This is a genomic window from Amycolatopsis sp. NPDC000009, assembly GCF_055563465.1.
The window spans coordinates 1-52604 of the sequence record NZ_JBVHDI010000034.1; the positions used below are offsets into that span (position 1 = coordinate 1).

General features: G+C 68.0%; 74 protein-coding genes (1 of these 74 running past the window's edge). 3 read left to right on the top strand and 71 right to left on the bottom strand.

Annotated features, from left to right (window positions below; all coding sequences use genetic code 11):
• Positions 1 to 542: 542 nt before the first annotated feature.
• On the top strand, positions 543 to 1109 hold the full coding sequence (locus ACZ3HL_RS43115) for a hypothetical protein (protein WP_465537637.1): 567 nt from the start codon (positions 543 to 545) through the stop codon (positions 1107 to 1109).
• A 58-nt stretch (positions 1110 to 1167) separates the two neighbouring features.
• Here the strand turns inward: ACZ3HL_RS43115 and ACZ3HL_RS43120 are convergent, their stop codons facing one another.
• From ACZ3HL_RS43120 to ACZ3HL_RS43135, 4 genes are all read right to left on the bottom strand, one after another.
• Positions 1168 to 1626, bottom strand: a complete 459-nt coding sequence (locus ACZ3HL_RS43120; RefSeq protein ID WP_465537640.1) for a hypothetical protein — start codon at positions 1624 to 1626, stop codon at positions 1168 to 1170.
• A gap of 137 nt (positions 1627 to 1763) precedes the next feature.
• Positions 1764 to 2453, bottom strand: coding sequence for a hypothetical protein (locus ACZ3HL_RS43125; RefSeq protein WP_465537642.1), 690 nt, complete (start codon positions 2451 to 2453; stop codon positions 1764 to 1766).
• 207 nt (positions 2454 to 2660) lie between these two features.
• Complete coding sequence (locus tag ACZ3HL_RS43130) at positions 2661 to 3311, bottom strand: hypothetical protein (RefSeq protein ID WP_465537644.1); 651 nt, start codon at positions 3309 to 3311, stop codon at positions 2661 to 2663.
• 360 nt (positions 3312 to 3671) lie between these two features.
• On the bottom strand, positions 3672 to 4127 hold the full coding sequence (locus ACZ3HL_RS43135; RefSeq protein ID WP_465537646.1) for an NADAR family protein: 456 nt from the start codon (positions 4125 to 4127) through the stop codon (positions 3672 to 3674).
• 341 nt (positions 4128 to 4468) lie between these two features.
• Between ACZ3HL_RS43135 and ACZ3HL_RS43140 the strand changes: the two genes are divergently transcribed.
• Positions 4469 to 4675 carry a hypothetical protein gene (locus tag ACZ3HL_RS43140; protein ID WP_465537647.1) on the top strand — a complete coding sequence of 69 codons (207 nt, stop codon included), beginning with the start codon at positions 4469 to 4471 and terminating at the stop codon, positions 4673 to 4675.
• Between the two features lie 86 nt (positions 4676 to 4761).
• On the opposite strand, the gene ACZ3HL_RS43145 is transcribed toward ACZ3HL_RS43140, so the two are convergent.
• From ACZ3HL_RS43145 to ACZ3HL_RS43155, 3 genes are all read right to left on the bottom strand, one after another.
• Positions 4762 to 5457 (bottom strand): hypothetical protein, encoded by a 696-nt coding sequence (locus ACZ3HL_RS43145; protein ID WP_465537649.1) that lies wholly within the window; start codon positions 5455 to 5457, stop codon positions 4762 to 4764.
• Between the two features lie 340 nt (positions 5458 to 5797).
• Positions 5798 to 6913, bottom strand: a complete 1116-nt coding sequence (locus ACZ3HL_RS43150; RefSeq protein ID WP_465537650.1) for a hypothetical protein — start codon at positions 6911 to 6913, stop codon at positions 5798 to 5800.
• A 44-nt stretch (positions 6914 to 6957) separates the two neighbouring features.
• Complete coding sequence (locus tag ACZ3HL_RS43155; protein ID WP_465537652.1) at positions 6958 to 7143, bottom strand: hypothetical protein; 186 nt, start codon at positions 7141 to 7143, stop codon at positions 6958 to 6960.
• Positions 7144 to 7392: 249 nt separating this feature from the next.
• Between ACZ3HL_RS43155 and ACZ3HL_RS43160 the strand changes: the two genes are divergently transcribed.
• Positions 7393 to 7656, top strand: a complete 264-nt coding sequence (locus tag ACZ3HL_RS43160) for a hypothetical protein (protein WP_465537654.1) — start codon at positions 7393 to 7395, stop codon at positions 7654 to 7656.
• Between the two features lie 248 nt (positions 7657 to 7904).
• Here the strand turns inward: ACZ3HL_RS43160 and ACZ3HL_RS43165 are convergent, their stop codons facing one another.
• The 64 genes from ACZ3HL_RS43165 to ACZ3HL_RS43480 form a co-directional block, all read right to left on the bottom strand.
• Positions 7905 to 8309 carry a hypothetical protein gene (locus ACZ3HL_RS43165; protein WP_465537655.1) on the bottom strand — a complete coding sequence of 135 codons (405 nt, stop codon included), beginning with the start codon at positions 8307 to 8309 and terminating at the stop codon, positions 7905 to 7907.
• Positions 8310 to 8397: 88 nt separating this feature from the next.
• Positions 8398 to 8604, bottom strand: a complete 207-nt coding sequence (locus tag ACZ3HL_RS43170; protein WP_465537656.1) for a hypothetical protein — start codon at positions 8602 to 8604, stop codon at positions 8398 to 8400.
• A 1-nt stretch (position 8605) separates the two neighbouring features.
• Complete coding sequence (locus ACZ3HL_RS43175; protein WP_465537657.1) at positions 8606 to 9052, bottom strand: hypothetical protein; 447 nt, start codon at positions 9050 to 9052, stop codon at positions 8606 to 8608.
• Between the two features lie 220 nt (positions 9053 to 9272).
• The gene (locus ACZ3HL_RS43180) at positions 9273 to 9626 is read right to left on the bottom strand and encodes a hypothetical protein (protein WP_465537658.1); all 354 of its coding nucleotides are present in this window, start codon (positions 9624 to 9626) and stop codon (positions 9273 to 9275) included.
• A complete protein-coding gene (locus ACZ3HL_RS43185) occupies positions 9592 to 9840 on the bottom strand; it encodes a hypothetical protein (RefSeq protein WP_465537660.1) in 249 nt (82 codons plus the stop codon). The genes ACZ3HL_RS43180 and ACZ3HL_RS43185 overlap by 35 nt, the downstream gene beginning before the upstream one ends.
• Positions 9841 to 10071: 231 nt before the next feature.
• Complete coding sequence (locus ACZ3HL_RS43190; RefSeq protein ID WP_465537661.1) at positions 10072 to 10290, bottom strand: hypothetical protein; 219 nt, start codon at positions 10288 to 10290, stop codon at positions 10072 to 10074.
• A 323-nt stretch (positions 10291 to 10613) separates the two neighbouring features.
• The gene (locus tag ACZ3HL_RS43195) at positions 10614 to 10835 is read right to left on the bottom strand and encodes a hypothetical protein (protein WP_465537663.1); all 222 of its coding nucleotides are present in this window, start codon (positions 10833 to 10835) and stop codon (positions 10614 to 10616) included.
• Between the two features lie 294 nt (positions 10836 to 11129).
• Complete coding sequence (locus ACZ3HL_RS43200) at positions 11130 to 12056, bottom strand: DNA-processing protein DprA (RefSeq protein WP_465537664.1); 927 nt, start codon at positions 12054 to 12056, stop codon at positions 11130 to 11132.
• A gap of 125 nt (positions 12057 to 12181) precedes the next feature.
• Positions 12182 to 12883, bottom strand: a complete 702-nt coding sequence (locus ACZ3HL_RS43205) for a hypothetical protein (RefSeq protein WP_465537666.1) — start codon at positions 12881 to 12883, stop codon at positions 12182 to 12184.
• 94 nt (positions 12884 to 12977) lie between these two features.
• Positions 12978 to 13295 carry a hypothetical protein gene (locus tag ACZ3HL_RS43210; protein WP_465537668.1) on the bottom strand — a complete coding sequence of 106 codons (318 nt, stop codon included), beginning with the start codon at positions 13293 to 13295 and terminating at the stop codon, positions 12978 to 12980.
• A gap of 553 nt (positions 13296 to 13848) precedes the next feature.
• Complete coding sequence (locus ACZ3HL_RS43215; RefSeq protein WP_465537669.1) at positions 13849 to 14334, bottom strand: single-stranded DNA-binding protein; 486 nt, start codon at positions 14332 to 14334, stop codon at positions 13849 to 13851.
• A gap of 286 nt (positions 14335 to 14620) precedes the next feature.
• On the bottom strand, positions 14621 to 14893 hold the full coding sequence (locus ACZ3HL_RS43220) for a hypothetical protein (protein WP_465537671.1): 273 nt from the start codon (positions 14891 to 14893) through the stop codon (positions 14621 to 14623).
• A 15-nt stretch (positions 14894 to 14908) separates the two neighbouring features.
• Positions 14909 to 15604 carry a hypothetical protein gene (locus tag ACZ3HL_RS43225; RefSeq protein WP_465537673.1) on the bottom strand — a complete coding sequence of 232 codons (696 nt, stop codon included), beginning with the start codon at positions 15602 to 15604 and terminating at the stop codon, positions 14909 to 14911.
• Positions 15605 to 15708: 104 nt separating this feature from the next.
• The gene (locus ACZ3HL_RS43230; protein ID WP_465537674.1) at positions 15709 to 16701 is read right to left on the bottom strand and encodes a bifunctional DNA primase/polymerase; all 993 of its coding nucleotides are present in this window, start codon (positions 16699 to 16701) and stop codon (positions 15709 to 15711) included.
• Between the two features lie 45 nt (positions 16702 to 16746).
• Positions 16747 to 17292 carry a hypothetical protein gene (locus ACZ3HL_RS43235; protein ID WP_465537676.1) on the bottom strand — a complete coding sequence of 182 codons (546 nt, stop codon included), beginning with the start codon at positions 17290 to 17292 and terminating at the stop codon, positions 16747 to 16749.
• 78 nt (positions 17293 to 17370) lie between these two features.
• Positions 17371 to 18102 (bottom strand): hypothetical protein, encoded by a 732-nt coding sequence (locus tag ACZ3HL_RS43240; protein WP_465537678.1) that lies wholly within the window; start codon positions 18100 to 18102, stop codon positions 17371 to 17373.
• An 87-nt stretch (positions 18103 to 18189) separates the two neighbouring features.
• Positions 18190 to 18612 carry a hypothetical protein gene (locus tag ACZ3HL_RS43245; protein WP_465537680.1) on the bottom strand — a complete coding sequence of 141 codons (423 nt, stop codon included), beginning with the start codon at positions 18610 to 18612 and terminating at the stop codon, positions 18190 to 18192.
• Positions 18609 to 19013: an SLOG family protein gene (locus ACZ3HL_RS43250; protein ID WP_465537758.1), complete on the bottom strand. Its 405-nt coding sequence runs from the start codon at positions 19011 to 19013 to the stop codon at positions 18609 to 18611. The genes ACZ3HL_RS43245 and ACZ3HL_RS43250 overlap by 4 nt, the downstream gene beginning before the upstream one ends.
• A gap of 40 nt (positions 19014 to 19053) precedes the next feature.
• Positions 19054 to 19254, bottom strand: coding sequence for a hypothetical protein (locus tag ACZ3HL_RS43255; RefSeq protein ID WP_465537681.1), 201 nt, complete (start codon positions 19252 to 19254; stop codon positions 19054 to 19056).
• A 134-nt stretch (positions 19255 to 19388) separates the two neighbouring features.
• Complete coding sequence (locus ACZ3HL_RS43260; protein ID WP_465537683.1) at positions 19389 to 19613, bottom strand: hypothetical protein; 225 nt, start codon at positions 19611 to 19613, stop codon at positions 19389 to 19391.
• A gap of 58 nt (positions 19614 to 19671) precedes the next feature.
• Positions 19672 to 20133: a hypothetical protein gene (locus tag ACZ3HL_RS43265; RefSeq protein WP_465537684.1), complete on the bottom strand. Its 462-nt coding sequence runs from the start codon at positions 20131 to 20133 to the stop codon at positions 19672 to 19674.
• A gap of 129 nt (positions 20134 to 20262) precedes the next feature.
• Positions 20263 to 21147 carry a hypothetical protein gene (locus ACZ3HL_RS43270; RefSeq protein WP_465537686.1) on the bottom strand — a complete coding sequence of 295 codons (885 nt, stop codon included), beginning with the start codon at positions 21145 to 21147 and terminating at the stop codon, positions 20263 to 20265.
• Entirely contained in the window at positions 21144 to 21398 is a 255-nt protein-coding gene (locus tag ACZ3HL_RS43275; RefSeq protein ID WP_465537687.1) for a hypothetical protein, read from the bottom strand. Before ACZ3HL_RS43275 ends, ACZ3HL_RS43270 begins: the two co-directional genes overlap by 4 nt.
• Before the next feature lie 184 nt (positions 21399 to 21582).
• Positions 21583 to 22080, bottom strand: coding sequence for a hypothetical protein (locus ACZ3HL_RS43280; protein ID WP_465537689.1), 498 nt, complete (start codon positions 22078 to 22080; stop codon positions 21583 to 21585).
• A gap of 113 nt (positions 22081 to 22193) precedes the next feature.
• A complete protein-coding gene (locus ACZ3HL_RS43285) occupies positions 22194 to 22622 on the bottom strand; it encodes a hypothetical protein (RefSeq protein WP_465537691.1) in 429 nt (142 codons plus the stop codon).
• On the bottom strand, positions 22613 to 23167 hold the full coding sequence (locus ACZ3HL_RS43290; RefSeq protein WP_465537693.1) for a hypothetical protein: 555 nt from the start codon (positions 23165 to 23167) through the stop codon (positions 22613 to 22615). The genes ACZ3HL_RS43285 and ACZ3HL_RS43290 overlap by 10 nt, the downstream gene beginning before the upstream one ends.
• Before the next feature lie 104 nt (positions 23168 to 23271).
• Positions 23272 to 23856: a hypothetical protein gene (locus ACZ3HL_RS43295; RefSeq protein WP_465537694.1), complete on the bottom strand. Its 585-nt coding sequence runs from the start codon at positions 23854 to 23856 to the stop codon at positions 23272 to 23274.
• Between the two features lie 129 nt (positions 23857 to 23985).
• Entirely contained in the window at positions 23986 to 24564 is a 579-nt protein-coding gene (locus ACZ3HL_RS43300; protein WP_465537696.1) for a hypothetical protein, read from the bottom strand.
• Between the two features lie 153 nt (positions 24565 to 24717).
• On the bottom strand, positions 24718 to 25158 hold the full coding sequence (locus ACZ3HL_RS43305) for a hypothetical protein (RefSeq protein WP_465537698.1): 441 nt from the start codon (positions 25156 to 25158) through the stop codon (positions 24718 to 24720).
• Positions 25151 to 25627: a DUF4262 domain-containing protein gene (locus ACZ3HL_RS43310; RefSeq protein WP_465537699.1), complete on the bottom strand. Its 477-nt coding sequence runs from the start codon at positions 25625 to 25627 to the stop codon at positions 25151 to 25153. The genes ACZ3HL_RS43305 and ACZ3HL_RS43310 overlap by 8 nt, the downstream gene beginning before the upstream one ends.
• Before the next feature lie 18 nt (positions 25628 to 25645).
• Positions 25646 to 26026 (bottom strand): hypothetical protein, encoded by a 381-nt coding sequence (locus ACZ3HL_RS43315; protein ID WP_465537701.1) that lies wholly within the window; start codon positions 26024 to 26026, stop codon positions 25646 to 25648.
• A gap of 31 nt (positions 26027 to 26057) precedes the next feature.
• Positions 26058 to 26225 (bottom strand): hypothetical protein, encoded by a 168-nt coding sequence (locus ACZ3HL_RS43320; protein ID WP_465537703.1) that lies wholly within the window; start codon positions 26223 to 26225, stop codon positions 26058 to 26060.
• 185 nt (positions 26226 to 26410) lie between these two features.
• Positions 26411 to 27412, bottom strand: a complete 1002-nt coding sequence (locus ACZ3HL_RS43325; protein WP_465537705.1) for a DUF932 domain-containing protein — start codon at positions 27410 to 27412, stop codon at positions 26411 to 26413.
• A gap of 396 nt (positions 27413 to 27808) precedes the next feature.
• On the bottom strand, positions 27809 to 28597 hold the full coding sequence (locus ACZ3HL_RS43330; protein WP_465537706.1) for a hypothetical protein: 789 nt from the start codon (positions 28595 to 28597) through the stop codon (positions 27809 to 27811).
• Positions 28598 to 28682: 85 nt separating this feature from the next.
• Positions 28683 to 29213, bottom strand: coding sequence for a hypothetical protein (locus ACZ3HL_RS43335; protein WP_465537708.1), 531 nt, complete (start codon positions 29211 to 29213; stop codon positions 28683 to 28685).
• A 90-nt stretch (positions 29214 to 29303) separates the two neighbouring features.
• Positions 29304 to 29717 (bottom strand): hypothetical protein, encoded by a 414-nt coding sequence (locus ACZ3HL_RS43340; RefSeq protein ID WP_465537710.1) that lies wholly within the window; start codon positions 29715 to 29717, stop codon positions 29304 to 29306.
• 81 nt (positions 29718 to 29798) lie between these two features.
• A complete protein-coding gene (locus tag ACZ3HL_RS43345; RefSeq protein WP_465537711.1) occupies positions 29799 to 29957 on the bottom strand; it encodes a hypothetical protein in 159 nt (52 codons plus the stop codon).
• A gap of 218 nt (positions 29958 to 30175) precedes the next feature.
• Positions 30176 to 31072, bottom strand: a complete 897-nt coding sequence (locus ACZ3HL_RS43350) for a DUF7715 family protein (protein WP_465537713.1) — start codon at positions 31070 to 31072, stop codon at positions 30176 to 30178.
• A gap of 391 nt (positions 31073 to 31463) precedes the next feature.
• A complete protein-coding gene (locus tag ACZ3HL_RS43355) occupies positions 31464 to 32171 on the bottom strand; it encodes a hypothetical protein (protein ID WP_465537715.1) in 708 nt (235 codons plus the stop codon).
• Complete coding sequence (locus ACZ3HL_RS43360; protein ID WP_465537716.1) at positions 32140 to 32424, bottom strand: hypothetical protein; 285 nt, start codon at positions 32422 to 32424, stop codon at positions 32140 to 32142. Before ACZ3HL_RS43360 ends, ACZ3HL_RS43355 begins: the two co-directional genes overlap by 32 nt.
• A gap of 85 nt (positions 32425 to 32509) precedes the next feature.
• Positions 32510 to 33319: a class I SAM-dependent methyltransferase gene (locus ACZ3HL_RS43365; protein ID WP_465537717.1), complete on the bottom strand. Its 810-nt coding sequence runs from the start codon at positions 33317 to 33319 to the stop codon at positions 32510 to 32512.
• A 1161-nt stretch (positions 33320 to 34480) separates the two neighbouring features.
• Positions 34481 to 35332, bottom strand: a complete 852-nt coding sequence (locus ACZ3HL_RS43370; protein ID WP_465537718.1) for a hypothetical protein — start codon at positions 35330 to 35332, stop codon at positions 34481 to 34483.
• A 270-nt stretch (positions 35333 to 35602) separates the two neighbouring features.
• Positions 35603 to 36481, bottom strand: coding sequence for a hypothetical protein (locus ACZ3HL_RS43375; RefSeq protein WP_465537719.1), 879 nt, complete (start codon positions 36479 to 36481; stop codon positions 35603 to 35605).
• A 151-nt stretch (positions 36482 to 36632) separates the two neighbouring features.
• Positions 36633 to 37094 carry a hypothetical protein gene (locus ACZ3HL_RS43380; protein WP_465537720.1) on the bottom strand — a complete coding sequence of 154 codons (462 nt, stop codon included), beginning with the start codon at positions 37092 to 37094 and terminating at the stop codon, positions 36633 to 36635.
• A 580-nt stretch (positions 37095 to 37674) separates the two neighbouring features.
• On the bottom strand, positions 37675 to 37929 hold the full coding sequence (locus tag ACZ3HL_RS43385) for a hypothetical protein (RefSeq protein WP_465537721.1): 255 nt from the start codon (positions 37927 to 37929) through the stop codon (positions 37675 to 37677).
• Positions 37919 to 38578, bottom strand: a complete 660-nt coding sequence (locus ACZ3HL_RS43390; RefSeq protein WP_465537722.1) for a hypothetical protein — start codon at positions 38576 to 38578, stop codon at positions 37919 to 37921. The genes ACZ3HL_RS43385 and ACZ3HL_RS43390 overlap by 11 nt, the downstream gene beginning before the upstream one ends.
• Before the next feature lie 424 nt (positions 38579 to 39002).
• Entirely contained in the window at positions 39003 to 39230 is a 228-nt protein-coding gene (locus ACZ3HL_RS43395) for a hypothetical protein (protein ID WP_465537723.1), read from the bottom strand.
• A gap of 81 nt (positions 39231 to 39311) precedes the next feature.
• Positions 39312 to 39863, bottom strand: a complete 552-nt coding sequence (locus ACZ3HL_RS43400; RefSeq protein WP_465537724.1) for a hypothetical protein — start codon at positions 39861 to 39863, stop codon at positions 39312 to 39314.
• A gap of 206 nt (positions 39864 to 40069) precedes the next feature.
• On the bottom strand, positions 40070 to 40711 hold the full coding sequence (locus ACZ3HL_RS43405; RefSeq protein ID WP_465537725.1) for a hypothetical protein: 642 nt from the start codon (positions 40709 to 40711) through the stop codon (positions 40070 to 40072).
• A gap of 321 nt (positions 40712 to 41032) precedes the next feature.
• Positions 41033 to 41785 carry a hypothetical protein gene (locus ACZ3HL_RS43410; protein ID WP_465537726.1) on the bottom strand — a complete coding sequence of 251 codons (753 nt, stop codon included), beginning with the start codon at positions 41783 to 41785 and terminating at the stop codon, positions 41033 to 41035.
• Positions 41786 to 41835: 50 nt separating this feature from the next.
• Entirely contained in the window at positions 41836 to 42498 is a 663-nt protein-coding gene (locus tag ACZ3HL_RS43415) for a hypothetical protein (RefSeq protein ID WP_465537728.1), read from the bottom strand.
• 510 nt (positions 42499 to 43008) lie between these two features.
• Complete coding sequence (locus ACZ3HL_RS43420) at positions 43009 to 43227, bottom strand: hypothetical protein (RefSeq protein WP_465537730.1); 219 nt, start codon at positions 43225 to 43227, stop codon at positions 43009 to 43011.
• A gap of 87 nt (positions 43228 to 43314) precedes the next feature.
• Positions 43315 to 43929 carry a hypothetical protein gene (locus tag ACZ3HL_RS43425; RefSeq protein WP_465537732.1) on the bottom strand — a complete coding sequence of 205 codons (615 nt, stop codon included), beginning with the start codon at positions 43927 to 43929 and terminating at the stop codon, positions 43315 to 43317.
• Between the two features lie 414 nt (positions 43930 to 44343).
• A complete protein-coding gene (locus ACZ3HL_RS43430) occupies positions 44344 to 44679 on the bottom strand; it encodes a DUF4326 domain-containing protein (protein WP_465537734.1) in 336 nt (111 codons plus the stop codon).
• Between the two features lie 229 nt (positions 44680 to 44908).
• Positions 44909 to 45478 carry a hypothetical protein gene (locus ACZ3HL_RS43435; protein ID WP_465537736.1) on the bottom strand — a complete coding sequence of 190 codons (570 nt, stop codon included), beginning with the start codon at positions 45476 to 45478 and terminating at the stop codon, positions 44909 to 44911.
• 20 nt (positions 45479 to 45498) lie between these two features.
• On the bottom strand, positions 45499 to 45858 hold the full coding sequence (locus tag ACZ3HL_RS43440; protein WP_465537737.1) for a hypothetical protein: 360 nt from the start codon (positions 45856 to 45858) through the stop codon (positions 45499 to 45501).
• A gap of 631 nt (positions 45859 to 46489) precedes the next feature.
• Positions 46490 to 46771: a hypothetical protein gene (locus ACZ3HL_RS43445; protein WP_465537739.1), complete on the bottom strand. Its 282-nt coding sequence runs from the start codon at positions 46769 to 46771 to the stop codon at positions 46490 to 46492.
• Between the two features lie 292 nt (positions 46772 to 47063).
• On the bottom strand, positions 47064 to 47405 hold the full coding sequence (locus tag ACZ3HL_RS43450; RefSeq protein ID WP_465537741.1) for a hypothetical protein: 342 nt from the start codon (positions 47403 to 47405) through the stop codon (positions 47064 to 47066).
• Between the two features lie 239 nt (positions 47406 to 47644).
• Entirely contained in the window at positions 47645 to 48043 is a 399-nt protein-coding gene (locus tag ACZ3HL_RS43455) for a hypothetical protein (RefSeq protein ID WP_465537742.1), read from the bottom strand.
• A 253-nt stretch (positions 48044 to 48296) separates the two neighbouring features.
• Entirely contained in the window at positions 48297 to 48629 is a 333-nt protein-coding gene (locus tag ACZ3HL_RS43460; RefSeq protein WP_465537744.1) for a hypothetical protein, read from the bottom strand.
• On the bottom strand, positions 48601 to 49380 hold the full coding sequence (locus ACZ3HL_RS43465; RefSeq protein WP_465537746.1) for an AAA family ATPase: 780 nt from the start codon (positions 49378 to 49380) through the stop codon (positions 48601 to 48603). The genes ACZ3HL_RS43460 and ACZ3HL_RS43465 overlap by 29 nt, the downstream gene beginning before the upstream one ends.
• A 535-nt stretch (positions 49381 to 49915) precedes the next feature.
• Complete coding sequence (locus tag ACZ3HL_RS43470) at positions 49916 to 50692, bottom strand: hypothetical protein (RefSeq protein ID WP_465537748.1); 777 nt, start codon at positions 50690 to 50692, stop codon at positions 49916 to 49918.
• A 44-nt stretch (positions 50693 to 50736) separates the two neighbouring features.
• Positions 50737 to 51657, bottom strand: coding sequence for a hypothetical protein (locus tag ACZ3HL_RS43475; protein WP_465537750.1), 921 nt, complete (start codon positions 51655 to 51657; stop codon positions 50737 to 50739).
• 82 nt (positions 51658 to 51739) lie between these two features.
• Positions 51740 to 52604, bottom strand: partial view of a hypothetical protein gene (locus ACZ3HL_RS43480; protein WP_465537752.1) — the 3' portion only. The gene runs 41 nt beyond the window's last position; only the last 865 of its 906 coding nucleotides appear in the window; its start codon lies beyond the right edge, outside the window; its stop codon occupies positions 51740 to 51742.

A 52604-nucleotide genomic window follows, 5' to 3' on the forward strand; every position in this document is an offset into this window, starting at 1 on the left:
CCGCACCACGATGCCACCGCCGATCCGGGGCTCGGACAGCACTCGTGCGGCCAACCACGACTTTCCCATCCCCGCGGCGCCGGTGACCAGTACCGGGGGGGGGGGGGGGGGGGGCGGGGGGGCCCCCCCCCCCCCCCCCCCCCCCCCCCCACGGCAGGCTCTGGCGCACCCCAGACCGGTCGACGGCCCATCAATTCTTTCGCGCGCGGCGATGCCGCCATCGCGCAGATCGGCTAGACTGACCTCGCCGGTCTGGCCTTCACTTTGGCCCCACCCCGGCACCCGTGCCGTCGCAGTTTTGGCGAATCCGCTCCGCGGTGAGCCCTTCGGGGCTTATGCGCCGGCACACTCAAAGGCGTGTCCTCGCCCTCGGGCCGGGACACGCCTTTTTTGGTGCGTCCCGCTTCCCTGGCTCGGCAACCGAGCTGGCCGGGACCTGCCTTTGATGAGCAGTCGCCGCCCCGAATCTGTGTCCATCTCAGTTGCCTCTTTACGTATGGTGGCGTGAGGGAGACATGACAGGCACACGGGGAGGTAGGGAGATGACCGAGTCGACGAAGACGAAGCGCCGTCGCGTGCGGCGCTCAACCAAAGTCAGCCTGAAGCTGGAGGCGGCGCGGCAGCGCGACGCTGAACAGCAGGCGGAACAACGTGCGAAGGATGAAGCGGTCCAGAAGGCGTTGGAGGTCTACTTCGACGCCGACGGTGAGATCGACGCTGCTGCGAGGGAGTGTCAGCGGCGGGCCGCGCCGCATGAACGCGCGATCACGCGGCTGCGGAAGGAACGAGACGAGCGGGTGGCCGACCAGGAAGCGGTACAGGCCATGGCGGCCCTGGCAATCCACGAGGCCGACCGGACGATTGAGCAGGTCGGCGAGTTGCTGGGAAAGGGCGAGAAGGCGGCGCGCGGGCTGATCGCTGCGGGCCGGAAAGCCCGCGCGGCCCTGGCGCAGACAGGCAACGGCGCTTCGGCAGGCGGCCGCGAGGACCAGGACCAGCGCGCCGAGACCGTTCCCGCCGCCGCGCATGCCGGTAGTCCGAGCTCGACGCGCGGAGTGGACGACGACGCGCCCGCGCCGACCTCGAACAGTGCCGCCGTCGATGCCTAGAACGACGGGGAGGGGCCGACTCGTGCGAGTCCACCCCTCCCCGTCGTTCAGGTCGAGATCAGCGTGGCCGGCTCGCCGGCACCGGCCGGGGGCCGGGGCGCGCGGCGTAGGTACGCGTCTCGGGGCCACGGTGTGCAGCCCGAAACCAGCGCAGCCACGGCACCATCGTGGCCACCCCTCCGACCAACATCAACAGTGAGCCCACGGTGGCCATCTCACCGAGGTAGTCGAACGTGAGGGCCAGCGGAACAACGACGGCGCCGACGACTGCGCCCCAGAGCAACCGTCGGCCGGTGCGCCTGGGCAGCAGCCAGAACCGGGTCAGCCTGGCCACGCCGGTCCCCAGCAGTGTGCCGAGGACGATCAGTACCGGCAGGCCGTTGGCCCACGGGCTGCCCGGGACCAGCACCCTGCCGGTGACTACGGCCAGCAGCCCGGCCACGGCGGCGCCGACGCCCGCGCCGACGCCGACCGCACCGATCAACCGGAAGAAGACGACGAAACTGGTGGGCCTCATGTCATCCGAGGGTAGACCACGACGGAGTCCTGGTCTGCCGAGAATCCCGGCTTGGGCCGGATGCCGGTGCCGTAGCACCCCCGGTTCGGAGCCGCCGGAGCTCAGGCCGTACCCGCCCGGCTGGCTACCTCGGGCGGTCATCGCGCCTCGGAATCGTCGGCGGGGTGCGATTCCTCCAGGACGTCGAGCTGGCCGCGCCGGTAGGCGGCATGGGCGGCCAGGCCGGCGGCCACCGATCCCGCGAAACCGATCAGAATCAGGTCAGCCGTCTGGTCTGCGGGGACCAGGAACCCGACGGCGAACGCGACCAGCGCGACGGCAACGGTGCCCGCCCAGGCGCGCAGCGCGGAGCGGCGCCAACGCCGGGCCCGCTCGGCGTCGTCGTGTATGCGACTGGACCTGCTCTCTGTGCTCGCCTGAAGTTTGGCGTAACGGGCCTGGCATCGCAGCAAGTCCGCGGCATAGCCGGGATCGCTCAAGGCGAAGTGGAACCAGGCGACGTCTTTACGCCACTGGTCGACGCACAACTGGCACTGCATGTGCCGGACCGGGACGCCCTCGACGTAGTCGATCGCATAGCGGCCGCCCGTGCAGAGGTCGCAGAAGTTCTCCCAGTACTTGCAGATCGGGGATTGGGCGTACCAGCCCTCGCTTGTGCATGACGGGCACCAGCATTTGTCGGCGCCGATCGAGGCCGCGGGCGGCGTGCCGGGCAGCTCGGCACAGGCTGGCCCGCCGCCGAAGAACGACTCGTAGCGAAGACCGCCGTAGTTGACGTCGAGGTCGAACTGGTCGGTTCCGGGGGCAAAAGAACGATAGTGCGACATGGTCGAAGAACCTTCTGTCTGGAGTGGACGGCTGGGAAGGACGCGGCGCAGGCACTGGTGCACGCGGGAGTCCGAAGTCGCGCACGTACTCGATGCAATCCGGGTCTGGTCCGCTGATCCGGCACCGAGCGGGCTTCAAGCACTGCTGAGAGAGCTGAAGGCCTCCCCCGGAGGCCTTCAACGTCAAGCGCGGTTGCGGGCGCTAGATCAGCCGCTCGTCACAGTCGACGTGGTCGAGGTCGTACCTGCGGTGGATGCCCGTGCAGCCTCGTGGTCGCCGCGGTCGTGGTCCTCGTTGATGTCGCTGTCCGGCTCGGCCGTGTCGGATACCCCGGCGTTGCGGGAGATCGTGACGGGTTCGGCTGTCATCGGGGTAGGCGTGCTGGTCCGATGTGTCATCGACGTGTCGCGGGAGATGACGGGCAGGCTGTCGAGGTAGTGGATGGCGCGGGCGTAACCGAGACGGTTGCGCAGCTTGACGAGCAGTCGTTCCCGGTACGCGGCTGGGCCGCCCAGCTGATCGAGGATACGAACAGCAGTCTCTACCTGTCCGATTTCCGTTTCCAGGAGAGCGATCCCGTGCGGCTGGTCTCCCAGGCGGTGCGCGTACGCCGCTGCGGCCCCCGTTCGCTGGTCGAACTCACGGATCATCTCCGGTACCGAACCGTCGCCGCGGAACGGCGACGCCCCACTAGTCAGCCACGCCGCTCGGAGAAGGTTCTTGACCATGTCGAGCTCCAACTCCGAGATCTCGACCGCGACAACGTCGCGCGACTGTGGCGCGGTACGGCGCTCAGCTTCGGCATCAGCCGGCGCCTTGGTGACGATCGAGCGACGGAAACGAGAGAAGAACGACATAGGAAGCGTGGCCTTTCGATAGGAGGCTGGGTGTCGACGGGCAACAGCGGAGTGCTCGGCCGGGCGTGCCCGTGGGGAAGCGGGCACGCCCGGCCGAGGGGTGAGCAGGCAGCTGCGCTGTGGGGGGCAGCGCGCGCCTGCTCGGCAGGGGTGGCGTGATGCGCCTTGGTGGCGGACGGAGGGGAAAGGACCCGCAGGACCGACGGGGACGCTTACGGCCCTGGCCGCCAACTCGCCTCGTGCCTGGCATTCGGCTAGCCGGCCCTGCGGGTGTTCGGGAGGCGCCCGGCCAATCTCGGATCGGCCGGGCGCGGTGAAGACGGCGGAGGGCGACCGCGCGGGTCGCGCGGTACGGCGGCCTCAGCCGCGGGCGAGCTCGGCACGGAGGTCCATCAGGTACAGGCCCAGCCAGTTCTTGCCGGGTTCGGCGCAGGCAGGCCGCCCGCACCCGCAGTCGCCCCAGTCGTTGTCGTGCCAGGAAGTCCCTTCCTTCAGGTACGCATCGCCAGTATTTACAAGCAACTTCGCGAGACCGGGATCGGCGAACTTGGCCTTCAGCACCGCGCGCATCACGTCGTGCCGCTTCTCGTTCCACCCGGGGATCAGACGAACCAGGCGACCGAGCCGCTTCGCTTCTTTGGGCGTCAGCGCGGCGGCTATCTCGGCCCGCTGCGCCGGATCATCGGTTTTCCCACCCTGAAAAGCCGCTTCCGCGGTCCGGTAGAGGACACCGCGTGCTCCCTGGATCGGCAAAGCCAGCGGGTAGAAATTGCTCAGGAACGCATATCGCCCTCGGAATTCTTCGATTCGCTCCATCAGCTGCTCCCCGTCGTCGAGTCGGTGCGTTCCGGCGGTCGTCGGAACGCACTTGTCGGCTCCTGGCTCGGGGTGGGGTGTCCAGTGCTTTCCTGGACACCCCACCCCGAGCCAGGAACAGTGCGGCGTTCCGAGGGCAGCCGGGACAACGGCGTCCCTGTCGCAGAACACACCTGGCCACTACGGGGCCGGGAGCATCGGGGCCCTCGACCGGGCATGACCGCGGGGAAGACGGGCATGCCCGGCCAAGGGGTGAGCAGGAGACAGCGCCGTGAGGGGGCGGCGCGTGGTGCTTCTGCTCAGCCGGGAAGTCCTTACCAAGGTTGAGTCCAGGGGCGGTTGTGGTGGAACCGGATGCGGCCGTCGAGGAGTTCGAAATCGAACGGGCAACCGGGGCACTTCCCGAACTCGCGAGTTTCCTTGTATCCCAGCCCCTCCGCACCGAGTTCGTTCATGACGGCGAACACGTTGCCGCGCTGGTCGAGCTGAACGAGCTTGGTGGTGACGGTGACGGGCGCTCCCAGCGGCTGGGCAGCCTGCGCGGATAGTGCGCGCCGGCAGGGATGTCGTCGATCGGCGGCACGTCGATTGAGGCCGACCTGAGTCTGGGCCTGAAAGCTTGGCTCCGCCGCGACTAGATCAACTTCCCGTCGCAGTCGATGTGTTCGCCGTCGTGGGCACGGCGATGAATTCCCCAGCAGGCCTCGTGCCCGTCCTCGTCCTCGTCTTCCTCGTCTTCCTCCTCCTCGTCCTCGTCCTCGTCGATGTACTCGCGGACGTCGTCCTCGTGGTCGGTGTCCCTGCCCGCGCCTGCCATGTGCGAAGCCCTGTGGTCACCGTTCCTAGCGCTGGCCTCGACGATGTTGTCGATGGCCTGTCGTCGTTCGTGACCGAACACCGGCAGGTCTTCCGCGAGAAATCGCGCGACGCGGGTGTAGCCGAGGCGCCTGTGGAGCATGGCGAGGAAGTCGTTGCGGTCGGTGATCGTGCGGCAGTCGATCTCCTCGCGGTTGAGGATCTGGATCGCGTTCGCGACGGAGTCGATTTCGTGTTCGAAGAACGGGATGCCGCCCGGGTTTCGCCCTGCGGTTTGTGCCACGAATGCTTCGGCACCGACACGCATCTGGAAGGCGCGCATCATGGCAGGAACCGGTCCCACCTCGCCGGGCTGCGGGCACCCGGCCCACCACGCTGACGTCAGAATCCGCTCGACGGTGGCCAACTCTTCGGCGGAGATCTCGATCGCCAGCACTTCCCGCTGAGCAGGCTGCGTGCGGAGAACCAGTTCGGCACCGGGCGCCTCAGTGACGACCGTACGACGGAATCGCAAGAACGAGAACATAAGCAGGCTGGCCTTCCGGTTCGTGGATCGGGGACATCGCCCCGGGATAGGTCTCGGCCGGGCGCACCCGCTGGGGAAGGCGGGTATGCCCGGCCGAGGGTGAGCAGGCGGCGGCGCCGTGGGGGTCGACGCGCCGCTGCTCCGCCGGGTGGCGTGAGGCCGTCCGGGTACCGGACAGGCAGGAAGGGCCCGCAGGACCGGCTGGGACGCTTACGGTCTCGGCCGCCAATTCACCTCGTGACATACACTTCGGCTAGCCGGTTCTGCGGGCGATCTAGGTGTGCCTGGCCGACGTCGAGTCGACCAGGCACAGGGGCAGTGCGGGTGCTCAGAAGCGGTCGGCTTCGGGCTCCCATTCCTCGGTCATGAGCCGGTCGTACTGCTTAGCCGTGACCCCCGCCCGCGTCAGGTCCTCGTCCGTGATCGGCCCGGCGGGCAGATTTCGGACCACGGCCCGCACGCGTTCCATCTCCTCCCGGTCCGAGGCTGGCCGAGCGTCGGCGTCCTCTCCGAGGACCTGGTCGATCCGGTCGACCACGTCGTCGGCGTTGGCGACGACGTGGTCGGTCTCGCGCTGGTCGACGTCGGGCCAATCGCTGCCCTGGCCGACGTCGGACGGTGCGGTCGACGACTGCGCGAGGGCCTGGTTTATCTCCGAGTCGAACGCCTTCAGCACGGTGAGGTAGGCGGCGCGAGTCGCGAGGTTGTCGACCCCGCCGTAGATGTCTTCCGTGGTCAGTGCCCGGGCCATGGCGTCGACGTCGCGAGCGATCAAGGCCGGGTTGTCCTCTTCGATACGGCAGTGCTCGTTGACGACCTTGATCGCGGTCCGCAAGTCCATCTCCGGCACGTTGCGGTCGCGGGCAGGAAGGTTTCGGGCGATCCAACCGCCCGGTTCCGGTGCCTGCTCGGGAATCTCCGGCGCCTCGATCTCGTCGGCGGGTGCCCAGAACGCCGGATCCCACATTGCCGCGTCACCGGTGACGGTCGAGAGTTCTCCCGTGATCCGGCTACGGACCACGTCCCCCGGCGCGAACGCCGCGAACACCGTGGACTCGCCGACGATCTCGTCGCGAACGTCTGCCGCTGGCGCGGTTTCGTCATTACGCATCGCGGCGCGGACCTGATCGGCCTGCTCGGCGCTGATGCGGGAGGTGAACTCGGTGGCCGTGTCGGTCACAGCCGCGGAACGGGCCGCGTCCTGGCTCTGGCCCGCGTCGAGCTGGCAGCGGTAGGCCGTGACCGCCGCGACCGCGAGCCCGGTCTCGTCGAGGCTGGCTTCAACAGCCCGCCTGGCGGCTGCTTCGTCGTCGCAGCCCTGGGCGCGCAGCTGTGCGAAGCGGTCCACCGCCTCCTCTGCGGCGAAGTAGTTCCGAAGCGCTTCCCCGGCGGGCATCAGCTCGTCCGGGTCGATCACCGGGTTCTCGGCGGGCGCGGCGTTCACGTCATAGCCATCCACAGTGGACTTGTCTCCGATCTCGTAGGGGGTCAGCTCGTCGGTGGCGGCAGCGACGTGCGGGTCGACCCGTCTCGGCGGTGCTCGTGGTAGTGACCGAGCGCGGTGTCGGCGAGCGCGCGGTCCTCGGCGGCGAATGTGCTCAGCACCTCCTCGCGGGCGTCGTGCTCGCTGCGTCCGTCCTGGTGGGTCTCTCGAACAGCTCTTCCGTCTGCCACAACGGGTTCTCGCTCATCCCCGGGCACGCCCGCTGTGGTGGCCGGCGGCCCCGGCCGCGCGGGCTTCGGCCACGACGCCGGCGTCCGGCTCCGGTGCGGGGCCGGGAACATCGGGGCCCTCGACCGGGCATGACCGCGGGGAAGACGGGCATGCCCGGCCAAGGGGTGAGCAGGAGACAGCGCCGTGAGGGGTCGGCGCGCGCCCGCTCCGCCAGGTGGTCCTTGCTGAGGTGACAATCAGGAGCGTTTGTGGTGATACCGGATTCGGCCGCCGAAGAGCTCGAACTCGAACGGGCACACGGGGCACTTCCCGAACTCGCGAGTCTCCATGTATCCCAGCTGCCTTGCACCGAGTTCGTTCGTGACGGCGAGCACGTTGCCGCGCTCATCGAGCTCGACGTACTTGGTGGTGACGGTGACGGGCGCTTCGCCAGCACCGGCGCACACGATCAACTGGACTCCTTGGGATATAGCCGGATACCTGAGCAGATCGACGCACCCGAAGTCGGCTGAGTCAGCCGGCGTCAGCGAGCCCTGTCGTATTTCGACAGGTCGTCGAGTGGGTTCGGCCCGAGGGGGCTGTCGATCTGCGGAGGGCGTCTCAGGTGAGGGTGGGGATGGCGGGGGTTCCGGTCGCGTTTTTCGGCCGGGTTTATCGTCATCCCCACCCTCACATGATTTGCTTGTAGCGGATCGACAGCCCCCGGCCCGAACCCGCCCCTCACCTCTCGCACCAGTCTTCGGGACAGGGATGCACGGGATCAGTTCGCCGAGGCGCTCTGGTTCGCTTGGTCGGCTTGCGAATCTGGCGTCCGGTCATCGACTAGCGCACTGCTCAAGGACGGGTCGACATATTGGACGGTCCAGCTGATCCCGGCGTCGGCGCACGCGATCGACAGGGCCGCGATCACCCGAGCCTCGGCTTCAGAGCGACTCGTGGCGCCCTCGACACCATCGATGGTGAGCCCGACAGAGGCTTTGCCCTGATAGGTCACCGCGATCGGCGGGAGATCGAGGTCCTCGAGTACTTGCCGGGTTCCCGAGTAGCACCAGCGGCGGGAGAAGTGCTTGTCGAGAATCTCGCTGCGGACGCTCTTCTGGAATTCGGCGAGCTGGTCACGCTCCGCGGAAATGGCGGCTTGCAGCTGCTGGTTGTCGGTCGGCATCGCGAACACCCTTCAACAGTGATGATGCGTTCATCAGGCGGGGTGACTGGCACGCGCGAGCTGCGCGTACCGGTCCCGTGGATCGAGGTCAGGCGCGGTTGGCGCGCAGGTGTTCCCGGAAGCTGGCTGCGTCGACCTGCGTGCGCCCGACTTGTTGGGAATGGACGAACAGTTCCTGCCGGAGTGCTAGCTGCATGAAGGTCCGAACACAGCCGCGAAGCTGATCCGCTCGTTGTCCCTGGGCGGCGGCCGCTTGGACTCGGCACTTGGCGGCCATCGCTCGATAGTCGGTCATGTCAGGCCTCCGTCGTGCTGACGGAACCGGCGGCCACGTAGGCACTGTCGCCGGGAACGATGGCGAGCGACTGCCCCGCGTTCAGCGTCTGGATGGCTGAGGCGAGGGCGTCCCGCAGGACGCTGCGGCCCTCTGGCGTTTCCAGTCGCAGCATCGCTTCCTCTGCGGCACCGTTGTCTCCGGTTTCGACGGTCAGCCATAGGTAGAGGCTGAGCTTGGCGCGGCTGATCTGCTTGGGCTCGTACGGCTCTAAGTCGAGCTTGCGCAGCGTGGCGTTGAGGTCATCCAGCGAGGGCCACGCGCTGTCGCGGAAGCCCTGGATGGCGCGTTCGCGGACCCGGGTGCGGTACTCCTGGTAGGCCCGGATCGCGCCGTCCAGCTCCCGCTGGAGCTCGGCCGTCGTCGCCGCACGGATACTGGTCGAGGCGGAGTCGCTCGTAGACGTCATTCCTGAACTCCCTCATTTGAATCGATACACGACGGACACGGAAGGCTGAAACCGAGAGGAATGGAAAGTGGCGATGCTAATCCGGCGCCGGGAAGACGTCGCGGGGATTTCGAGTGAGTGAGAAAGGCGATTCTTGAGCAGGTCAACGGCGGCCAGAAAGTACGTCCTGCCGAGCACGGATGGTAGGGGCGGATCACGATGGTGACGGTGCCCATGCGGCCTAGAGCCAGCCCTCGCCGTCCCACGCGCCGTCTGTGATCGCAAGAATGCAGTCACGCTCGGATTCGGGATATGCGATCGGCTTCTCGATTTCCGACTTGAACGCCGCGAATATTCCCGAATCCATCTCCCAGTAGAGCCCGAGATTCTTCTTGTGGCCGAACACTGTGACATAGGTCTTCTCGTCCAGTGTGGCTCTGTCGAGATCGAAGGTCATGTTCTCCTTCCCCGTGGCATTTAGGCAACCCACGGTTCCCGAGCCTGGGCACGACAGCGGAGTCCAGAAGCCCGATTCGCGAGGCGAGGTGCTTCGCGCCGCTTCATCCGGTCTGGTCTGCGCCTTGCCGCCGGTCATCTGAGTCCATGGCTTTCTTCCAGGACCGAGCAATCTTCTTCGCCAGCTTCAGGGCCCGCTTGAGCGCGGCGTCGGCGTCGCGACGGGTGTCGTGTATTCCGTCCCAGTAGCAGGCGAGGTTCTCGGCGTGCACGGCCTTCCGGATCGCGTCGAGCAGCTCGGGCAGGTCGTCGCCGATCACGGTGGTCGTGCCCCGAGGTTCGGTTCTGGACATGAGCTTCCTTTCGTGTGGCGACGTTCGGGCGTTGACGAGATGTACTGGCTGCCTCGCACGGCGAGATGGGAGGAAAACGTGGTGCCGCTTCGCGCCTCGCCGGCGACTGACCGGTGGCAGCGGGGATGTCTGGTGTCCGGCGGGCCGCCCGCCGGAATCCAAGGACCGAACCCACAGGGCCCTGCGCCGCCAATTCGACCCGCGCTGTTCTGACCGCCGAAGAGACGCGGATCAGCTGTAGACGACGGTGACGGGCTCGTCGTACGGGTCTAACGCCTCGACCGCGCGGGCCAGCGGGCCGAACGAGTCTCCCGCGGCCGTGTACCAGGCGCCGGGGACGGCGTACCCGGCATCGACCAGGGCGGGTGTGATGACGTCGTTCTCACACCGCATGTAGTCGCCGAAGTCGATGGGAAGCTCGGGGATGATGTCGTCGATGTTGCGGTACACGTTCCGCCCTTCCGTATGCTCTGGCCAGGTGGTCAACGAGCGCTCGAGCCCACCCTCGTGTGCAGATCGTCGAGATCGGGTTCGGCCCGAGGGGCCGTCGATCTGCGGAACGCAGCTCAGGTCGTGGTCAGGGCGGCGGGGGTTCCGGCCCCGTTCTTGGGCCGGGTTCATCGTCGCCCTGACCACGACCTGATTCGCTTGGAGGGGATCGACGACCCCTCGGCCGGCCACGGTCGCCTCACTGGCTCCGCCGCCCCCAGCGACGGGCGAAGCTAGGTGGTGGCCACCTCAGCTGTCCTGTGTGGACCAACCCGGGGTCACCACTAAGCTGGGCTGGCGATGAACAGCGGCCACTCCTTCGCGACGACCGCGACGGGTTGCCACTCGTCGGGCGTCATCTCCAGCCGGCTGATCGAGGGCAGGAATCGCAGGGACTTCGGATGCACCCACAGACCGATCCCTTCCTCGGTCCAGAACACCAGTGCGCCCGGATCGATCGCACGCTCGTCGGGCGTGACGAACTTCGGGACCACACTGCCGTTCACCCAGAGGCATCCCAGGTCGTCCTGCGCAACAGGGTGGAGACGCCGTTCACGGCGATCCAGCCCCAGCTTTCCCGGTAAGCTGGGATGTCACGGACGCGCGGCGGACAGGGCCAGCCCGGAAGATCGAACGCCCGCGCATGAGGACGGTTCGGCTCGCGCATCAAGACCTTCCTCACGAAGCAGGGGCACTGGCTGCTCGCCCAGGGAGAACTTCCTCGCTGCGGCGCCGGGGATTCCGCCCGTCCACATCCGACGAATGGAGGCGAGCAGTCCCAACGGGACGGCTCGCCTCCGTCACGTCGTGACCGATGGCTCGCCGAGTCCTGTGGTGTCGAGGATGTCGTCGACGGAGGTGACGAGTTCGGCGTCCCGGGAGCGGATCAGCGCGTGGCAGCGGTAGGACAGCGCGGAGGACACAGGCCCGGGCATTGCCATGAGAGGTCGGCCGAGCATCTCCGCGGCGAAGATGCTCGGCCGGGTACCGCTGTGCCGCCCGGCCTCCACCACGACGGTTCCGGCGGTGAGAGCCGCGACGATCCTGCTACGCGCGGCGAAGCGCTGGCGGCCGGGCAGCGTTCCGGGCGGGTACTCGCTCACGAGCGCACCGGACGCGGCGATGCTGCGCAGCAGGTTCGCGTGCCAGACCGGATAGGTCTGGTCGATCGCGCAGCCGAGCACGGCGACGGTCGTACCGTCTGCGCTGAGCGCGCCGCGGTGAGCCGCACCCGCGACGCCGTACGCAGCGCCGGACACGATCGAGATTCCGTGGCTCGCCAGGTGATAGGCGAACTCGGACGCGTGATTCTCGCCGTACTCGGTCGCCGCGCGGGAGCCGATGATCGCGACCGCCCGGGCGGTCGCGTCGTTGAGCAGGGCCGGGCCGCGGACCCACAACCCCAGCGGCGGCGCCATCGAAGGGAATCCGCTGCCCTGGGCGCCGTTGAGGTCACTGAGCTGGCGTGCGGGCCACTCGGTGTCCTCGGGGGTGACCAGGCGGGTCCCGCCGGCCGCGGCTTGTTCCAGGTCACGCACGGCGGAGTCGTGGTGGCGCTGTGCGGCGGTTTCGGCCAGCACCGCCGGCGGGCACCTACCGTTCTTGACTCGTGCTGCGGCCTCGATGGGGCCGTGCAGGCTGACGAAAGCCGCCAGTTCGGGCGCGGGCGGCTCCGCTGCCCGCATCAGGTAGGCCCGGGCGATCTTCTCTGCGGTGAAGTCGCTCATTCAGAACCCTTTCGTGCATGGATGAGGTGCCGCGCTGTGCCGGGACCGCGTGCCGGGTAGGCGAAACACGGGACGCAGCGCGCACCACGAGGCGGGGGACGGTTGGTGGAGGCGTTCTGCCTGGATCAGTCGTCGGCGGGTTCCACATCGAGATGGGGCTCGAGAAGGTCCAGAGACCAGGTGATCCCGGGATCCGAGCACGTGGCCGACAGCGCCGCGGTCACGAGAGCCATCGCTTCCTCCTCATCGGCGACGCCGGTGACCGCGTCAATGCGGACCCTGATCAGCACATTGCCCTGAACATTCGTGGCAATCGGAGGAAGGCCGAGTTCCTTGAGGACGCGCTGGATTCCCGGAACGCACCACTCCCCGTCGTTCCACTGTTGTTTCATCAGCTGGCGGACCTGGTGGCGGAACTCGGCGTCTGCCGCTTGGTGGGCGGCGATGTCGGACTTCAGTCTGTCGATGTCGTTCGTTGCCGCCGTCCCGATGTGCTCGTCATCGGTGTCGGCCATGATGGTCACGTTGTTGTCGAGGTCGGTCTGGGTGACGGTCCTGGACTCGTGCGGCTGGAGACCGAGTTCCCGCAACTTGTCGTTCAGCGACTCCAGCGACCAGTCGAGTTCGTCGTAGCCCTGGATGGCGCGATTCCGGACCAGGTCGCGAAACCCTGCGCTCGTCCGGCGCAGGGTCTCCAGCTGATTGCTGAGTGCGGATGCGACGGGGTCGGGATTCGGGGTGGAGTCAGAGTTGATCGTCATTGTCTGGTCTCCGTCGGTCGATCTGGCACGCTGCGCATGCGGACTGCCGGTGTGATGGACCAGCAAGGGCCCGCCGGCGTGCTCGCGCGGCGGGCCCTCACTGAGACTCAAAGGTTGTGAACAGACGGCGGCTCAGGTTGCTGGCCGTTGTGGCGGGTTTCTACTCGTCGCCCGAACTGGTAGCGGGAACGATGGGGACCGGGTTGCTGGCGATGGCGTTGCACAAGCGGCTGAGGGCGTGCGGGACGCCGCCCACCACCCTGTAGTCGTTGTCGCGGTGGAGGGCGATGCAGTGCCGCGGCAGGGCGATGGTCGGGGTGCGACGCAGCCGCGCTACCTCCCAGAGCCAGCCATCGCGGGCGGCGCAGTGCACCTGGCGGACCTCGATGCGCCCGGGGTGGGAATAGAGCTCGTGATGGCGGGCGAGCTCATCGGTGGCGTCATCGACGTTGAGGACCATCCATGCCTCGCAGGCCATGCCCACACCATGGAAACGCCAGCGGCGGCCGATGACGTCGAACAGGTCCGCGGTGGGTCGGCGCGGAGTTTGACCACCATGTCGCGGAAAGCGGGGAATAGTGTCTGGACGGCGGGGTCCAGCTCGGCGGCCGGGAGGTGGGCCTGGCGGCGCATGGACTCGACGATGTCCGCGAGTCGGTCGAGCACATCCGGATAGCGGCCGGGGGCCTCCACCAGTAGCCGCGAGAACCTTTCGACCTCGGTGTGGCGGATGCGGCCGGTGTGGATGTTCTGCTGTAGGAAGAACACTGTTGGTGGCCGGTCCCAGCCGTGCTGGTGGATTTCCTTTTCGGCGCGCAACAGCGCGCTCCGCACCTCCTGCTGGAGAGGCTGGTCCGCGCAGAGTTTCCCCGTACGGGCGACCTGGGCGTCGATCTTCTCGGCGTACTCGGCAAGGGTGAAGACACGATGCGGTCCTGCGACCAAGACGGGCTGTCCTTTCGGGAAAAGAGGGAAACACGGCCAGGTCGCTGGCCGGGGAGCGACGCTCCCCGGCCAGCGACCCGCGTCCGTCAGAACGGGGGCTCGTCGCTGAAGCCACCACCGCCACCGGCCGGGGGAGCCGAGCCCCAGGGGTCCTCGGAGGGGGCGCCCCCGCCGAAGCCCTGGCCGCCGCCGTCGGTGCTCTGGCTGCGGGAGACCTTGTTGACCTTCGCGGTGGCGTAGCGCAGCGACGGGCCGATCTCGTCGACGTCGAGTTCGACGACGGTGCGCTTCTCGCCTTCCTTGGTCTCGTACGACCGCTGCTTGAGCCGTCCCTGCACGATGACCCGAGCGCCGCGGGTGAGCGACTCGGCGGCGTTCTCTCCTGCCTGGCGCCAGAGCGCGCAGCGCATGAACAGGGTGTCGCCGTCCTTCCACTCGCCGGACTGCTTGTCCAGCGTGCGCGGGGTCGAGGCGACGGTGAAGTTCGCGACCGCCACTCCGGACGGGGTGAAGCGAAGTTCGGGGTCGGCGGTCAGGTTGCCGATTACGGTGAGAACGGTCTCTCCAGCCATGGCGAGAACTCCATTGCAGATCGGTGATCAGGTCACCGACAACCGCTCTCGGTCCTCCGTCACTCGAAGCTGTCTCGAGTGGGTTCGGCCCGAGGGGGCTGTCGATCTGCGGAGCGCGACTCATGGGCTGGCAGGGATGGCGGGGAATTCGGCCGTGCTGTTGGGCCGGGTTCATCGTCATCCCTGCCAGCCCATGATTTGCTTCAAGCGGATCGACAGCCCCCGGCCCGAACCCACATGCCCCTACTACCAACCAAATCTCACACCCAATCGGTGTCGTCCCGCATTACTGGGACGACACCGAGCACAGGGCGCGCCACCGCCGCAGCACCCTCCACCCGCTGCGGGTCAGATCGAGCCGATGGGTCTCGCGACTGTCGCCGTCGACGTCAGCGAAGAGCCACAACCCGACGCAGACCAGTCCGGCGCGGCGCAGTTGGCTGATCAGCTCCGCGTCGCGGGGGTCGGGCGGGACGGCGCGGTGGCCGCGCACGTCGGCGATGACTTCGTACAGATCACCGCGCCAGACGGTGAACCGATCGCGCGTGATCTGCTGCAACAGTCGGTGCTGTGGCTAGTCGGCCAGCGGACCGCAGTGCGGCTGATTCCTCGCCGCTGGTATCGCTTCGGTGTCCAGCAACGCCTCCTGCACTGGGCGCGGACGGCGCCGTCGGCGTTGCCGCCGGGCCGGCACGGGGGCTGGCTGCTCGGGCGGTGGGGCGGTGCCGCGGCAGACCGGACACCGGTGATCTTCCAGATGGGTCGGCCCGCCGGCGGCGGCGGTGAAGTCGGCGTCGCCGCACTGCGCGCATTGGTAGGGCAGCAGGTCGGGGTCGGCACCGGCCCGCTCGCATGCCGCATAGATTCCGGCGTAGGCGATGGTGGCTGCCAGCCGCTCGGCGACGTGCTGTTCCTCCAGTTGCTCCACAGTGGAGGTGGTGGTAGCGCTGACGAGGGTGGCCAGGTGACCGGTGTGGTGGGCGAGCCCGGAGTGGCGCAGAGGGTCGCGGCGTCCGTCGATGCTCAAGGTGAACTGCCCGGCCCGCCAGGACAGCGCGATCGGAACGCGGGCACCGGCCGCGGCGAGGGTGATCCGCGAGGCCGCGGTCACCCCGTTGGTCTCCCAGCCCAGCTGCGGCACCCATGCCTGGGGTGCCAGGTGCGCGACGATCGCGCGGGACAGGGTCGCCGCGGTGGGCTCGCCGGGCTGATGAACGGATGCCAGCTCGCTGGTGGTGCCGGCAGGGACAGTGGCGTGGAGATAGGACATCCGGGGCTCCGTGAGGCGGAAGGCCCGCTGGGCGGGCTGCACACAGGGACCACGGGACCGCCACCGCGAGGGCTTTGCGGTGGCGGTCCCGTGGGAGAGGGGTCTCATGCGGCGCGGTCGGCCAGCCTGCGTGGGTAGCGCGCGCCGGCTTCCAGGCCGTCGCTGATCGTGGAGTCGGCTTCGTAGGTGGGTATCTGGCGCTTTTGCGCGGCGATGTGCAGCGTGGCGCGGGCTTCGTCGTCGGTGAACTCGTGCCCGGCGATCAGGCGGCCGAGGCCGAACGCGGCTCTGTTGAGGGTGTCGTGGGCGGTGTGCGGTGCGGCGTTGGCGACGGTGGCGGCGACCGTGTCGAGATAGCGCTGGCGGCGCCTGTCCGGCAGGGGCTGCACGTCGCCGAAGTCGATCGGTTCAGGTTCCGGTCGCGGTGGTGGGGTGAAGTGCGGGATGAGCCATTCGGGCAGCGGGGCGATGGGGGCCCGGTGTGCCACGGTGTAGATGCCGTCGCGGCGGACCGAGCCGGGCGCGACGATGAATCCGCCACGGCCGCGGCTGTCGATTCGCCACCCGGCCTTTCCCGCGGTGTTGCGCAGTGTGCTGTCCGCGCGGACCCGGAAGTAGAGATGGTCGCTCGGCGAGGGGCTGCGGCCGGTGTAGGTGTTGCCGGGGTAGGGCTGTCCGGCCCGTTCGGCGAGGCGGGCGAGGACGTCGCGGCCGTGCCGGGCGCCGGCCCATTCCGGGGGCGGTTCTTCGCCGTGGGCGGGGTCGAGGTCGAGTACGTACAGGTTGGACGGGCCGCAGGCGATGCCGACGTTGCTGGTCGGGGAGGCACCCCACCAGTAGCGGATCAGGTCCGGTTCGGTGGTGGCGCGCTGTTCCCAGCCCAGGTGTCCGTCGGCGCAGCCACCCGTACAGGTGCAGGCGCGTTTTCCGTGCAGGCACGGCACTTTGGAGCGCGGCCAGAGCGGGAACACGTACAGGCCCTGGCGGGCGGCCGCGAGCGCGACGCCCATCAGGCGCGGCGCGGGACGGCGCCGCCAGGTGCGGCCCCGGGTGGTGTGTCGGCGAACCGGCCCCACGGTTCGTGGTGGTGCGGTCATGGTCATCTCTCCTTGTTTCCAAGGTAGCGCGCCTATCCGCCCAGGTCAGGCGGTTTTCCGGCGAATCGGGATTACGGGTGCGACCCGACGGCGTTCGACGGTGCGCAGGTGCTGCTGCACCAGGAACGCCAGGAATGGCAGCGACGGCGGGCAAGCGTGGCGGCCATTCAGACTGGGGTCCTCGTCGGCAGGGGTCTCACCGTTGACGGTGACCTCCCAGTAGGCGCCCTGTGTCGCATACGGACCTGATTCAGTCCGCGTGACCACTGTGACCGGCAGGCCTTCGCGGTCGCGCAGGCACGCGGTGACTTCACCACCGAGGGGCAGGTGAGCGGGGACTCTCTCGGGGTCCTCGCTGGGGTGCCGAGTGAGCAGCTCGCGGTAGTGCAAGGAAACGGGGGCCCCACCCAGGCGCCACAGCAGCTCTACGAGATGACCGCGGGCCCAGTCATGGGCCCCGTAGCCGGCGAGGGAACCGCGGCGCGGGATGTTGGTGGCGACCTGTTCAGGCAGCAGATAGCTGCGGGACCAGTCATACGGGGTGAACCAGCAGCAGTACCGAGGGGTCGGCCAGACGGTTTCGGACAACACGGGACCTCCAGACGGGGATGGACGGATCCGGCACGCGGGGTGTGGGGCGGTGGCGCATCGGTCACCGCCCCACCCGGGTCAGCGCACAGGCGGGTTGGTGTTGAGCACGTCCAGCAGGGCCGTGACGGCCTGCTCGGCATCTCTGGACTTCAGCTTGACCAGAGGCTGCTGCGCGACGCGTACCTCGGCGCCGTCACCGAGCAGCCAGCTTTGTTGAGTCCGGACCTCGTAGCGGTGTCCTGCGACGGTCACGGTGAGGAGCGAAGATCGAAGAATGAACGGAATCCACACCAACTTGGGCTTGCTCACGACGACGTCGGCGCGGCTGAGTGACTGGAACATGCCGTTCTCATCACTCGATTCCTGAAGCCGGGCTGTCAGGTCATCGTCCCAATCACCCGGGAGCCGGTACAGGGGCCTGGTGCCCGAGCGGGTCACCTGCTCGAGCGGCGGAGGTGCGGGCAGTTCGTGCCAGCCGAATGGGTTATAAGCGTGGAACCGGCCGTCGATGGCGACAACGTCGCCAGTCAGCAGCGGCCGGTTTCCGCGGGCGAGATAGTCCGCCGCCCGCCGGTCTAGGGTCCTGAGGCCGGAGTCGTCGCTGAACAGCTGGACCGCCTCGTCCGCTAGCTCGTGATCCTGCATATAGCGCTGGAGGCGGACGGTGTAGACGAAGACTTCGGTGACCGTGTCTCCAGGCTCAAGACCGCGCGTGAACTCGTGCCGATACCGATGGTTGTTGTGGAACACCCGCACTGTCACGGCGGTGGGCTCGTCGGCGGGGGCGGCGATGGTCTGCGTGGTGCTCATGATTCCCTCCGGGCATACACGAGGGCCCGGCCGGAGCGATTCGACCCAGGGATGAGCCGCGCGCCCAGCCGGGCCGTGGTGAAACATTTATTCGATTACGTCGGCCGCACCAAGAGTTGGCCGGTGTCCGCAGTGCACGCCGAGACGACGGGCCATGCTTCGGGTTCGGCGCTGATCACAGAGGTGTCCGATGTGGATGGTGAGCGTCCCCTCGTGTCCGTCCAGTCGCCTCTCCGCTCCGGCGTCGTAGGTCGGGGAAGGATTGACGTCGTCACAGTCGCCTGTTTCCGTGCCTCCGAAAACCAGGAGCGCCAGCAACGTGTCCGCGTGGCCGAGGGCGGTGTCCATCGCCTTGAACAGGTCTTCGTCTCGAAACTCGTCGGCGGTGCTGAAGTCGAGGGTCTTCTCGGCCTCGTCGTACAGTTCGCCGTGACGAGCATGTGCCGTGTCGACCGCGTCCTTCGCCGCGCGGTACTTGTCGCTCGCTGCAACGATCTTGCCGCCGTTCATGCCTCTGTCACCGTCTCCTCCCACAGGCGCCTCTGTGAAGTCGCGGCGCGATGGATGGTGGTCCAGATCCCGCCAACGCGGGCGAGATCGGAGGCGTGTGTCGAGCCGGGAGAGTCGTCGAGGATGAAGGCGAGGCATCGTCCGGCGCCGAGGTCGATGGCGGTCTGCACCATCTCCTCGTTGCGGCGGAATCCGGCGGAACGCCGGAATTGGCCGTCCTGGATCCACTCGGCGGGGAACCGCTGGACCGTGCCGCCCCAGTGCTCCCAGCAGTCCTCGCACAACTTGTCGGCGCCACGAGGGCACGCGCCGGACATCAGGATCGTGTCGGGATGCCAGACCTCGGCGAGCGCGTCGCGGATGATGCGGGTGTCGGTCCAGATCTGCGAGCCGGTGATCAGAACCCGGCGGGCGTGTAAACGGGGAAACTGCGCGCTGGAATCAGGCCGGCGGGTCCCTGGTGATGAGGACGTGCACGCGGCTGAAGACCGCGCTCGCCGCGATCGCGCAGCCGGTCACGGTTCCCCAGCCGATGCGGTCGTCGAACAGCGCGGCTACGGCGAGAGGCGGCAGTGTCAGGCAGATGGAGATCGCCAGTTTGATCAGGAAGTTGCCCAGCTTTTCGAGATGCTGGTCTTTCACAGCGGCGGCCTCATGTGATTCGGGGCCGTACGGGACGTCTGGCGGGCCGCACGGCCGACGGCGGGAACCAGCGAATGGCCCGCGAACTCTGCAGCGGAGCCGGTGCGGGCCTTCGGCTTGCTGGTGCTGGCTGGTCAGTGCAGGTGCCGCGGCGGGTCGTCGCAGTCGCTGAGGTGACAGGCAAGCCAGACTCTGGCGATGCCGGATCTGCCCTGGTCTTCCAGAAACCCGACCAGGGAGTTCACCTCGCGGCAATCCAGCACGTCGGCGATGTCGCGGGCCAGGACGGGGTTGCTGAACACCTCGGTGAACACCTCGGCCGGGTCGTAGATGAGCTGCTCAGGGGCGAGCTCGGACACGAGAACCTCCTCTCGGGAGATCAGGCAACCTGGGCTGCACGGGCGATGGGAAAAGACGTCAGTGGACGCGGAATCCGCCGAAGCGGGCGGCAGTGCGCAGGAAAGGAACAACGTCGTCGGCGAAGGCGTCCGGGTGGGGAGCACCGACGACCCGGGCGTTCTCGTAGGCGGTCAGAGCCTCGTTGCACTCGTCGGCGGTGACGTGCCAGCCGTCGCCGCTGGAGACCTTGTGGGTGGGAATTCCCCAGCGCCGGGTAGCGCCGTGGGTTCCATGGTCGACCTGGAGCGCGGCCAGGGCCCGCAGGTAGTCGCGGGCGCGGTCGGTGACCGGCAGTTCGCCGTCGAAGTCGGCGGCGCCCAGTTGGTCGCTGTCGGGGAAGTCCGGGACCGGGCTCGGGTGGGCCATGCCCAGGGCGACCATCTCCTCGCACAGACGAGCCGTGCCGAGGGCGAACCCGCGCTCGATGCGGGTCGTGTCCTCGTGGGCGGGGGCGTTCTGGACCTGCAATGTGTAGCCCATGCGGGCTCCTTCCGCTCGAATTCTGCTGTTCACGCCCCAGAACTGGCCGAGGCTTGCGTACGAGGTGCGGTGGTGGCCACGCCCCGCTCCCGTCCGATAGGGCGGGGCGTGGCCACCACGGCACCGGACTCAGCTGACGAACTTGCTGCCCAGGTAGCTGTCGAAAAAGGCGCGGATCTGGTCGGCGGCGGCAGGGCTCGCGGAATAGACCGCGTTTCGGCAGATCTCGCGCCAGGCGCGTCGCGTCTGCCGCTGGGCACCGGGATCGACAACGGTGACATCCGCGGTGAACCGGGTGCCGTTGATGAAAGCGGCAACCTCTGTTCCCGAGTCGGGGTTGCGATCGACCACGATCTCCAGGCGCAGCCGGGGCTGGTCGACAGCCGCGCACCCCAGCTCGTCCAAGGCTGCCGACATGTCACGGAGCAGCACGGCAGCGCCCTCGCGCCGGTCGGCGCGGCCGGTATCCAGGCCAGATTGTTGCTGGTCGAGCACGACCCGCAGGCGTGCCAGGGCCTCGAGGTCGCGGGCGATGACGGCAAGCACGACGTCCGCGGTGAGGGGCTCGCCGCGCTCCAGCCGGTCGATGTCCGCGGACGTGGGCAGCTGGACGCGGTAGAGGATGTCGTCGACCTTGTCCCAGGCGATGCGCGGATCTACGCCTTCGATCACACTGTCCAGCTCCAGGTTGATCTGGTCGATCACCTGGTCCAGGCAGGCATCATCGGCGGTGCGGTAGTCGCTGGGGCAGTCGCACACGCCTCCGTCATTGGTCCACAGGTAGCCGCCTGTCGCGTCCCTGATCGCGGTGAGGGCGAGCTCCCCGCTGGTGTCGTCCACGGACACGTTCAGTTCGGTGGCGTCAGGGAACAGCCCGGACACCCAGTAGGCGATCTGCAGTAAGAAAGCGTGGCGGATGGCTCCGTCCGCGGCCTTCGCCACCGACTGGGCGTTGCTCAGGTTCTGCGCCAGGGGATGGGGATGGTTCAGCGCAAGATTGATCGGGGTGGTCACGCCGCCGCCTTCGTTCCGCCCGACTTGGCGGCAGGCGAGGCCGTCTTGGGCGCGGCAACGGGTGTGACCGGGGTCTTCGCTGCCGGAGCTTCCTCGGGTTCTGCCTCGTCCATGTCGTCGGCCGGGGACTGGGTGCCGTAGCGGATGCGGTCGGAGAACGCGTCGACGAGCGTCGGCGCGGCATACAGAAAGAAGACTCCGCCCACGATCATGGCCAGCAAGATCGCCGTGCCCCCGATTTCATTCCACATAGGACTGTTCTCCTCGCGTCGTGGGTGCTGCTCCGCCGGCGGTGGAGCGCGGCCCGTTCGGCGCGGCCGGGCGCGTGGGGGCAAGCCCCGTTCTTGGGCTTGCCCCCACGTGACTGGTCGTGCATGGTCGTCGCGGTCCACCGCCGGCGGAGCAGCACCTGCTTCCGCTCGGCGGGCTGGCGTCCTAGAGCCCGTAGATCTCGTGTGCGTAGCTCGAAAGGCCCCGGCGGTCGAGGTCGTCGTAGTCCAGGTCGAGGGAATCGGCCAGGTGCCGCAGATTGCCGAGGACGTCGCTGATGACAGTTCCCGGGTCCTCGTCGTGGTGCCGGCTCAGCGAGCCTGTGCTGACGGCGTGGGCGACGACCGCGATGGCGGCGAAACCGGCCCGGCGGCGGTTGTCGTGCTGGCCGTTGCTGACGGTGTTGCCGTAGCGCAGGTTGCCGTCGCCGACGTACCAGGTCAGCAAACTGTTGAGCTGGCTGACTTTCGCTACCTCGACCTGCGGGCTGGACGCCAAGCGCACCGCCGGTCCGACGGCGGGGGGCGGGACGGGCGGCAACGACCTGGCCCGATCCGGAGCGCTGATCTGCGCGGGCTGGTTGTGGTCGGGCACGATGCCGAACGGCGCGCGGTCCTGAGCGCGCGGGGAGACTTCGCCGTCGGAGGGTTGTTGGGGGATCACGGATTTCACCTTCTGCACTGTGTTGTGAAGGGGGCGGCGCGGCGGGGGCGATTCGCGGGTTCGCCGCGGTCGCTTGTCGGGTGGGGGAGTGAGGGAGGGAACGCGGTGGCGGATCAGGCTGCCTTGCGGCGGTCGGCTGCGTTCTCCACGATGACGCCGACGGTCGCGGCGACCGAGGCGTAGACGTCGGGAGCGATCCACCAGCCCGGCATCGCGGTCCACGGTTCGCCCCGGTAGCGGCGGGGCGTGCCGAGGACCGGGTGGACGTGTCCAGGTCGGATGTGGGCGTTCCAGTCCGGGCCGCTGGCGTGCCGGGCGAAGTAGGAGTCTGCGTCGAGGCGGTCCAGCCGGATCAGCGGTGTGCCGTCGGGGACCTCGTAGTTCGGGCGTCCCAGGAATTCCTCGATGCTGACGGCGCTGCTGATGGCCGACGGGCCTCGCGCGGCACCGTCGAGCCGGGTCGCGGCCGCCGAGAGGTTCCCGGCCAGGCCAACCTGGACCAGGTGCAGGCGGTACCGGAACGGGTCGGGGGTCAGGACCACGGGGGAACCTCCGTGCCGGGATGTTGCGCGATTCGCCGGACGGCGTCGGGTGTTTCCCGGCCGAGTTTGTCGTCGAGCGTGATGCGCAACTGGGCGGCCGCGACGTGTTCGGCGGTGAGCTTCGGGGAGTCCTCGCTTCGCGCAGGGGCGTCGGTCGTGTCGTACTCGTGGGGCCACCTGGTGTGATGGAGGCGGACCAGCTCGTCGATGACGGCCTGGCCGTCACGAGCGCGGAGCCACACCCGGAACCGTGTTTCGGGGGCGAGGGCGAGGCCGTCGGGGTAACAGGCCGCTCCACCGAGCAGGTCGCAGTCCGGCAGCGCCTCGCGGGTGTAGAACGTGGGCTGGCGGGAGTGGTACTCGAGCGACATCGTGCCGGTGGGGTCGCTCGGCGAGCCGGTGCGGATCTGAAGTTCGACGGCGCCCGGTGGGCCGTCGACGATGACTCGGTGAAATGTGCCGGACGGGCACTGCCAGAGTCGCATCGACAAGGGTGCGGGAACGGCGATGCCGCCGTCGAACAGGACGAGGTCCTTTCCGGACATGAACGTTCTCCTTGTGCCGCAGGGGATCGGAGTAGTCGACCGACGTGAACAGCCGCGGTGGCCACCGGTTCGGGTGGCCACCGCGGCTGCCGGATCCGGATGGGTCAGGACGCCATGCAGATCCGCTCGAACACCTCGCCCTCGGCGGATTCTTCGACGCGGAGTGTGAGTGGTACTCCGGTGAGGTGGTACTGGGGCGTGACCACCACGGTGGGGAAGCCGTCCGGTCCGGGAGTGACCGCGACGGTCAGGCCGGCGACGTCGAGGCAGTAGGTCACCGGGTCGACGCTGCCCGGCCGTTCCTCGATGCGGAGGGTGCCGTGTCGCAGTGTCACCGCGCCCGGCTCGGGGCCGGAGAGCGGCACTGCGTGGATCTCGAACCCGTGCTCGGAGTGGGCGACCGCGCCGCAGGAGAGGGTTCCGGGCTCCCGGTCCTCGGCGGCGACCGTGCCGTCGTAGTAGGTGCTGATGGCTTCGGTGTCGCTGAGACCATCGTGGGTCTCGGGCCCGCGCCTGCGGTAGCGGACGTCGTCCCAGTTCGCGCGGACGAATGCGGCCACGGCCGCCTCGGCAGCCTCCTGCGTGGTGCAGTGGATGCGGTAGTCCTGGAAGTCGTCCCACCTGTGGAACTCGAACAGCGTCGTCCCGGGAACGGGGGTGAACGGTGCCGATGCCGTGAGGGCAACCATGGGTACTCCGGTTCGTGGTGGTGGTCGGTTACGGGCTTCCCGCCGGGCAGCCCGCACCAGAAGGGCTATTTCCGGGCAGGTCGAAAGGGCCGGCGGCTCCGCGGTGCCAGGCTGCCGGGGGCGGGAAGGTCAGGCGGTTCCCACGCGGTGTCGAGATCGATCGGAACGGGCTGGAGCGGCGGCGTGAACCGAGAACGGCAGCCCGGCCATATGCGCGTCCGGGGTGATCAGGACCCTCGGGAATCCGTCGGGGCCAGGCGAGACGGCGAGCGTGAGTCCGCCCGCGTTCAAGCGGTAGGTGACCGCGGGACCGCCGGTCTCGTCGGGGTCTGAGTCGAGAACACTGACCGTGGCCAGCCGTAGCGGCACCTGCGCGGGTTCCGGTCCGGCCACGGCTCGTTCGACGATGGCGAATCCATCCTCGAGCGTGACGCCGAACAGGGGCGCGGAAGGACTGTCCTTGTCGCCCTCCACTCGGTAGAAGGTGAACACGACCTCGGCATCGCTGAGGCCGTCCGGGCTGGCGGGGACGTCGTCGCGGTAGGCGAGCTCGTGCCACTTGGGTCGGACGCTGGCCGCGAGCGCCGCCAGCGCGGCGGGAAGGTCGTGGTAGGCGGTGAGTTCACCGTCGCGGCCGAGTCGGTGCAGGATGTGGACGGTGGTGCCGACCGGTACGGGTTCGGTATGCGCGGCGGTGTGGGCGGACATCCGGACTCCTCAAAGGCTCGGGTCGTGCCGCCGCGCGGACACGCGCGGCGGCACGAGGGCATGCGAAGGAACGCGCCCTTCGGCGCTGGTGGCTGGTGATCCGCCGCGATCAGGCGCCCGATCCGGAAAGGCCCGCGGGGCTGTGATCCGGCGTCAGGCCGTGGCGGTGGGCGGGAGTTCGGAATGGCCGTCGGCGAGGGCGCCCTCGTCGACGAGGGCGACGATCTCGTCGGCGATGACCGGCCACCGGGTGCCGTAGCCGCGGCTCACGGCGCCCGCGAGGACGGTCTCGACAGCGGCGAGGGCGGGCTCGCCGCAGCGGCCTTCGCGGCACCCCGCGACGAAGCTGTCGTCGTCATCCAGCTGTGTCAGGTAGCGCCGGATCGCGGCCAGGCCGATGGCAGGCGCGGTGCGTGGCAGGCAATCCGGAAGGACCCGGGTGTAGCAGCTCCCGCAGCGGCCCGCGTCGGGGACGTTGGTGTGGCCGCACCGGCATCGGCGAAGGAGGCCCGCTCGGACGGCCAGATCGTTGATCATCTCGGCCTCGCGGTCGGTGGCGGCACGCAGCAGCTGGACGAGGATTGAGTCAGCCACGTCGCCGCGTCCCCAGCACAGGCTGCCTGACGGTTCCGCTGCGGAACTGCGTATCCCACGGAAACTTGCCGTGCTCGTCTTCGTAGACCAGCTGCAGAGCGCGGATGTCCCCGCCGTACAGCTCAACGGCGGTGAACAGGAGCGCCGTCGGCGCGTCGAGCGGAACGACCTCGAGCGCGGGCATCCCGGCGGTGGCGGGTAGTACCTCGCCCGGTTCCGGCACCTTCGACCGGACCGCGTGCTGGGCGTAGAAATTCAGGATCGAACCGGCTTTTCGCTCCACCAGGCCAGTGACGACGAGCTCCGGCAGCCCGACGTCGGTGAGCCCGACCGTGTACGCGAGCTCGGGTATACCGAGACCTCGCTCGACGGTCTGGATCATCCAGCCGAACTTCCGGATCATCGGCCGGACCGCTTCGGTGAGGTAGTCCTCACGGGACTTTCCGGGGTTGTTGCAATGCCAGCACATCAGTGGCTCCTCCAGTCTTCAGTTCAGTGATGACCGAGCATCAGCGGCCGCTATGTCCACAGTGGACGCGGGCTCCGCGTGCGTCGGGGTGTCGCGCTTGCGTTGTTCCTCGAGCGAGTGACGCAGCCAGCTGGGCTTGTCGTCGCGCCACTTCACGGCACCACTGCTGACCTGGTGCCATTCATCGGTGTGGCCTCGCCTCAGCGCGCACACCGGGGTGTCGGGCGAGGCGCCGAGCGGGCTGTGGCACGTGTTGGCGACGGCCGGGATCACGACGACCTGTCGCCAGCCGAGCGCACGAGCGCGGTCCGCCAGGTCGTCCGCGTCGGTCCTGGTGTCGGCGAGCGCGGCCAGGATCTCCTTGGCGTCGGTGAACCGGATTCCGTTGATGCCGTACATGTGCGGTCCTTCCGGTGCATTCCCTCGCGGGTCAGGGCGCCGCGCGCAGGGTTGTGCACTCGGCGTCGGCGGCGTGGTAGCTGTTGACGTGCGCATGGCGTGTGCAGACCGGGTAGCCGAATCGCGGGCACTGGGTGACGGCCCGCGTGCAGCAGTCTCCGAAGCCGCAGTCGCGGACCTCGGCCCCGGTCGACCACATAGCGCCTCTTGCAGAAGCCGCAGCAGCAGGTCCCGGCGCGTTTGCAGTCGTCGTTGGTGAACTCGTAGTGCATGTCGGCTCCCGTGGCAGGTGGATGACTCGTGGCTACGGGGGGCGCCGGCCGGAGTGTGGCTGGGTCACCCCGGCCGGCGCGGTCTCAGGTCGGCCGCGAACACGCGGCTGCGTCAGGAGAGCAGCAGGTCGTAGGCGTTCTGCTTGCGCTCGGCGAAGGTCTTGGTGTCCAGGACGCGTTTGGCGCGGATGTCGAGGCTCCCGGCGGGGCTCACGTGGTCGAGGTACTCGGTCACGGCCTGGAACGCCGCCCAGCGGGTCCCCCGAATCGGGGCCTGGGTCTCGGCGGAGCTCCACAGGCGGATCAGGTGCTCGTCGCGGCGGCGGGCGTTGTTCAGCGTGCGAGGTCCCGCGCCGTCCTCGACCGGCCACACTTCGCGGATCAGGTCGTCGAACTCTCGGCGGGTCATCTCGGTGCGGAGCATTCGACGGGCGTCGGCCGCGAACGCGTCGCCGTAGGCATACAGAGGCCCGAGCTCCTTGGCGATCTTCTCGGGGTCGATCGCGGACTTGCTGGTGTGCCTGATGGTCACGGAGCTGACCTGGTTGCGGAGGGCGACGTTGAGTTGGTTGGCGCAGAACGGGCGGAAGGGGACGATCATCACCCGGAACGCGGTCTCACCGTCGTGCGAGTTGAACGCCACCAGGTGCAGCTGGATGGCGTCGGCGCCGTCGACGAGCACGATGCCGGGCAGTTCGATGGTGACGAAGGTCTTGCGGCCATCGTCGATGGAACCGGCGTAGCCGATGCCGCGGGCGCGGGACGCGCTGACGAGTGCGTCGATGACGTGGGCCCCGGCCTCGTTCTGGTGCACCCCGTAGTTCGTGCCGACCGTGGACAGGTAGCGGTCTTCACCGGTCTCCGGATCGGTGTAGATGAGCATGACCTTGTCGGGATTCTTGATGGTGGTCACGCCGTTGGCGTTGATGGAGGTGCCGCTCTGGGTGAGTTTGCGGATGTTCCATCCGGCCAGGCCCGCGGTGGCGAGGGCGTCGTAGCCGCTGCCGGCGGTGGCGACGGAGGTTCCCAGCTGTGCCCAGGCGCTGAGACGGCCGGGGTCGGCCGGGCTGAGCAGGCTGTCGATGTCGGCGCTGTAGGCCTGTGTGAGCGACATGATTTCTGTTTCCTCCACTTGATCTCTGTGATCCACGAACCTTTGGATCCTGTGTGGATGGACGGGTGTGTCGGCCCGTTCCGGTGGGGCGCGCTCGGGTGGCGTCCGCATCCGGAGACGGGGTCAAGCCGGCGTTTTTCCGGCTTGACCCCGTCTCCGGGGCGGGCGCACCGTGCGAGCGCCCGACGGAGAACGGGGAGCACCGGTCACTGTCTTTCGTGCTGGTGCTGCCGTTCGTGGGCATCGGCGTAGGGGCGTCACCGGACGACGGTGTCGACGGGACGCGCTCTCGGTACCGGGCAGGCCAGCGTCCGCGTCGGGGTTCCCGCCCGTCGGGCGTTCGCCGTTTGCGCCGGAAGGCCGCAACCCTGGCTGTGTGAGAGGTCTGGCGCGGGATCAACCGTGCTGTGAGACCAGGCCGCTGGACGAGGTCGGTGTCTCCGGGAGACGCAGTCTGCCGACGATGTCGCGGCCTTCCACGGTCTCGCTGTCTTTGAACTCCAGATCCTCCGCGACCCCGGTCAGGTATCGCTCGAGGGAGTCAGCCGGGTCCATCAGCAGTTGGTTGAGCTCATCGACGGGCACCGCGACGGAAGTCTTTCCCGACCACGCAATGGTTTCGGTGGCTTCATACCTCACCGGAACCTCGATTTCCTTCGAGCCGGAGGGGGTGGTGGCAGTGACCTGCAGTCCGGCCCCCAAGGTGGACTCTGTTCCGGCCAGGGCCCGATAGGGGCTGTCGGCCAGTTGCGGGAACGGGTGGTCGGCGCTGGGAACCGGGTCGTTCAGCAGATGCCCGGTGTAGTGGTGCAGCGTGGCGGGGCCGACCTTGTCCAGTGTCTTGGGAGAGGCGCAGGTTCCCAGGTAGATCACCAGTTCACAGACCCGCGTCGGCGACAGCTCGGCGAACGCGGCCGCGTGCGCCGGCTCGGTGTCCGGGCTGGTGAACCACCTGATCAAAACGATGGCGATCTCGCGGATACGCCTCGGGACGAGAGGCACATCGGGGCAGATGTGGCGGATGCGGTCGCGGCGCGCGAGTGCTGCGAGCGTGACATGCGAGGGTGTTCCGCTGTAGGTGACGCCGTAGTCGTCGGTGAAGCTGAATTTCTGAGCGTCGGGAGTGATTTCGATAGCGGCGGCGATGTCGGCGGGGAGAAGGACCCTGTCGAGGGTGGCGGGCATAGCGGGACCTTTCGGGCAGGAGAAGGCGGTCCGCCGGTGCGTGGGGATGCGCCCGGCGGACCGCGTGCGAAAACCGGGTCGGGGATCAGAGCTCGGCCGCGAACTCGGGGTGGACCAGGTGGGCGATCTGGTCTCGGTACTCGTCGTACACGGCGACGGTGGTGTCGCTTCCCAGCTCCCAGATCAGCGAGGCCAGGTATGGCCGGATGCGCTCCAGTGCCGCGGCGTGGTCGGTGCGGATGTAGAGGGCGAGCGAGGCTTCGTCGACCATGGGTGTGGTCAGCAGGCGGGCCAGCCACGCCGGCACCTTCAGCGACTTGGCAGCGACGGCTTCGTCGGCATCGACGTCGACGCCGAACTCGCTGAACCAACGACTCAACGCGTCGACGACCTCGCTACCCCGCCAGCCGCCGTCGCTCTCCTCGAGAGCTTTCATACGGCCAAACAGATCCAGTACGGTCACGGGTGGCATCAGGTCGTTCGCAGCAGGCTGCTCCGGCACCGCGGTGCCGGCCCTGCCGTCCGAATCGGGCGGTGAATCGGGGGACGCGCGGGCGACCTGGTCGTAGATCGGGGTGCCGGGGTCACGGTCCGGCGGGGCAGGGTTCGGTGTCATCGGGGATTCTCCGCTCACATTCACAGGGGCGGAGCGGATCGCGCGGTGCCGGGACAGTTCAATCCAGGGCGCCGCGGCCCGCTTCGGGGATTAGGCGGGGGTGCTGCTCGTGGCGAGTGCCAGCGGGATGCCGGGGCCGATCTCGGTGACCAGGCCGCGGGCGCGGGCGGCGTCGCAGAGCAGCTCGTCCAGTTCGGTGGGGACGCCGTGCTTGCGGACGGTGCGGGACCCGAAGCCGTGGCTGAAGTGCGGAAGGCCGTTGGAGAAGTGCGCGTCCTGGAGCCACCAGGACTCCTCGGCCAGCCGGGACAGGAACAGGGTGTCCGGGTTGGTGTCTCCCGGAAACAGGACTTGCAGGTGGGCCTCCAGGCCGGTCATGGGGCCGAAGACGCCGGCTTCGGAGCGGCGGTCGACGCTCAAGACCGTGGCGGTGACGGTGATCGGCGCACCTTCGGGCAGGGTTACCTCGCGGGCGGGAAGGACGGGTTCGGTGTGGGTGGGCATGGCGTGTTCTCCATTTGGGATATCGGGGCCCGCCAGTGGTGCCCGATATTCCGGGCGGGCAGGCGCGGGAATCGGAGAAGGTCAAGCGGCCAGCGCGGCCAGCAAGGGCGGGATCGCGGCGCGTGCCTCGGCGAGCGCTTCGTCGAGCAGCCCGTCGTCGTCGTTGGCGTGAGCTATGACGACCTCGAGGTCGTCGGCGCGGTCGGCGGTGGCGAAGGCGTCTGCGCAGCCGAGCGACACACCGGCTTTGCGACCGTGGTCACGGACGACGTGCCTGCGCTGGACAGGTGGGCGTGCACCGCGGAGTGTTGCTGCGGCGCAGCCGGTCGTCGGCGCCCGGTGTCGCCGGGTGCCCGGGCATGGCGGTGTCCTTTCTGGAATGTCAATGTGGCAGCGGGGAGCGGGCGAGATGCGGGGCAATCCGGGCCGGATCGGAAAATGAGCCCTGCCGCGGTAGGTCAGGACTGCGGGCGTGGCCGGTGGTCGGCCAGCGGCCACTGCTCGGCCGGGATGCAGCCGGGTTCGTGATGCAGGACCTGGGAGCCTTCGTCCTCGCCGGGGCGGGCGGTGGCGTAGCAGACCTCGCACCACACCTCGTCCCAGTCCCAGCCGTTTCCGATGAAATAGCGGCCGTACTGGTCGGGTGAGATCCGGATGGGATCGGCGTCTTCCCAGCCGGGTTCGTACAGGAGGATGTCGTCGCCGTCCCACAGCGCGGCGGCGGCGGCGCCGTGGAACGCCTTACGCAGCCGGTTGGTCCAGTCCACGACGCGTTCGGCGGTCGCGCGGCTGACCATCGGGATGACGGGCGGGGCGTCCTTCGGGTTCGGGGATACCCAGGCGGGGAAGACTTCGTCGCGGTCGTCACCGTATGCGCAGATCCATACCATCGTGTTGTCGTGACCGGGTAGTGCGTGGTCCGCGTCGGGCTCCTGACGGGGCTGGCCGGCGGTGGGTGTCCAGGTTCGAGTCGCGATGGTGTCGCCGCGGCGTTCGAGGACGGTTCCCGGGCGCAGGCCTGAGATGAGGTGTTCGAGCTCGGTGGCGGTCCGCTCGGCGAGGCCGTCGATGTCCAGGCCGGTGAGGTCGCCCCACGCCCCGGAGGTTCGGTAGCCGAATCGCAGCAGGGTTCGGTACTGGTCGGGTGTGAGGTCCCGGTCGGCGACTGCGGCGGTGGTGACCGGCCGGCCGCTGCGGATGCTGATGAAGGCCCGGGCGCAGCCGCAAGCACCATCCGGATCGTCGCCGTCCCGGCCACAGATCGGGGCGAGCAGGACCGGTTCGGTGCGAAAGACGAAGTTGAAGTCGCTGGAACGATGTCCTTGCGTGGCCATAGTGGCGACAAGCAGACGCATCGAAGCTCCCTTCGGGCACGCAGAGGCGGCCCACGACAGGAAGCGGGGGCCGCGGGGGGTGTGCGCGGCCCGCGCTACGGCAGGGTTCAGGTGACGGTCTTGAGCTCAGAAAGGGGCGATCCACATCCGGGCGCCGGGGTAGTGCTCGTCGAGGGAGGAGCGGGACAGCTCGATGACACGCTCGGCTTGGGCGTGGGTGAGGATTGCGGCGTGAATTTTCAGACGGGTGGTGCCGCCCTTTTGGAGTTACTCGGCGGGCGGTCTTCTCGTCCGGGAATCGGACGAACACGGTGTAGCGGCGGTCGTCGGCTTCTTCGGGGGGAGTATGGCCGGGCATCAGAGTCCTCGTCGTGAGCGGTCGCCGTGCGGCTGATTGTTTGGTGATTGGCGGTCAGGTGTGGCAGTCGACGGTGGCCAGCCAGAAGTCGCCGGGCAGGTTGTCGAGGTAGGTGTTGACGTGCTCGAGGTAGGCCGGAACCAGCTCGCTGGGTTGGCCGGGAGTGCCACGGTGGTCCGGGCGGCCCTCGAGCCACTGACCGCCGTGGGTGACGGTGGCGAAGCCCGGTATGGCTCTGGCGCGCTGAAGCTGGGCGTAGTCCTCGCGGTTGAGGTGGTCGAAGACGTACTCCGGCCAGACTTCGGCGCCCTGATATGGCCGGTGCCCGCGGAGCGCGGCGATGCGGGGCTGCGCGGCATAGTCGGCGTGGGCTTGATCGACGGTGTAGGCGTTGTCGTCCCACGCCGCGTCGAGGGCTTCGAGCTCCGCGCGCGCACTGCCGTAACTCACGGGGCGCACCGCGGGATCTGGCGCGGTCAGCTGCAGCAGTCGACCGCCCCCTCCCAGAAGTGGGTCACCAATCCATCGCTTGAGGGTCGTCCGGTCCAGGCCGGCGCTCTTCCATCGTCGGACATCCGCCGCGGCGGTGGCGCGGTCGAGGAACTGCGCCAAGGGCTGAGGTTTCGGGGTGCCGTCCACTACCGTCTGGTACTCGTCCCAGTCACGGACCGCCTGGGCGGCCGCGGCGCCGCGCATGCCGGCGAGGTCCAAGGCCCGGATCCGGCTCAGGTCACACACACCGGGCGTGACCGGCTCGGTCATCCAGAAACCGGTGGCCGGTGTCGTAGTCCTGCCGGTGAGCGTCTGCCCGCAGCCTCAGCTGGCCGGAGTTGCGGCCGCCGACCATGTACCAGCGCCAGGTGCCGTCCGGGTTGCCCAACCAGGTGGCTCGACCGTCGGTACACGGCGCGATCCGCAGGCTTTCGTCGAACGGGGCGAGCGCGATGTTGATGTTGCCCAGTGCTTCGTCGACGTCACCGCCTTCGACGACGACGGAAACGGGGAAGTGCGGCATGGCGAAAGAGGCTCCGTTCGTTGGATGTCGGCTGTCCGCGATGCCAGCGCGGCGTTGGCGTGTGTGGTCTGGCCGCTGAGCGTGGCTAGCGGCTCAGCAGGGCGAGCTGCCCCTGCCGCTCGGCGGAGGAGGCGGTGCTGGCGCGTTCGGTGAAGTCGGCCCGGACGATCTCCGTCAGCTGGGAGACGCCGTGCCAGGCGTGGCGGTACAGGAACGTGTTGACGCCGCAACTGGGCTTCAGCTCGATGCCGGTCTTCGCCACGAACTTGCGGTACTCCGCGTCAGCGTCGCAGCGCAGGTGAGGACGTTGGCCGGAGTACTGAAACGGGGCGGCCTGCTGGGGGATCAGGAATACGCCTTTCCTGGCGACCGTCGCGGCGAGGGCGATGGCGTGGTACTCGAACCGGCGGCCGCGGTAGCCGCCGGTCTCGGCGACCATGCGGGGCAGCGCCCCGTAGGGCGGATTGGAGACGCAACAGTCGAAGTCGCCGAGGTCGTCGCGCATGGCCGGGAGGGACATGATGTCCGCGCAGATCCAGCGGGCGTGGGGCATCACCCGGCGCCCGACCCGGACGTATTCGGGGTTGCGTTCGATGCACACGAATTCGGGGTCGCCGTGTGGCCAGCGGCCGCCGCGGTTGCGACAGTGGAAGGCGAGACGGCCGATGCCGGCGGCGAGGTCGATGATCCGGTCGCCGTCGACGTGCAGCGCCATGTCGCCCGCCAGCCCGGCAGGGGTGAAATGCGCCCGGTCGGAGGCGCTGCGGGCGGTCGAAGACGCCCGCCAGTGGTCGAGAACGAACGCGCGTTCCTCTTCGGTCAGATCACGAGCAAGGTTGACCAGCTGGCACGCCTGGGCGTGCCGGCGTTCCTGCTCGTGGGTCAGCTTGGCCACGATGGGCTCCCATCTGCGGGCTCGGTGGTGGAAGGCCGGGCGGGCGGGCGATCAGCACTGCCGGGCCATCACGGCGCGGCGCGGCGCGGCCGGTACGTGTCTGGCCGACGTGGCCAGGGCTTCAAATTCGGGTGTTCCTATGAGGTGCGGCCGCGATCGCGGGGGCCCCGGCGACCCGCAGGACCGTCTCGGTCACGTGGATCCGTGGCCAGCCGCGCTCGCGTCAACTCATCTCGCCGGACCCAGGACCCCCAGACCCCCTGGCGGTCCCGCGCGGGGACCGTTGACGTAACTACGGGCGCTTTAGCGAAGACCGGTTTTGCAGTTTCCGTCGCATTCGTCCGGCACCGGCTTCTGGCAACACGCACAGCGCCACGGTTCGGTTCCGGTCGGTTCAAGGAATTGATCGTCGTACTCGTCCATTACATCTCCTCGGGTAGTAACGTCGCCGCCGAGCGCCGACAACTTCGGCGACCGCGGCGTTGATGAATTTGCGCGTCGGGGCGTGAATACGTTGTCCCGCGTTCGAGCTCGCACTTCGGTCCGTGCTCCCGCCCGTGCCGCGCAAACGTGGCAGAATTGCGCATGGGCTGCGCTTCGTCGATTTCTGGCACTACCGCTGCTGATCGACGAATCGCGCGGGCGGCAGTGCCAATGCCACAGGGCAGGCGCTGCCTCGAAATGACGCGGTGGACCTGTAACGGGGCGGCTACTTCGCGCCTTTGGCGGGAATCGACACTGGTTGTTCGTTTCGCTCCTGCCTGCCCGCGTCGGCGGGATGCGCATGCCAGCCACCCACGGCCCCGGTGCATGCTGCGGCATCCCAGTCGTTCGCGGGCAGGCAGAAACGAAGGCGATCGTCTCTGCGGCAGGGCTCATGGTCGTGGTCGTCTGCACCCCAGTGATCCAGCATCGGCGCCGTTGTCGTTGAAGCGGTTGACGCCGAGCGGGGCGCTTCTATTGGGCACGAGCTGGACCACTGGCGAAGGTCAGCGGTGCGTACGAGCTGAGCAGACTTGCGAAAGCCTTCCAGGGTAGGGAAAGCGACTGAAGGGGCGATACACTGACCGGTCACCCGTTCCGGGACGATCACCCTGTTTTCCGAACACCGGGGTTCGGCCCGTCAGGGAGGGCCGGCCCGCGGTAGCGGGTTGTTGTTGCTCAGACCGGGGCGAATCGGAGTGCGTCGGGGCCCGGGATGCGGATGTCGGCCAGAGCCCGCAGAGTGTGCTCGTGCTCGTCGTACAGGGCGAGGTCCAGTTCGGGCACGGCTTGGATCAGCGAGTCGCGGTTCGCTCGCGCAGTGTCGGCCAGAGCGCGCAGCATCGCGGGAAGGTCTGGGTCGCCGCCGTCGGGATGGCGGTGGGTCTTGATCGGCGTATACAGCCAGCGGTTGCGGGCTTTCCAGTACGGCAGTCCTGTGCCGGGCGCTGGCCGTGGCATACCTGCCCATTCCGCTCGTTCGGTGTCGCTGGCGTACGTCCATTCGTAGTGGTGGAGGACCTTGGCGAGTTTGAGCAGCGCGTTGTTGATCTGCTGGGGCCGATGCTGTTGTGCCAGGAAGTGCGGCGAGGACCGGTCGAACATGTGCGGGCGCGCGGATTCGGCTTTCATGCGCCGGTAGAGGTAGCCGAGGTAGGCGTTGCTGAAGCCGTGCAGAGTGGATTCGGTGAAGTGTGGGAGGGCGCCGCGGGGGAAGTCCACCGTCGAGCCGTGGACCGCCTTGGATACCCAAGGGAGGACCTCGACGGTAGCGGAGATGATCAGCCACCGCTGGTCGCCGGGAGCGGACGACGAGGTGCCGGACCACAGACGCGCGAGCCCGCCCGGTGTGTGCAGGACCCACGCCTCGGTATGACGGTCTCGACTGATTTCGTCGCTGGACGGGCCGAGCCGGTCGCGCAGATGCCGGGTGCTGGCCGTGATGTACCCGTGCCCGGTTGTCCCGGCCGGGAGCTGGGTGTCGGTGTGAGAGGTGGGGTGCAGGGTCAGGTCGGGGTCCAGGGTGGCCATGGTGGTCCTTTCGATGGTGCACCGTGCGGGACCGCGCGGCGGCGGACCGCGTTGGGTGACGGCCCGGCGCGGGAGTGGCGTCGCTCAAAGTCCTGAGGCGCGCGGGAATGTCTCGCCGGGCGGCGAGGCGGTGTGCTCGTTCGAGTTGGTGCTCGTGTCACAGCCGGTGTTCCAGAGAGCGGAGTGTCTCGGGTGCGAGGTCGCCAGGGAGGAGGGCGCGGGCGCCGGGAGGGTGGACCTGCGACATATCCAGCAGCGTCGGCTGGGGGTTCAGCTCCGGTCGAACTGGAGGATGTCGAGCCCGGGAATGGGAAGGTCGGCCAAGGCACGCAACGTCCGTTCGTGCTCGTCGTGCAACTCGACGTCCATGTCGGGCACTGCTTCGCGTAGAGCGTCGCGCTTCTCGCGGGCGGCATCGGCGAGGGCACGCAGCATCGCGGGCAGGTCGGGATCGCCTCCCTGCGGGTGGAGTGCGGTCTTGATTGGCCTGTACAGCCAGCGATTGCGGGACTTCCAGTTCTGCAGTCCTTCGCCGGGAGTCGGGCGCTGCATGCGGGACCATTCGGCACGTTCGGTCTCGTCGGCACGGGACCACGCGTAGTGGTTGAGGACGTCGGCGAGCGTGATCAGCATCGTGTTGAGCTGCTTGGGTCGCCGGAACTGCGTGCGGAAGTTCTGTGCGGTGCGGTCGAGGTCGGGTCGCCGAGTCTTCTCGGCTTCCATACGCTGGTAGAGATAGCCGAGGTATGCGGTGCCGAAGCCGTACGCGGTGGCTTCGGTGAAGTAGGGAAGTGCCCCGCTACTCGGGAAGTCGTCCGTGAATCCGTGGACCGCCTTGTAGATCCAGGGCAGGACGTCGTCGGCGGGGGCGAGGATCAGCCACTGCCGCTCAAGGTCGAGACTTTCATCGGAGTCGGCGTCGCCGGGCCGGGTGGCGGCCCAGAGATACGCGGGTCCGGCGGGGGTACGCAGTACCCAGACTTCGGTCGTGGGGTTCAGGGGGAAGTTCGGATGCGGCGGGCCGAGCAGGTCGCGTAGCCGCCGCACATTGGTGGTGATGAAGCTGCGGCGGATCATGGTGGGGTCGTGCGGCAGCTGATCGGGTTGTTCGGTGGTGTCGAGGGACAGGTCGGGATGCAGGACGGCCATGATGATCCCTTCGTGGGTTGCGAAGGACGGTGGGAACGGAGTGAGCGATTCCCGGCCGCGGTGGTGATCACGCGGCCGGGCCCGTGGTGCTCGCCATACCTCACGAGGCGTAGTGGACGGCGTCTCGCGGAACGAACGATCGAGGTGGCGATCAGGCAGGTACGGCAAGCGCTTCTTCCAGCTCCTCGAAACCCCAGGGAATGCGATCCCAGGCGGGGAGAGTGCGGTACCGCCTGGTCATGCCGTAGGAGACCGTTACCTTTTCGTCGAGTTCGGGGTGTTGTTCGCGGACAGCTGCGTGCAGCGTTTGCATGAGCGCACAAGCGTCGCTGGCAAACCATTCGGGATGCTCACAGGACTGCTGGGTGTAGCAGTCCACTGCGGACAGCACCGCGAGCGGATCAAGCGTGGCCTCGGTGGTGCGCAGCGCGTAATGCGGGGTTTCGACGTTCCCGCCGCCGCAGGCGTTGAACGAGACGAAGTTCTCGTGCCACAGATTCTCGCCCAAGGCGCGGAGGCTCTCGACATCGAGGTCGGGGGCGACGATCCCGTACTGGGACAGGGCGTGTATCAAAACATCGATGTGGCCAGGCGACACAACGAATACGGACACAGCTGATGCCTTCCACTCTCGAAATCGAGGTAAGGCGCACAGGCGGGTTCATAGGAACTGTCACTTGGAACAGCTCCTATGAATCCACCGGAGTGCGCCTGCCCCGTTCGGCCGGGGCGAGCTCGGTTCGCGCCCGCACCGGGGAAAGGGGGCAAGCCGGCGTTTTCCCGGCTTGACTCCGGCCCGGAGCGGGCGCACCGTGCGCGCGCCGCGGCCGGACGGGCAGGCGTCGCACTTCCCGCCGACCTCGATACCCGTCGGCAGGTCGGACGGAGCTGTCTCGTCGCGAACGTAGAGTGGGCCGGTCAGACGCCGTTGCGTCCGACCGGCGACGCGCTCTCATCGGTAGTCGGTCGCGGGTGAGGCGCGGCGAAACGGTCGGGGCGCAGGCGTGCGTCTCGTAACGTTGTCGAGCCCCAGGAAAGATTGTTCCGGGGAGCGCAGTCTGGCCGGGGACGCGGGACACGTCGTGCCTCGTCCATCCGCCCGGGCCACGTGGCTATCTCGATCTGAGCGGCGCTCGCGGGCATGTGTCGCGCCCCGGTGGACGACGTGGCGGCAGGACTTCGGTGTCGTCGGGCTAGTCGTCGTCGACGGCGAGGGATTCGGCGGTCTGCGCCGCCCAGGTGCGGATCAGGTCGGCGGCGGCGGGTGACGCGGTCGCCGCGATGGCATTTTGCCGATCCAGCCACGGGTCGGTTCCGGTGTAGCGCAGCATCGGGTCGTCCGGGTCGATTTCGTAGCGAACCACCTGCGCCACCTCGACACCGTCGACGAACAGCACCTCACGCGGACCTCCGTCACCGTCGTAGGCGATGACGCACTCAACCAGCACGGTGATCACCCACTGCGCCCAGCACGGGCTCGGACCCGGAGACCAGGACGTGCGCGAGGGCGGGGATGAGCACCCGCACCACTGTCGCCGGGTCGTCGTGCCAGATCGTTTCCGCGACGGAGATCTGGCACGTGTGGTGGTCGATGACGGTGGTGGTGGCGGGGGTGACCCGGTAGGCGTGGTTGCCGAGTTGGTCGATCAGGTTCCCGGCGAGATCGGCCGGGTCGCCGGCGGGTGCGGGGGTGGTCTGGGGTGGGATACCGCCGTCGGCGGGCTTGGTCTGGGCGAAGTCCCAGCGGTAGGAGACGCGGAATTCGCTGGGGCCGCGCCGTCCCGGCTTGTCGTGGGGGCGCACGACCCGCAGGCCCTGCGGGGTGGTGACGCGCCCGCGGCGTGCCCACCCGGCCTCGGTGTCCACGTCGCGTAGCAAGATTTGCTGCTCTCCGGCCTGAACGAGCAGGGTGACCTGGTTGTGCAGGCTCAGCTTCTGCACACTGGGCGCCGCGGCCAGCAACTCGTCAGCGACGACGTTGGCCGGGTCGGACTCGGCGAGCGCGGCGAGCGCGAGCCAGGCACGGTCAGCGAGCAGCCGCGCCTGATGGTGCCGCCGGGCACGGTCACGCGCCGCGGGGCTTGTTCGTGGAGACATGGGGATCCGTTCACTCGGTTCCGGCGGGTTGGTGCCGTGGCCGGCAGATGAAGCACGCAGAGGCACACGGTCGACGTGCTGTGCCGCCCCACGCACGGATGGGTCATGGGCTGCTGGGCGGTGGTGCGTCCTGCGTCGGTGGCCGGTGCATCGACGGGCTACCGGTGATCGCATCGCGCGGAGTCCCACGTGGATTGACGATGCCGGGGACATCCCGGGCGGTCGTGGATGGCGTAATGCTCGACCCCGCAGAGCGTCGAACCCAACGAGCCGTCGACCGGGTCGAAGGTGGTGAGTTGGACATCCCATTTGACACGCGGCAAGTAATCCTTGAAATCGCTCATCTCAACTCGCATTGCTTGCTGTGTAACGGAAAGAAGCCGCATGGGGGAGCCTCAGGCGGGCGGCGATATCGCGCGGGCGCTCATGAGGTGGCTGGGAACCCGGTAGGTCCGGCGAGGAGTTCGATGATGCGCTCGGCCACAATCTGGTTGTCCCGGCGCTGTGGGGCGTCGACGTGGCTGAAGGCGGCGAGGACGCCAGGCGCCATCGCGGCCGCAGCGATAGCTGCGAACACGACGGCGAGGCCTGTGGTTGCTCGCCTGCCGCGAAACTTCTCGCACTGGCGGTCGGCATGGTCGGTGTCAGGCATAGCGGTGGGTGAGGTTGGGGACAAGTCGGGAGGACAGGGGTGTCCGGCGGGTCATGTCCCAGCCGGACACCCGCGCGTGGTTCAGGCGAGCCCGCGCCTCCTCATCTCGTGAAGGAACCTGTCCATCCAGTCGCGGAAGTTCTCGTTCAGCGGTGCGGGGCCACCGTCCTCTGCTACGCCGGTGATCACGCACTGGCCGTGGATGTCCGGAGCCTGTTCGGGGGAGCTCAGCTGTGTGCGGACGTGGTCGCGATCGTGTTCGTCGGCGGCGTAGTTGCCGTCGCGGACATCGCTGAGCAGCCGGTGCATGAAGTAGGTCGAATCGTCGCTATGCGGTGCGGTGGCGCGGCTGTTGTGTCCGACCCAGACCTGGACGCCGTGAAGGAGCCACCGCCGGGCGACGAGAGGATCGCCGATCAGTGCTGCGATGTCCGACACGGGTTCCGCGGAGCTGAGCTGGCGCCACCGTCCGCCTGTCTCGTGCAGCATGACGGCGACGATGTGCCCGTCGTCGGCCTGTGGCCACCGGGGGCCGGAGGTATCGGAGCTAGCACTCCAACTGCCGTCGGTTGTCATGGTGGTGATGAAGTTGTCGATTTCCGCGATGAGATCGCGTTCGGGTTGCTCGGTCATCTGCTGTCCTTACGTGTGATCCCGGGCCATACGGGATCGGCTGGATCTGGTGTGCCCCAGGAAGACCGGAGTGGTGTCGCGCCCAGGCGGAGTGCTGGCGTGCGGTTGCTCCGCCCGGTGCGCAGCACCAACGGCATCTCGCTCCCGCTCGGAACTCCCGTTGTCGGGAGGGCTACAAGGGTCGCAGAGGTGGTGGGTGTGTCGATCTAGGGCTTCTTTCTTCGGGTTACACGCGATCGCGAGGGATCGACTTCCAGGGCTGGGCGAAGGGTGTTGGTGAACCACCGCTCGCCTTCGCCGATGTTGGTCACGCCCGCATCGCTCATTTCGGCGAGCAAGGAGCACAGATTCCACGGGCTGAGCTGGCCCATATACCAGGTGATCAGCCCGGCCAGCCGTCCAGCTTCGATGTGCGCGCGGTAGGAGCAGCAGGCACCCCACAGCGGGTGCAACGGCGATTTGGCGACGTAGACGACGTCGTTCTCGATCGCTTCGAGGATGTCCTCGTGCCGGTCGGACGGCCCGGGTTGCGAGGTGCTGCGAAACCGCCGCGTGCGGGTCCCGATGTGCAGGAGTCGACGCAGCTCCTGAGCCGCTCGTTGGCCCGGGGTCATGCGCGCGCGAGCCGCCTCGGCGCGCTGCACCCGCCTGGTCGCGGCGGCAAGCTCGTCGAGCGCGGCCTGCGGGCTGTCGCCGATTTCCACCCGCGTGCCGTCTGGGCTGATGGCCCGCCACCAGCCCGGCAGTATGCCAAGTACCAAGGTCGCGACGAACACGTCCGCCACGCTGACCCGCCACGTGCGATCGCTGGTCGCCGCGACCGTGGCAAGGCTGCCGTCGTAGAGCACTGCGCCGGGCTCTCTCGAAGATTGAGTGGTCATGATGGTGCCATTTCCCGAATAGACGGACAGTTCGGCCAGTCCAACCTCGCGATCTCGAGGTTGGGCTGGGTTGCGTGGAGAGACGCCAGATGCTTTTGGCCAGGGAGCTGGTGATCTGCGTGTCGAACTTCAGGCCGTGGCCCAGGGGCGTGGTCTGATCGGCTTCGCGCAGATCACCAGCACTTGCAGACCGCCGGGGTCCGCCATGACCAACGCAGCTCGCCGCCGCGTGCGGCACGGTCAGACGTCCAGGACCGCACAGCGAACTGGATGATCGTTGGCGATGCGTCAGCTGCTCTCGGCGTGCGGTGACGAGTAGGCGCACACGTACAGGTAGCCGTCGGAGGCCTTGGTGTTGCCTTTGACGGTGATGTCCCGGTCGGCGACGAGAATGAACTCCCCGGCCCGCTTCCTGGACATTTCCCCCGTGGACAGCAGGCTGGTCGCGCGGTCGATCCACCGGGCGTTGATGTCGAGATTGAGGTTCGCCAGCAGTTCGTCGACGTCGCGCGTCGGCCCGAACGCCGTTTGCCGATCAGGGAGCAGGTCGATGCCGCCGGTTTCGGTGATGATGGCGCGGGCGCCCCATGCAGCTCGGACCAGATGCCGCTCTTCTGGGAGTCCGGCGTCATAGCCGTAGCGAAGAGATCGTTCGGCCAGCACTTCGTTGGCTATACGACGACCGGCGTTCACCCCGTATACCCACATCCACGAACTGCCGCCGACGTACATCCGAAGCACACCCTGCCGGAGCACATCGACGGGCAGTCCCGGCATCAGGACTTCGACGTCACGTGGCGCGACGCCCCCGCCTGAGGTGAGGGTCAGGACATAGCCGAACCGGCCGTTCTCATCCAGGTGCGATGCGCGCCGCACCCGCGCCTGCTCCCGCGGAGCTTCGCCGACAACTTCCTTGAAATAGGCGCGCATCGCCTCGCCGGCGTATTCCTCAAGGGCGTCGGGGATCGCTCCGCTGCCGGGATTGATGATCAGCCGGGGCGGGAACGTCTCGTCCCCGGGCTGGCCTTCGTGGGGCGGCATTCCAGGTGTCTCCTTCGTATGTCGGGGCTGCTGTGGTGCAGATCGGGACGTCAGCGGCGCCGGCGACGAGCGAGGAATGCGTGGGCACGGAAACGTCGGGTGGTCATCTCGTCTTCGGTCGGGCTTTCCTCGTTGCCGTGGACGGGATACCAGGCGCCGTGGGGGATGAGGGCGTAGCGGCCGTCGTCGTCGGGCCGGAATTGGTCGGGGGTGTAGTCGGGGAAGTCCGCATAGACGTTGGGCTCGATGACGGTGATGGTGTCGCCGTCGCGGTAGGCGAGCGCCATCTCGTGGTTGGTGCGGTAGCCGCGGTTGATGATCGCGATGACGATGTCGGCGATCTCGGTCCGGAACCGGGGGCCGTCCCGATAGGTGAACCAGGCGGGCAGCGGCTGGTCGTCGGAGCCTTCGAGCCAGATCAGGACTTCGCGGAAGTCGGCGGTGCGGCGCTCGGGGTGCTTCAGCAGGTTGGCTTCGGTCTCCGCGCGTCCCGCGATCAGGTCGCGGGCGCGGAGGAACTCTTCGGCCTGATCCTGGCTGGCGAAGTCATGCAGGAACGGGTCGGCCGGATCGTCGTGAACCGAGCGCGTGAACCAGGCGGTGTCACGTCCGCCGCGGGGGATGTAGGGGCGCGCCCATGGCCCGGGCCAGGCGTGTCCGATGAGGGTGCCGGTGTCGGTCGTGACGGGGTGGTGATCGGCGGGAAGATCCATGGTGTCCTCCAGGGATGCTGGCTTTTCGCTCGGTTTCGGCAGGTGGCGCCGTGGCTGGGTCTCGTGCGTTCGGAAATCCCCCGGCGCAGCGGGCTGCGAGCACGTGGACGGCGCGATCGACCGACCCGAGCCGTAGTTGGCTGGTCTGGTGGCCGAAGGGGGTGGGTGGAGGCGCTTGCTGCCCGAATGTCGCTGAACGACGGCATCTACAGGCGGCTATCGCATCTCGCCGAGTCGCGGGTGGATTGACGATGCCGCGCACATCCCGGGCGGCCAGGGCTGGGGTAATGCTGCGCCTCCGTAGGTGATCGTGCCCATGGACCCGTCGACAGGGTCGAACGTGACGGGCTGGGCATTGCACTTGACGCGCAGCACAAGGCTTTCCGCTCTGTTCATTGAGCTTTTCCTGTTCTGTTGCTGCGCGGGGGAAGTTGATGCCGGAGGCACCGGCTCCACGTGGCGTGTCTTGCGCTGCGGCATGAGGACCCGGCCGGTGTCCCGGCAGCATGGTCATCTGGTGGTCGAGGGACCGCAGTTCCCGACGAGGCGATCCACAAGGTGATCGACAACAACCTGGGTTTCCCGGCGCAGCGGCTCACCGAAGTGATTGATGGCGGTGAGCAGAACGAACGTCATCGCGGTTGCTGCGATGACGACGAACACCACGGCGAGGCGCCTGATGGTTCGCCTCCGGCGTGTGTCCTCGCTCGGGAGATCGGTGTCGGACATAACGCCCTCCTGGCGTGGGTGAAAGGTGTGGGAAGAAGATGGGTGTCCGGCGGGATCTTGTTCCTGGCGGACACCCTCTCTGGTGGTTCAGCCCATGCGGACGACCACCACGTTCTCGAGCGGAACCCCGCGTTCGCGCGCGACGGCCTCGGCTAGCAGACGCATCTGCGATTCGTCCATCTTGTTGAGGAACGCGTCCATCCAGTCGCGGAAGTTATCGTCAAACGGCGCCGCGCCACCGTGCTCGGCCACGCCGGTGATCAGGCACGGGCCATGGACCACAGGAGCGCGGTCGGGGGCGCTCAACCGCGCACGGGCGTGGTCCCGGTCGTGGTCGCTGGCGACGTAGTTGCCGTCACTGACATCGCTGAGCAGACGGTGCAGGAACGCGGTCGCTGCGTCGTTGCGCGGAAGGGCGTTGCGGCAGTTGTCCCCGACCCAGACCTGCACGCCGTGCAGGAGTCGATCGCGGGCAACAGCGGGATCGCCGATCAGCTGCGCGATGTCCGAGATCGCTTCCGTGGAGCTGATCCCGCACCAGCCGCCGCCCTTCGCGCCGAGCAGGACGGCGGTCATCAGCCCATCGGCGACCTCCGGCCACAATGAATCGGCCTTGCCTGGGGTGGCGCTCCAGCTGGCGGCGTCGCCGGTGGTGAGGTTGTCGATCTCCGCGATGAGATCGCATTCGGGTTGCCCTGTCATGTGCTGTCCCTCCTATGAGATCCCGGACCAGCTGGGATCGGCCGAATCTGGTGTACCTCCCGCGAATTCCGGAGTGGGTGTTGCGCTCCGGGCGGGGCGCGTCCCGCTTGGCCGGCGGTGGGGGAGGTGTCAACCGCGCCGGGACGGGCCGCTCCGACCGGAGGGAGGTGCGGCGGCCCGTCCCGGCGCGGTTGACACGGACGCCGAGGTCGGTCAGCGTGCGCCCGCGCCGCCCGGTGCGCGACACCACCGGCACCCACGCCAATGGCCGCCAGTTCTGTTGTCACACGACGCGATGCTCTGAGCTGCGCAGGGGAAGGGAGACGGCAGCATGAGGTGTTGCCGCGTCGCGCGTCGGTTTCAGAGACGATGTGGACGGGCAGGACAACTCCGCCCGCCCACGTCACGTGAGGGTTAGAACGGCGGCCTGGCGCCGCTGAACCCGCCAGAGAGAGGCGTGATGGCGCCCCAGGGACTGAGTACCGGCACGCGTGCCGCCAGCCGGGCCAGGACCTCTCCGTGGCAGGTGAGCGGAGCGCACCAGCATCCGAGTGTCCGCTCGGTCAGTTCGCCGAGCGCGGCCATGAGATGTGGCTGGCTAGGCAGCCACTCTTCGTAGAGGTCGATGACTTCCTCGCGGGTGCCGTCGACGCCGATCCTGAACGGGTTGCCCCACTTCGAATCCCGCCCGCGTCCGATGTAGACATCGAAGCGAGCGCGCTTGCAGTGGACTACCAGCGGATGTGCCAAATTCCATGCTCCTCACCGGTGTCTCGACTTCTCCTCTGCCCCGCGAAATGTCGCGTGGCGGGTTCGGCCGAGGGTTGTTGATCTGCGTGCCGGGCATCAGGCCGTGGCCGTGCCCGAAGGGTCGGCGGCGGTCTGATTGGCTTCACGCAGATCAACAACCCGGGCGTGACCGCACGGCGGCCATACTTTCCACGGTCACGACCAGCTGAGCTGTCTGGGAACCCTGCTGCTAGTGACGCCGGCCGGACACGATCCGCCACGCCACGTTCGCCATACGCAGGATCGGGAGCATCGCGAACTTCTCCCGAAACTCGGGCTTGGCGCGTGCTGCGGCCGAGTCGTACACGGCGAGGATCGCGTTCGCCGTCTGCGGGTCGACGACCACTCCCTCGATCTTGCGCATCGAGAACTTGCCCGTCACTTCACGCAGGATGGTGATCTTGTCCGGCTCGGACTCGGTGGACTCGGGCAGACTGTCCACCAGGTCGGCCATATCCGCGTACGACAGCCAGTCCTCGGTATCCCGGCACGGCCAGCAGGTGACGGCCCGGGGATCGCCGGTCAGCATCGGCTCGGCGTTTCTGCTTGCGCAGGCGGTATTTCCGGGGTTGACAGGGGAATCGAAGTGGATCCTGACTCCGGTGGCGAAGTTCGCTTCGGTCCATCCTTGCTGGAAGTGGTAGAAGATGTCCTCCGCTCCTGTGCCGACTTCCATATCCTTGATCGCCTTACGCACGGTCGCGTTGAGCGAGGCCATGCTGGGCTCGCCCGCGAGGAAGGCCTTCCGGCCCACCTCCACGAAATCCGTGGGAGCGTCGGTCATTCCGTCACCTCCTGTCGAGGATGAACTTCCAGTAGGGCCAGCAGGGCGGCGAAGAGGGTGAGCGCTTCGTCGGCGTCCTCGGTGGCCATCCACTGCGAGCACTCGATGTGCTCCGTGCGGACCTCGGCGCCGATCGGGTTGTCGCCGGCCGGGGCGATCGAGAGGGCCGCTGTTCCCCAGCGGGCGCGGAAATAGAACGGACGCTCGTCATCCAGTTCTCCCTCGATCTGGAGTGGCGCGGCGTCGCAGGTGACCCGCGCGCTGGCGATCCGCGGGTCGCTGGTGAGCCGGTTGACGAGTACGCCGAGGGTGCCCGGTCCGTACATCCAGTGGTCGTCACGGTCCTCGGTGGTCATGGTGACGGGAGCCTCCTTTCTGAGGCATCGCGATGGTGGTCGGCGCGTTGAGGGCCGGGATAGGCGGTCACACCGTGGCGTGGTGGTTTTCGTCGACCGCCTGTCCGTGGTGAGAAGCGGGCAATCGGTGACGCGCCGGCCGCGGACGTGGGCGGGCGCGGTTCAGCTCATCAGGCGGCCACAAACGAGGAAGCTGCGGCAATGGCCGAGGACAACGGGTGCGGAAAATCGCGTGGTGGCAGGTCTTCCGTGCAGGACTAGGCAGGGATCGCGCAGGAACGCAACGGTGACGATCCGGGCCCCCTGCGGGAGAACATTGCGACCGAGGCGGCCGCAGCCGGCGCCCCACCCGGCGCAGCTACACCAAGGAGTGCGTGAATCCCGGCGGATACAGTCAGCGTTCGGCCCGCTGGGCGGTGGCGCTACGTTGGGGCCCCTGTGGCATTCGACGCCGCGCGCACCGCAACTGCCGAAGTGGCTTGCCGCGGCTGAGACGAGGCCGACGTTCAGCGTCCTGGCTGCCATGAGGTTACGTCGCAGTGCGATGGCGCGCAGCGAGCATCGCCGCGGCGGCCGTTACCAGCGCCGCCCCGTATCAGGGAGCAGCGAATCGAGGGAGGCGACGTTTGCCTCAGCTGAAGCTCTTCCACGCGGTGCCGTCGTGTTCGCGGTCGAGTTGCATCGCTTCCTCCCAGGTGAGCGCGAACTGGTGATAGATCTTGTCCGGTTCGCCTGCCGCGACGTGCTCCAGCGCTCTCGTGGCCTGTTCGCGGGCGCTCTTCGCTGCTTGCTCGGCGAACCACTCGACGATCTTGTCAGCGTCGGCGTCGTACATGATGATGCAGCCGACATCGGACGTGGACGAAAAGATTGCGAACTTGCCGTCGGGCTGCCGAATGATCTGCTGTCCCATCTTTTCCTCCTGAAACTCGTGATACCGAGTTGGGTGAGGGCCTGCTGAGGCTCGATGCCGTGTGTTTAGCAGGTGGAGCGGCTGAGCTGGGTGAGCAGCGCGTCTGTGCGGTGATGGTCTGGGACCGCACCGGCACTGCCCGCGGGGTATCGGGGTGACGTCCATGATCGGGTCGTGATGACCTGGGTGCCGCGCGCGGTGAGGCTGTGCCAGGTGTGGATTTCCGGCCGGGTACGAACGGCGGACACGCTGGAGACTCCTCGATCAAGGTCCGTCGTGGATACCGGGCAGGTCACAGGTGGTGCTGCTCCAGCAGAGCGCTGATGACGTCCAGAGCGTCGTCGCTGGTCTCGGTGGTGAGCCCGAACGCGCACGGGATGCGTTTGGTGAGCGCGCTGGAGTCGACCTGGTTCTTTCCGGCGGCGGCGATCGATAGGGACGCTTCTCCCCAGTGGGCCCGGAAGTAGTACGGGCGCCTGTCGTGCAGGGTGCCTTCGATCCGCAGCGGTGCGACGTCGGAGGTGATCCGCGCGGTGGTGATTTGCGGGAGGGTGATCAGGCGGTCGATGAGCGCGGCACGAGCCGCGGGTGTGGTGTTGCCGTACAGTCGGCCGGCGTGGGCCTTGGCGGTCATGGTGGCGGGATTCTCCTTTCGTGTCACGGAGGACGGCGGTGAAGACGACCTGCGGTGAGGACACACCGTGACGTGCGGACACAGCCCATTCGGAGGCCAATGTTGGGCTCGCCGGGCGTCACGGGTCTGTGCGGCCCGGATCGCTTACAAGCGCTGGGTTGTTCTCGACGTTGTCGTCCTCGCGGGGCGGGCGTCACTAGCAATCCCCCAGGGGTTCGCTGAGGTCGGCTTGGGTGTTGTCACCGCCGGTGACGTGCCGGACGGCGGCGGCGGGGGGCGGGGTAGCAGGAGGCGCGCTGGTGTGGAGGAATGTCGGAGTTTTTCCAGCAGCGGCGGCACATTCGGCAGGGCTCGATGCCGATTTCGTGCAGGAGGGACATCATCGAGTCGGCGTCGGACGCAGCGCGGTTGGATACCGCGATCACGTGCTCGATCCGTAGCTTCCAGCCGTTGCTGATCAGGCCGCAACTGGGCATGGGTGGCGCGGCGAGTGTGGCGCGATGGATGCCGGGGTGCGGGCCGGGAGCGGTGATGCCGAGGATCGTGTGGCCGGGACCGAAGTGCGCGGTGACCAAACGGCGCACCGCGGTGTCGTCGGCGTCTGCGGGCAGTGTCAACGGTTCGGGGGCATTGGGCATAGCGCTCCTTCGAGGGATGTCACGCAGGTTGGGTCGTCGAGTGGACGACGGCAGCGGGTTGCTGTTCGGCGATAGCCGGGCATGGCGAGCAGCTGGGGGACGCCACGATCGGCACGCAAGACGCGATGCACGGGTACGCGACGCCGCCGTGGTCGGCGCTTCGACACACGGTGGCGGGTCGCGGAGCGAGTGAGGGGCCGGTCCGCCGAGGGGACGGTGAGGTCTCCTCAGGCGACCGTGGTGGTGCGCTGATTCAGAAGCTGAGGGGGCGATTCTGCTGGAGCGCGATAGCGAGGGAGGCAGCCGCCTTCAGGTCGCCCTTCTCCATCTTCGTGAATTCACTGCGGCGATCTTCAATCCGGAAGTCGCCGGCGCGGAAGACGAAACCTTGCTCGGTCAACTTCGCGTTGCCGAGGCAGAACAGCAGCTTCAGGTCCTCGTTGTAGTCGTGGATCGACTGGTCGGTCGTCTTGTCGAACAGGTCGACGGAGCCAGAGATGACGGTGGTCTTGCCGTCCTCCCAGGTGATGGTCGCCCGGGTGGTGGTGCCCCTGGGGTTATGCTTGATGTTGAGCTCCGGGACCACGTTGTAGAACTCCCCCCCCAAGGTTCAGCTCGAGAGCTATGGCCCTGAGATGGTCGAAGTTCAAGGCGAACTTCCGGGAGAAATCGACGACCTCGGCGACCTGGTCGTCTGTGATCGCGGCGACCTGGTCGTGCAGGTAGGCGGCGACCGTCTCGGGCTCGGGGTAGGTGAACTCCATGTGGTAGTGCAAGCGGCCGGGCCGGTTGAGCAGGAATTCGTTGACCTTGCTCAAGTCGTTGACCGACAGGAGGTACAGCCGCTTGGCCGTGCTCAGTCCGTCGAAGAGCGACAGGAACTGGGTCTGTGAGTCCTCATCGTCGTCCTTAGCGAACACTTTTTCGAACTCGTCGAAGATGACCGCGACCTCACCCAGTTCGTCCAGAAAGGACGCCAGTCCCGGAGTGGCGTACTGGACGAGGACCGTCGGCAGCCCGAGTTGCTCGCGGAGCCGCGCGGCGAGCATGCGGAGCATGAGCGACTTTCCCATTCCTTTGTCGCCGGAGAGGATCGCGCCCAGGGACCGGTCCATCTTCTGGTAGCGGTCCACGATGAGGTCCACCCGCTCGGCGTGAGAACCGTAGATCTTCTCCTCGCCGGGGGAGAGGGGAACGACTTCGTGGACGCTGTAGCCGCCGGACAATGGGTTGAAATCGATGGCGTAGGTCGCCACGGGCAAATGGTCGTGGGTGCGCACGGAGGCGCCGTAGAAGCGGAACTGGCCGTTGGACTCGACGATGGTGGAGGCAGGCATGGACGCTCGCTTTCACGGGTCTGCGTGGGGTGGATTGCGCAACTGCGGGACCACCGGCGAACCCGGGGCTTGCCTCGCCTAAGCCGATAGTCGCCGGGCGGTTCGGCCGGGGGCCGGTGGTCTGCGTGCCGGACATCAGGCCGTGGCCGGGGGCGCATCCGAGGTTCGGCCCGCGCTTTTCGGGCCAGAACCTCGGATGCGCCCCCGGCTGAGGTCTGATCGGCTTCGCGCAGATCACCGGCCCCCGGCGGACGACGCCAGGGCTTCCCATCCCCAGAACCCGCTCCTGGCAGGTGTTTGGGAGGCCGAAAGTCCAGCGGCCTCCCAGGATCTGCGTGATCGTGCCCGGAAGGTCAGCTGTGCCCGGCGCGCGGGCCGGGTAGGCGCACACGAATAGGAAGAAGTCGGGAGCCCTGGTAAGTGCCTTGGACGGTCCTGTGTCTTGGCGCTGGATGGCCTACGGCGACGGCGCCGCGCTGAATGGTCTCGACGGAAGCCAGAGAACTGTGAATCGTCCCGCCGGCCGGGTGGCGGGTTAGGTGCCCGTCCTCCCGGCTCCGGCGGGTCCGGTGGCGAAGCGAACCTGGACGTTGTCGCCGTCGACGGCTGTGGACTCGTCGAAGGTGCCGGTGCGCAGGTCGATCGCGATGGTGGTGCTCTCTCCCTGGGCGCCGTAGAGGACGTACATCCCGTCGTGGACGTCGTCGCCGAAGTCGATCTCTTCGGTGGTGGCGTCACTGAAGAGGACTTCGCCGACGCGATGCACGTAGTAGCCCTGGTCGGTGTTCTCGGTGACGAACACGACCCCGATCGCGGGCTGGCCGGGGGCGTCCTCGTCGAGGATTCTCCGAATGTGGTGCAGAACGCTGGCGCGGTGACGTCCTTCGCTGAACGCGGTCAGGGCGGCGGTGAGTCGTTCGCGGGCGTGCTCGTCGAGCGCGGCGATGCTGTCGCTCGTGGTCTCCTCAGTGCTCAGGTCGACTGTGCCTCCACTGCCGGTGGGTACGTGGCTGTCCGGGGAGTGTGCCTGGTAGTACTCCGGGACTCGGCTGGCGATGCCGTTGTCACGTTGCGGTTCCCAGTCCAGGAGGTCCAGGGAAGAACCGGTGCCGAGTACGGTGACCTCCCCGGCGGCAAGCTTCTCGCGGGCCCGCGTTTCGAGGGCGTTGCGGAGCGGGCCAAGGTCGTTGGCGTCGTGTGCGATGTCGAGATCGCTGTGGGGGACGTTGACGTGATACAGGGTGGTCGTCTCGCGTTCGAACAGGACGGTCCAGTGGGTGCCGGCGGGCACGGGACTGAAGGTGATCTTCACGGTGCTGTCCTTTCGAGCACTGGCACAGGGGACCATGGCGGGCGTTAGTGGTGCCATCGCTCGGGTGGCGTGACTCCGGCACACATCGCGATATCGAGCGCCCGCCACGCTTTCGCGAAACCGGTGGCGAGCTTGGCGGGGTCTTCCGCACTGGAGGTGGCGTCGTCGGCCAGCCAGCGGAGCTTCCGCAGCGCCTCGTCGGGTGTCATCGTGAGATCGGTGGCGTTGAGGCGTTCGTAGATGGTCTGGGCGGGAGTGCTGTCGCCGTCGAACTTGCTGGTGCGCAGGTCGACCGCGACGGTGAAGTCCTTGTCCTGGAAGCCGTAGAGGGCGTGTAGCGCGTCGGCGGTCTCGTCTCCGAAGTCGGTCGGGTCGATGGTGCCGTTGTCGAACAGGACTTCGGCTTCGCGGTGGATGCGGTAGCCCTCGTCGTTCGGGTTGTAGGTGGAGAACAGGACGCCGATCGCGCTGTCGTTCTCGATGTCGAGGTGGTCGTACATCTCGATATTCGCGCCGATGATCTCGCGCAGTGTGGTCAGGACCAGGGCCCGGTTGTTGTCATTGGCGACGGTAGCGAGAGCGATCGCGATCCGGTCGCGGGTGGAATCGTCGAGGCCGGCGAGCGCGGCGACCGCGGTCTCGTCGGTGCCGAACACGGCACCGAGACCGGGCGCCGTTTCCACATCGATCTCGAACTCGTGGGTGTCGAAGATGACGCGGTCGGTGTGCCTGCGGTGTTCGCGGTAGGCGTCGATCACCTCGTCACGGGTCAAGCTGAAGAGGGGGCGCTGCGCGCCTGTGCACCAGTCGATCGCGCATTGGGCGCCGTCCGGGCAGTGGATCGCGTCCCACTCGAGGGCGATTCGTGCGTACAGGGCGCCGCGGGCGGCGTCCTCGTCGGCATGGATGGTGATGCTGCGGTCGTTGGGGCGCTCGTGGAACAAGGTGGAGACGGTGAACCTCACGGGCGTGACTCCTCGGGAATCGGGGGACGGGAATGGGTGGGTGGCGCTGGCAGCCCGTGTCCCAGCCGTCAGCGCGACGCGGCTATCCATGCCCCGGCCCGCCCTCGCCGTCGCGGTCGGCGCCGAGGCCGGGCAGGTGGATGATCTCCGCGTCGTTCGGGACCACGCGCAGCGGCACCGGCATAGAGAGCAGGACCGGGGTGGGCGGGTCGAACGCGCCTGGGATCTCGTGCCAGCCGGTGACGGTGAGCGGGTCGCTGTCCTCGCGGGGGCTGGTGGTGGGGCGAATGCCGATGGCGCCGGTGCGCAGGTCGATCCGCACAGCGGGTTCTCCCTGCACGCTCAGGATCACGACTCCGTGTTCGGTGGTGGGCACCGGGCCGGTGGTGACGGGGCTGGCGACGCTGATATGCCACGTCAGTGGCCCCTCCGGGAGCCTCGGCGGGCGGCCCCAGTTTTTCTTGCGGGTGTTCCAGCAGTTCTCGTGCAGGTAGTCCGGGTCGGCGTTTATCCCGAGGGTCTTCACGGCCGTGATCCGCTTGTTCCCTGGCCCGAACGCCTCGCCGCAGTCCCAGCAGTGGGCCATGTGAGTCAGGTCGTCGTAGTCGAGGATCTCGACTACGTAGACGCCGTCGTAGACCTCCGACAGCGCACCCTCGGGCGCCTCGGCACCACCGGTGGGATAAAGGACAGGCGGGACTCGCAGCAGCGCTTCCTCGGGCACGTAGCCGTAGACGAACGTGGCGAGGCGCTTGTCCTGCCGGAGGGTGTGCTCGGCCAGCCGGACACCGGGCCACCTCATCGCCCGGGCCGTGGCGGCGGCGTGGCGGTGCGCGACCTGGTCGAATTGGGAGTGCGCGTGTCCGGCGACATGAACGATGATCACCCGCCCGAGGATGGGGTGCTGGGCGATGACGCTGTCGGCCACGTAGGCGGCGCGCCCCGGT

Excerpts from the sequence above, each read along its gene's own strand:
- ACZ3HL_RS43115 (WP_465537637.1), top strand. The coding sequence starts at position 543 with ATGACCGAGTCGACGAAGACGAAGCGCCGTCGCGTGCGGCGCTCAACC.
- ACZ3HL_RS43120 (WP_465537640.1), bottom strand. The coding sequence starts at position 1,626 with ATGAGGCCCACCAGTTTCGTCGTCTTCTTCCGGTTGATCGGTGCGGTC.
- ACZ3HL_RS43125 (WP_465537642.1), bottom strand. The coding sequence starts at position 2,453 with ATGTCGCACTATCGTTCTTTTGCCCCCGGAACCGACCAGTTCGACCTC.
- ACZ3HL_RS43130 (WP_465537644.1), bottom strand. The coding sequence starts at position 3,311 with ATGTCGTTCTTCTCTCGTTTCCGTCGCTCGATCGTCACCAAGGCGCCG.
- ACZ3HL_RS43135 (WP_465537646.1), bottom strand. The coding sequence starts at position 4,127 with ATGGAGCGAATCGAAGAATTCCGAGGGCGATATGCGTTCCTGAGCAAT.
- ACZ3HL_RS43165 (WP_465537655.1), bottom strand. The coding sequence starts at position 8,309 with ATGCCGACCGACAACCAGCAGCTGCAAGCCGCCATTTCCGCGGAGCGT.
- ACZ3HL_RS43170 (WP_465537656.1), bottom strand. The coding sequence starts at position 8,604 with ATGACCGACTATCGAGCGATGGCCGCCAAGTGCCGAGTCCAAGCGGCC.
- ACZ3HL_RS43175 (WP_465537657.1), bottom strand. The coding sequence starts at position 9,052 with ATGACGTCTACGAGCGACTCCGCCTCGACCAGTATCCGTGCGGCGACG.
- ACZ3HL_RS43180 (WP_465537658.1), bottom strand. The coding sequence starts at position 9,626 with ATGACCGGCGGCAAGGCGCAGACCAGACCGGATGAAGCGGCGCGAAGC.
- ACZ3HL_RS43185 (WP_465537660.1), bottom strand. The coding sequence starts at position 9,840 with ATGTCCAGAACCGAACCTCGGGGCACGACCACCGTGATCGGCGACGAC.
- ACZ3HL_RS43200 (WP_465537664.1), bottom strand. The coding sequence starts at position 12,056 with ATGAGCGACTTCACCGCAGAGAAGATCGCCCGGGCCTACCTGATGCGG.
- ACZ3HL_RS43210 (WP_465537668.1), bottom strand. The coding sequence starts at position 13,295 with ATGGCCTGCGAGGCATGGATGGTCCTCAACGTCGATGACGCCACCGAT.
- ACZ3HL_RS43215 (WP_465537669.1), bottom strand. The coding sequence starts at position 14,334 with ATGGCTGGAGAGACCGTTCTCACCGTAATCGGCAACCTGACCGCCGAC.
- ACZ3HL_RS43225 (WP_465537673.1), bottom strand. The coding sequence starts at position 15,604 with ATGTCCTATCTCCACGCCACTGTCCCTGCCGGCACCACCAGCGAGCTG.
- ACZ3HL_RS43230 (WP_465537674.1), bottom strand. The coding sequence starts at position 16,701 with ATGACCGCACCACCACGAACCGTGGGGCCGGTTCGCCGACACACCACC.
- ACZ3HL_RS43240 (WP_465537678.1), bottom strand. The coding sequence starts at position 18,102 with ATGAGCACCACGCAGACCATCGCCGCCCCCGCCGACGAGCCCACCGCC.
- ACZ3HL_RS43245 (WP_465537680.1), bottom strand. The coding sequence starts at position 18,612 with ATGAACGGCGGCAAGATCGTTGCAGCGAGCGACAAGTACCGCGCGGCG.
- ACZ3HL_RS43265 (WP_465537684.1), bottom strand. The coding sequence starts at position 20,133 with ATGGGCTACACATTGCAGGTCCAGAACGCCCCCGCCCACGAGGACACG.
- ACZ3HL_RS43275 (WP_465537687.1), bottom strand. The coding sequence starts at position 21,398 with ATGTGGAATGAAATCGGGGGCACGGCGATCTTGCTGGCCATGATCGTG.
- ACZ3HL_RS43290 (WP_465537693.1), bottom strand. The coding sequence starts at position 23,167 with ATGTCCGGAAAGGACCTCGTCCTGTTCGACGGCGGCATCGCCGTTCCC.
- ACZ3HL_RS43295 (WP_465537694.1), bottom strand. The coding sequence starts at position 23,856 with ATGGTTGCCCTCACGGCATCGGCACCGTTCACCCCCGTTCCCGGGACG.
- ACZ3HL_RS43300 (WP_465537696.1), bottom strand. The coding sequence starts at position 24,564 with ATGTCCGCCCACACCGCCGCGCATACCGAACCCGTACCGGTCGGCACC.
- ACZ3HL_RS43310 (WP_465537699.1), bottom strand. The coding sequence starts at position 25,627 with ATGTGCTGGCATTGCAACAACCCCGGAAAGTCCCGTGAGGACTACCTC.
- ACZ3HL_RS43315 (WP_465537701.1), bottom strand. The coding sequence starts at position 26,026 with ATGTACGGCATCAACGGAATCCGGTTCACCGACGCCAAGGAGATCCTG.
- ACZ3HL_RS43320 (WP_465537703.1), bottom strand. The coding sequence starts at position 26,225 with ATGTGGTCGACCGGGGCCGAGGTCCGCGACTGCGGCTTCGGAGACTGC.
- ACZ3HL_RS43325 (WP_465537705.1), bottom strand. The coding sequence starts at position 27,412 with ATGTCGCTCACACAGGCCTACAGCGCCGACATCGACAGCCTGCTCAGC.
- ACZ3HL_RS43330 (WP_465537706.1), bottom strand. The coding sequence starts at position 28,597 with ATGCCCGCCACCCTCGACAGGGTCCTTCTCCCCGCCGACATCGCCGCC.
- ACZ3HL_RS43335 (WP_465537708.1), bottom strand. The coding sequence starts at position 29,213 with ATGACACCGAACCCTGCCCCGCCGGACCGTGACCCCGGCACCCCGATC.
- ACZ3HL_RS43340 (WP_465537710.1), bottom strand. The coding sequence starts at position 29,717 with ATGCCCACCCACACCGAACCCGTCCTTCCCGCCCGCGAGGTAACCCTG.
- ACZ3HL_RS43350 (WP_465537713.1), bottom strand. The coding sequence starts at position 31,072 with ATGCGTCTGCTTGTCGCCACTATGGCCACGCAAGGACATCGTTCCAGC.
- ACZ3HL_RS43355 (WP_465537715.1), bottom strand. The coding sequence starts at position 32,171 with ATGACCGAGCCGGTCACGCCCGGTGTGTGTGACCTGAGCCGGATCCGG.
- ACZ3HL_RS43360 (WP_465537716.1), bottom strand. The coding sequence starts at position 32,424 with ATGCCGCACTTCCCCGTTTCCGTCGTCGTCGAAGGCGGTGACGTCGAC.
- ACZ3HL_RS43370 (WP_465537718.1), bottom strand. The coding sequence starts at position 35,332 with ATGGCCACCCTGGACCCCGACCTGACCCTGCACCCCACCTCTCACACC.
- ACZ3HL_RS43375 (WP_465537719.1), bottom strand. The coding sequence starts at position 36,481 with ATGGCCGTCCTGCATCCCGACCTGTCCCTCGACACCACCGAACAACCC.
- ACZ3HL_RS43390 (WP_465537722.1), bottom strand. The coding sequence starts at position 38,578 with ATGTCTCCACGAACAAGCCCCGCGGCGCGTGACCGTGCCCGGCGGCAC.
- ACZ3HL_RS43395 (WP_465537723.1), bottom strand. The coding sequence starts at position 39,230 with ATGCCTGACACCGACCATGCCGACCGCCAGTGCGAGAAGTTTCGCGGC.
- ACZ3HL_RS43400 (WP_465537724.1), bottom strand. The coding sequence starts at position 39,863 with ATGACCGAGCAACCCGAACGCGATCTCATCGCGGAAATCGACAACTTC.
- ACZ3HL_RS43410 (WP_465537726.1), bottom strand. The coding sequence starts at position 41,785 with ATGCCGCCCCACGAAGGCCAGCCCGGGGACGAGACGTTCCCGCCCCGG.
- ACZ3HL_RS43415 (WP_465537728.1), bottom strand. The coding sequence starts at position 42,498 with ATGGATCTTCCCGCCGATCACCACCCCGTCACGACCGACACCGGCACC.
- ACZ3HL_RS43420 (WP_465537730.1), bottom strand. The coding sequence starts at position 43,227 with ATGTCCGACACCGATCTCCCGAGCGAGGACACACGCCGGAGGCGAACC.
- ACZ3HL_RS43425 (WP_465537732.1), bottom strand. The coding sequence starts at position 43,929 with ATGACAGGGCAACCCGAATGCGATCTCATCGCGGAGATCGACAACCTC.
- ACZ3HL_RS43440 (WP_465537737.1), bottom strand. The coding sequence starts at position 45,858 with ATGACCACCGAGGACCGTGACGACCACTGGATGTACGGACCGGGCACC.
- ACZ3HL_RS43445 (WP_465537739.1), bottom strand. The coding sequence starts at position 46,771 with ATGGGACAGCAGATCATTCGGCAGCCCGACGGCAAGTTCGCAATCTTT.
- ACZ3HL_RS43450 (WP_465537741.1), bottom strand. The coding sequence starts at position 47,405 with ATGACCGCCAAGGCCCACGCCGGCCGACTGTACGGCAACACCACACCC.
- ACZ3HL_RS43455 (WP_465537742.1), bottom strand. The coding sequence starts at position 48,043 with ATGCCCAATGCCCCCGAACCGTTGACACTGCCCGCAGACGCCGACGAC.
- ACZ3HL_RS43465 (WP_465537746.1), bottom strand. The coding sequence starts at position 49,380 with ATGCCTGCCTCCACCATCGTCGAGTCCAACGGCCAGTTCCGCTTCTAC.